Consider the following 57671-nt stretch of genomic DNA (forward strand, 5'->3'; position numbering starts at 1 on the left):
GTTTGGCCGCCCGGACCACCGCACGTCCATCCGGCCGGCACCGCAAAGACGGCGCAGCCCGATTGCCGGGATTGGCGGCGAAATCGCTGTCGTCAAAACCGAAGGTTCCGTGACAAACATCTTCGGGCACGTCAATGACGACCGGACCAGGTCGGCCTGTCGTGGCGACGGCGAATGCGCGGCGTAGCAATTCCGGAATACGCTGGACGACCTCGATGCGTATGATCTCCTTGCAGGCCGGGCGCAGGATGTCGATCTGCCGGCTCTCCTGAGTCATGTTTTTCCAGGAATGTTCGCGATGGGTGTCGCCGACAAGCGCCACGATGGGGGTTCCTGCGTTCAACGCCTCAAGCAGGCCCGTCACAAGGTTGGTGGCGCCCGGCCCGAGCGTCGCGTCGACGAGGCCAACTTTGCCGCTGACCTTGGCATACGCATCGGCGGCAAACACACCGGCGCGCTCGTCGTTGATCAAGTAGTGCGGAAGTCCCAAGCGGCGCGCGGCGTCGTAGAAGGGAAGCAATTGAAACCCGCCCATGCCGAACATCGGGCCGCCGTCGAACGCCCTGATCATGCGTGCGATGGCTTCGCCACCCGTCATTTCATTAACGCTCATTCTCGTACTCCGGATTTGATGAGTTCAGAGGATCCCGGACGCCGCCTTCCGGACCGGGTCATTGCTCAAAGGGGGCAGCGAGCTTCTACAGGAAGCCGATCGACAGCCATGGGACAAATGCAACTATCAGCAGCCCGACAATGAGGGCGCCGAGATACGGCCAGATCGCCCCCATGCCTTCATCAGGATCAACCCGCCCGATCGCGCAGGCCGTGTAATAGCCGACGCCGAGCGGCGGAGCGAACAGTCCAATGCCCATCGCAAGAATGACGATCATCGCGTAATGCACCTCGTGCACGCCGAGCATGCGCGCGATCGGAAAAAGCAAGGGTCCGAACAACACCAGCGCCGGAATTCCCTCCAGTACGGAGCCAAGCACGACGAAAACGACGATGGACAGTACGATGAACCCCCACTTTCCACCGGGAACATGGGCCATCATCGCCGCAAGGTCACGAGAGAACCCCGACTGCGTCAAAGCCCAGGCCATCGCCGTGGCGCATCCGATGATAAGCAGAATCGCGCCAGTTAACGCCGCTGTATCCACCAACATTGACGCCAGCCGTCGAATCTCGAAGCGTCGATAGATCAGAATGCCACACAGTACGGAGTAGACGATCCCGATCGTCGACACCTCTGTCGCTGTGGCGACCCCTTCGACGACGGCAGCGCGAATGATGAAAGGAAGCACCAGCGCCGGAAGCGCGATCAACAATGCCAGCGCGATATCGCGGCCGCCTGCGCGCCGCAGCCCTGCGATCACTTCCGACCGGGAGCGATAACCGGCGAGAATTCCGAGGATGATTGCAAGTACGAGGGCCGGCAACAGTCCGCCGGTAAACAGTGCGGCGATCGAGACGTTTGTCACCGAGCCGATCGTGATCAGGACCAGGCTGGGCGGGATCGTTTCGGACATTGCGGCGGACGTCGACAGCAATGCGACCAGTTCGCCCGGCTTGCTGCCGCGCCGCTTCATCTCGGGGAATAGTATCGGCGCTACAGCGGCCATATCTGCAGCTTTGGAACCCGAGATTCCGGAAACCAGGTAGATCGCACCGAGCAAGACGTAGGAGAGCCCGCCGCGAACGTGGCCGATCAGCGCCACAAGGAAGGCGACCATTGCCCGGGCCATCCCGGTGAGCTCGATTAGCAATCCCAAAAAAACGAAGAGCGGTACGGACAGCAGAACAAGATGCCCCATTCCTTCTTCAACGCGACTCACGACGACGCTCAGAGGTGTGGAACCCATCAGGCCCAAATAAGCAATCGTCGCGAGCCCGAAGGCAAACGCGATGGGCACGCCGGCCGCGATACACAAACCGACCAATCCGACGAAAAACACCACAAGATTGTAGTTTCCGATCGAACGAAGCGAACCCTGCGCCAGCCAAAGCAGGCACCAGATGGCCGCAACAAGCGCGAAGGCCATCGCGAGTTGCCGGGACGTGGAAGTCGATATCAGACGAATTGCCGCGATAACGAATATCAGGACGAGGCCCGTGGCGACAGCGGCGGATTTCACGCTGCCGGGAAGCCCCAATGCAGGGGTGCGGACAATCGCTTCGTGGACGGCGTAGTCGAATGCCGGGACGATCAACAACGCAACAAAGGCGAGCGTCGCAAATGCGGCTATCGTTTCGAGCGTCGCCCGTGCGTCCGGGGCCAGTCTCGCGACGAAGAATGTCAACCGCATATGCGCATTGCGACGCATGGCAATGACTGCCCCCAGCATCGCCAGCCAGAGAAAGAGAATCGAAGCCAGTTCGTCGGTCCATACCAGCGGATCGTTGAGGACGTAGCGCGTAAAGACTCCGGTCAACAGGATCAGGATTTCGGCCACTACGAGCGCCGCGGCGGGCAGCTCTGTGACTACACCAAGGATTCGATCGACGACCTCGGCGAGCCTCCGTAATCCGGTCGCCGAGGCGAGTTCGTTTCCGACTGGGTCGGAGATGGCTTTCGTCCGAGATTCGCTCATCACTGACTCTAGACAAGCTTGCCGGTGAATTTTTCCAGAAGCGCCCAGGAGTCGGCTCCGAACTTGCCCTGCCACTCGGCATAAAATCCTGCCCTGGCGATTGCATCCCGGAAGGGCGTTACGTCGACCTTGTTGAACAGCATCCCTTTGCTCTCGAGTTCACCTTGGAGCGATTCGTTAAGTGTCCTGACCGCCTTCCTTTGTTCATCGGCGGCCAAATTGACATTGCGCTCCACGACGCCCTGAAGCTCTTTCGGCAACGCATCCCACCTTGCCTTGTTCATCACGCACCAGAATCCGTCCCACATATGGTTAGTGTAGGCGAGATACTTCTGTACCTCGTACAGCTTGCCCACCTGGATGATGGAAAGCGGATTTTCCTGCGCTTCGGCCAGCTTGGTCTGCAACGCCGAATAGAGCTCCGCAAAATTGATGCTGATCGGCGATGTGCCCAGGGCCTTGAAGAGCGAGGTCCACATCGGACTTACCGGCACGCGGATCTTGAGGCCCTTCAGATCGGCCGGACCGTGCACCGGCCTTCCGCTCGTCGTAATCTGCCGGAAGCCATTGTCGAAGATTCGTGGCATCGCGACGAGGTTGATCTTGGCATATTCGCCACGGACCAGTGTCCCGACTTCGCCATCCATCGCCGCCCACAAGGCGTCATAGTCTTTGAACGCAAAACCGAGACCGCTGATTGCGGCAAGCGGCACCAGCGTCGCGCTTACAAGCGGAGAAAGCATGTACGCCTCAAGCGCACCCGATCGCACTTGGCTCAACATGTCGGTGTCGCCACCGAGGGCATTGTTGGGAAAGAGCCTGAGTTCAACGCGTCCCGCCGTCTCACGCGCGATTCGATCCGCGGCCTTGGTGAGGGCGACGTTGGTCGGATGCGTGTCGGGGACGTTGTTGCCGAGCTTGATCGTGAACTCTGCTGCTCCGGCTGACCGGGGGATGAGGCCTGCCACGGAGCCCACGCCAATGACGGCCGCTGATCGGATGAGTACGCGCCTCGAAATTCCCATAACCTGCTCTCCCTGGTTGATCTGGCATTAGCCTTTTCGTGGATCGCGTGCGGCGCCTTGCATGGACCGTCTCCGCGGTCGACCTTTGCGCGACGTGTTGACTACGTGTGATATCTCCTACGGTCGCTTTCCGGGGTCACGCGGCCGCATTGCCGATGGTCAGCCCGCCGCAAACGTAGAGGGTCTGCCCGGTCACAAACGAGGCTTCGTCGGACAGAAAGAATGAGGCGGCGTGCGCGATGTCTTCCACCCGGCCAAGCCGCTTCAATGGGATGGCTTCCAGTATGGCGCGTGTCCGGGGAGAGTCAGGCGGGTTCGAGGCTCTGAAAAGGTCGGTTTCTATGGGGCCGGGGCCGATCGCGTTGACGGTGATTCCGCAGGGCCCGAGTTCGAGCGCCCAGGTTTTCGTCATTCCCAGCACGCCGGCTTTGGTTGCGGCATAGACCGTCCGAAGCTCCTTGCCGATGGCTGCGCGGCTCGAGATATTAAGGATGCGGCCAAAGCCGGCCGCGCGCATGGCGGGTACGACCGCCTGGGTGCAGGCGATGACAGCCAGCAAATTGAGGGTGATCACTCTGTTGAAATCTTCGGTGGTAACATCGTCAATACTTGCCGGAGCGACGATCGCGGCATTGTTGACGAGCCACAACGGCGTATAGCGTTCTTTGACAATCCTCAAGGCTGCCGCCCGCGCGTCGGGATCGGCAAGATCCGCCTCGATAAACGTCGCGGGCGATGGCTCGGTCGGGGGCGATCGATCGATATTGACGGTCGCTATGCCGCGCTCATGAAGCGCGCGTATGATCGCAGCACCGATGCCGCGCGAACCACCCGTGACGATAGCAGCCGAATTGCCGGGAATTTTCATGTTTACACAGTTGCAATGGGAGTGACGGGAGAACCCACCGCACCCGGCAGGCGCAAAGGCGGTGCAGTCAGCAGGAAGTGGCTTCGCCCGTGGCTGTTCAGCCAATGGGCAAGCGGACCGAGTTGCCATAGTTCGCCGAGGTGAATTCCGAGCTTGAAAAGACAGTGCTCGTGCAGGGGCAACAACAGGCCTTTGGAACGATCGTTTCGCGGTGGCACCGCTTCGACCGCATAGTTGTCGGCCGCGATGGCCGCGATGCCCGTCTCCGTGATCCAGTCGCAAAGATCGTCGCAGGTGCCGTCGAGCACCGCGCAGGCCGAACTGAGGATTTCGGCATCGGGAGACCGGTTCATCTCGAGAACAACATCGGCGTAGCCGGTGTACAGACAAAGGATGTCGCCCGGCAGAATATCGATGGCATCCTCGGCAAGGATTTGGCGCAGCATTGGACCGTCGACGAGGATACGCTCGCGTCCGAAGCGCCTGGCAAGATCTACGAGCACACCCCTGCCCTGGATTCCGTGCGCTGCCGCCTGATCGATGCCGAGCGCAACCGCAGTGCCGACCCCGCGGTCAGCGGGTGACGGAATGTCGGAGCCCGCGCGGAAGCCGTTGTAGTAGACAGGGCTGGGCTCATCGTCGCCATCAGCATCAAACATTTGTCCGACATGCGCGAGCCCATCCCACTGTGTCGAATACTGCGTTGCCAGGTTTACGGCATCGTCACACACAACATCGCGCCAGTCGGAGTTTTCGTGCGCGTAGCAGTAGTGGAAATACGGTTGGCCGTTGCGGATGATCGCCCGCAATTCGGGAGGAAAACGGTGAGCCGTGAGAACGCGTCCGCCTGGCACGTCGAGCGGAAGCGACAGGCAGAAGACGATGCCTTCGCGCACTTCGGCGACGCCGCGCTTCACGACCTCCGGCGTGATCAGATTCAACCGGCCGATCTGATCATCATCGCCGAAATCACCCCAATTGGAGTTTTCAGGCCGGCGCTGCCAGCGCTTCTCCGACATAGCGTTTCCAATAAGTATCGTTTAACGAGTTTATATACCGATTAACGAGACGCATTGGCTTTTGTCAAGCCGTTATTTAAAAGAGGGCATGATCCGTCGCATTCAAAGCAAGGCATCCGTCCCGACATCCGCCGTCGATGGGGGAACCCATCAGAGCATCGCCCGGCTCGATATATTGATGTCGGCGCTAAGCACCGAGCCGCGACGCGGCATGCGTCTGAACGAGATTTGCCGGACGACCGGCCTCGGCAAAGCCACAGCGCATCGATTGCTCTCCGGGCTCGTCGCCTATCGGCTTGCGGACTTTGACGAAGAAAGCCAACGCTATTTTGTGGGCTTCAAGATCTTCACTTGGGCCAGTGGAGCCGCCGACAGATACGGGCTTTTGACCTTGGCACGGCCGTCACTGGAGCGACTGGTTGAGCGCTATCAGGATGCCGTTTATCTCACCGTGAGAAGTGGCGACGAGGCGGTGTGCGTCGAACGTCTGGAGGGCAGCTATCCGATCAAGACCCTGATCTTTGAGGTCGGTAGTCGCCGGCCTCTCGGCATCGGCGCCGGCAGTGCAGCCATTCTCGCAGCACTGCCGCCGACCGAACAGTCGTCCATTTTGGCCCGCAATGCCAAAAACCGTCGGGCATACGACGTCTCGGATGATGATCTCAGGCAGATCGTGACGGCAGCCAGACTGAATGGATATACCTTTGTCGACGGCAAGATCGTCCCTGGTATCTGCACGGTGGGTGCTGCGATAAGTCTTGAGTCCGGGGATCCGATTGGAGCGATATCAATATCGTCGATTTCTGAACGCATGGCCAAAGATCGACGTTCGGATATCGCTTCGGCTATGCTGACGGAGATCAAACAGATGCAACACGATAATGCACCGTTCTTTCAATTGCAGAATCGTACCCGGCTTCTCGCCGGGCTTCCGATCTAGCCAACAACACCCGGACACGCGCCATGCGATCGCCGCAAGAACCACGTGTCGAGCGCCTCCACATCCCCGAGCCAAGGTGCCAGCCTCATCCCGTCAGGTCGATGACGACGGATTGTAGCGACCGCGAAATGCACACCATGGCGGATAGTCACCGCAAAACTCAAAAAAGTCGTCAAAGTAGACGAGCCCCAACTCTATCAGGCGAGAGACGATCGTAATCAATGCCTCGTGTCCAAAGTGCGGTCCGAACGAGAGCAGATCGTCGCTAGCGTCAAACCATTCCCCCACTTCCATGACCGCAAATAAATCTTGCAAATCGACTTGCCGTTCAACCAATGCGCTTCGACGTACGATCAGGCCGAATTCGGTGGTCACGCTGACACTGGAATCATTTATCATTTTGGGAGCGCGATCCCATTTGGAACTGTGATAATTACATTGTGAACGGGCGTACTTTGGATGGGTTGCACTATCACACGCCATTCGGCTTTAGCCGTCTCGATCAGCGCATCCTGGGGCACTGCAAAGTCGACGCGGACTGGGCCTGTTCCGCCGGGTTGCCTTGCCCATGGCAAAGCAACGTACAAACGGTCACCTCCTATCCCCGACGGAACAGCAGTTCCCGCGTTTCTCACCCAGGTCCCTGCCTCTTCCGGTGAGGCCCATCTTGATACCCTGGCATAGCCCTCGGGAGCAGATCCGGCGGACGCCCCTCGCCCACGCGGGTACACCGCGTAATACCCGCCGCTTCCCATACAGCCACTGATGGATTGCAGATTTACGCTGTCGGGAAATGTCTCATCAGTCTCGCTATCAGGGAGATTCGTGTATCGATGGTGGCTGCCAAGGTGACGAACCTTGGCATCCGTAGTCCAGGATCTGCATTGAAATCCATCGGGAACGCCAATGCGATCTCCGTAGATCTGCCCGTTATGGTGCAGCTTCACTTTACCCGTTGCAATGCGAGGCATTCTGGCTTTTCCGATTCCGTGTCCACAGCCTCTGCACTATGGCGCATAGGATACCCATCTGGGGCGTGTCGATCGGCGGTTGGAAGAAATTCGACACCCCTGAGATGTCATTTCAAGGCAACGCTCCAAGAAATGTACTGAACACAACAAACCTGCTTCGTGATGCAAATTGGGCCAGGAGCGACGAGCTATCCGTGTTTCGTCAAGGGAGGTCGGGTGAAACGCCGTCTTGCTGCCCAAGGCCTGAACGCAGGCACAAGACGCACGAAACGTAGCAATTCTGATTCTCGCGCTGCCAACAGTCAGATCCGAATTTATGGACGAAGATGATGGGGTGACCGTAACCGCTTTCTTCGACATGGAGCCTTGCACTGGTGACATCGATCATATGCCATGATCTGGCATTCCTGTCCCAGGCACCGCGCATCCGATCCGCTCGCCGGCTGTTCCGGTCCCGACTGTGGCGAAGTGCTCAGATAACCGGTGGTGTCGATTGTAACGGTATGCATTTTCGACGCACGCCACAGGGCGTCAGTAATTGCGCTGCAGCTCCGCCTCGCGCGTGGTCGCGCCGTGCGAGCAACGGTCCCGGAAATTGATCCAAGAAAAGCGATTACAGCAGCTGGCCACGACGAAGCGCCTCAGCAACACACTGGGCTATCGAGCCGGCGTTAAGCTTTCGTCTCGCGTTCTCGAGGTGAAACACGACAGTCCGCGGCCTGATCTGGACAAGCACCGCAACATCGGAAATTGTCTTTCCGCGAGCGACCCACGACAAGCATTGTCGCTCTCGCTGCGTCAATGCCGCTTTATCGCGTGGCTTGCCGAGCGGCCGATCGAGCCGCACGGAGACGTGGGCATGAAAATACAAGCCGATCAGACGAAGGACATCGGTTGTTTCGAGAAGCAAGCGGTTTGTGCCAGCGATCGATTCTGCCGTTGCGAACGTAAACGCGGCAATCCGCCCAAAGCCCATTCTGATCGGCACCGTGATACCGGACTTGATTCCGAACGTGGTAGCTTCCTCAAAAAGCCTTTGCTGTTCTTTTGCTGCGCCAATGATAGGCGCACCTCCCCATGAGAACAGATCGTATTCCTTTGCGGCGCGCTGGACGACCGGATCGATCATTTGATAACGCAGGTCGAAATATCTCTCGGTCCAGGATTTGGGGTATGAGGACAATAGAGCCGGGGTGTCGTCGGTCATACGCAGATAGGCAAAGCGTTGAAATCCGAGCCCTCTGATGACGCGCGACGCCACCCGCTCGAATCCCTCTTCGTCCGCGGCCGTCTCAAGCGCGTCGACAAATTCCTGAAAAGCCTCTTCGGTGAGCTTCATCTGGCGTTTCGGGCAAACTTACCCCTGTTAGAGTCCGATGCTGGCTGGAAAATTGCCTTGGAGGGAATGCCGCTGTCTGGAGTGTCGCGGCAAAATGATCACCCGTACTAAAGTTCGTGAAGCGGACTGGACTTCAGGCGACACGATCCCCCTTCTTGATCTTCGTAGCCTCATTATCGACGCCTGAGGGCGTTGTATCCGCGAACAATATTTCATCACACCGCGCGAAGGCATGGGTCACGTCTACGTGGGCACGCCCAACGCGCTGGGCATCAGCACGCCGGCGCGTTCGCCGTTGTTTCCGGAAAATGCCCACCATTGCCGAGATATTTCCCGGATGCCAGTCGTGGTCTGGTTTGGCATCCTCGCGTCCGCCGGCATGCCTCCGGAGATCTTGGCCAAGCTGAACGATGCGATCACGCGTGCGATTGCGACCCTCCGTGCAGGAACCCTTGAAAGAACCTCGGCGTCGAACCCAGGAGCTCGACGTCGGACGCCTTTGCGGAAACCATCCGCACCGATTTCGACAGATGGTCGAAGATTGTCAAGCAAGCCAACATCACGCTCGACCAATGCGATTTCCTGCTATTCGGCCTTGACGTTGCGCTCTTCAATCACCTTGCGCCAAGACGGTATCTCGGCGGCAATCAGCGCGTGCAGCTCCGAAGGCGTGCTGGACTTGGCTTCGACGCCGTAGGCGAGAAAACGGTCGCGTATTTGGGGCATCGCCAGGACTGTGGTCAGCGCGGCGTTGAGCTTGTTGACCACTTCCGCGGGCGTTCCTGCCGGGGCGAGGATGCCGAACCAGGTTTCGACCGCAAAACCCTCCAGAGCATTGCCGATGGGCGCCGCGTTAGGGGCAACCGGTGAAGACCCCGGCGACGACACGCCAAGGAGCTTCACCTTTCCGGCCTTGATATGCTCGTTGAGCGTATCTGATGTCGTCGTGAGCAGGATATCCACCTCGGCGGCGAAGATCGCCAGCGTCGTCGGTGCCTGGCCCCGGTAGGGAACGTGGATCATCTGCAGGCCAGCCTGATTGAGAAAGCGCTCTGTGCTGAGATGCCCGAGCGACCCTGGCCCTGCGGACGCATACAGCATCGGCTTGCTCCGCGCCCTGGCATGGGCAATGAGCCCGACGACGTCCTTCACGGGAACACTTTCATTCGCCACCAGCACGAGCGGCGCAGTGGAAACCAGCGAGACCGGTGCAAAGCTCTTCAGCGGATTGAAGTCGACGCTCTTTTGCAGCAGCGGGGCAATCGAAATCGGACCGTTGTTGGCAAACAGCAGCGTGTAGCCGTCGGCGTCCGAACGGGCGGCTTCGTTGGCGCCGGTTGTGCCGGCGGCGCCGCCGCGGTTATCGATGATAATCGGCTGGCCGAGAATTTTTGCCATCGGCTCCTGCAGCGCGCGCGCCATGATGTCGGTCGAACCGCCGGCAGGATATGGCACAACCAGCCGTATCGACCGCGTCGGAAAATTATCCGCTGCGGCCGCCACGGAGATAACCGAGGCCCCGAAAAGGAAAAACAGAATTCGCAATACTTTCACGTCGATCCTCCCATATTATAGTTATTGTCCTGCAGCACAGTGCGCGGCATCAACTCATGGTGCTGCCGCCAGTTTTCCAAACGCCCCGGCGGCCGCGGCCTGCCCGACTTCCTTCGAAGACCAGCCAAGCACGCGCGCAAGAACCTCATCCCGATGCTCGCCGATGGCGGGGATATCGTGGCCGATCCCGGTTTGGGCTCCCGACATACGCCATGGCGCGTTGACGCCCTTGAACTTGCCTGCGACGTCGGCAACCTCAGCGAATACGCCGCGCTCGGACAAATGCGGATCGTGCAGCGTCTCGGCCGGATCCCGGAACCGCGCATTCGGAATTCCAGCGCGATCGAGCGCGGCCAAACACTCATCCACGGAGTGCTGCGTAGTCCATCTCTCGACGACCTGCATCATTGCGCTCCAGTTCGCCCCGCGCGCCGCCACCGAAGTAAATCGCGGGTCGGATGAAAGCTCGGGCAGCCGGGTCAAGTCGCGAAGCGCTGCGAAATTGCGCGCCGATACCGGTGCGATCAGGATGTCTCCGTCCCTTGCCCGCACCGGACCATAGGTTGGCCGCGGGACCGGCGCGGAGAATTGCGCCTCCTGCAGTTCGTACACCATGAGGTTCAGCATGCAGTCCATCAGAACGACGTCGACCTGCTGCCCTTCCCCCGTTCGCGCCCGCTGCACCATGGCGGTTTGAATGGCAGAGAAGCCGAAAGTGCCGCCGAGAATATCGGCCACGAACACCGCGCCCGCCGCCGGCCGATCACGATCTCCCGCGTATCGCATCAGCGCGCGGTCGAAGCCGCTCTCCGCATGGACGATCATCGCATAGGCGGGACGCCTGGACCGCGACCCGGTCTGGCCGTAGCCGGATATAGAGCAATAGATCAGGCGCGGATTGATCTTGCGCAGCGCTTTATATCCGAGGCCGAGACGTTCCATCACACCGGGCCGGAAATTCTCGACCAGAATGTCGGTGCTTTCGATCATGCGATGCACGAGCCCGATCGCCTCCGGTGATTTGAGGTCGAGAGCCAAGCTTTTCTTACCGGCATTGAGCTGACCGAAATAAGCACTCTGGCCTTCGCGAAGGGGGGCGCGCAGGCGCATTTCCTCGCCTTCCGGAGGCTCGATCTTGATCACTTCGGCCCCCATGTCGGCCAGCAAGCGCGCGCAATAAGGACCGGCCAGCATGATGGAGAAATCCAGCACGCGGACGCCGTCAAGCGGGGAGTTCAAGGGCTGGTCCTGCATTGCTTCTTCCTTATCGTGGCAAGCCAAGCGCGCGCTGCGCAATCAGGCTGCGCTGGATTTCGTTCGTCCCGATGCTGATCACCCACATCAGGGAATGACGCAGGTTCTGCTCGAACCGGCCATTGTCGATGGCGCCGGGCATCTGTTCGGAGAGCGCGGCTTGCATGCCGAGCATGTCGAGCGCGGCTTCGCCGAAACGTTCCATCAGTTCACTGGAAAACACCTTGCTGATCGCGCCATATTCCGGTGGCGTAACGCCGTCCACCGCGAGTTCGGCACAATGCATCATCAGTTGGCGACCGATCTCAATCTCGCCGGCGAACGTCGCCATCCGGTCGCGGATGACCGGATCCGCGCTCAACTCCGGCCGGCTCAAAAGGTGTTGGCGCAGCTGTTCAAAGGCATGCGCGACTTTCAGCACGATGCCACCGCCCACCAGTCCCCGCTCGAAAGCAAGCGCTCCGGTCAGGACCTTCCAGCCCTCGTTCACCCGCCCGACCACGTTCTCCAGTGGTACGCGAACGTTGTTGTAGAAAATGTTGGCGAACGAGCCGTCGTACATCGTGGCCGCCGGCTGGATCGTGATCCCCGGAGCGTTCATCGGCACGATGAACATGCTGATGCCGGCATGGGGCGGCGTCGCGTTCTTGTCGGTCCGCGCCGCCAGAAACATGTATTCACCCCACCAGGTCGTGGTCCAGATCTTCTGTCCGTTGATCAGCCAATCGTCGCCATCGCGGACCGCGCTGGTCCGCAGTGCTGCGAGGTCCGATCCCGCCTGCGGCTCGCTGTAGCCCATCCCGTGCATGGCCACGCCGCGCAGGATCTCGGGAAGGTACTTTTTCTGTTGCTCCGGCGTGCCGAACATCATGAGGGCATTGGACTGGATCGAAGCTCCGATGCGCGGCGCTTCGCCCCGCTCCATGGTTTCGATGAAGGCGATTTGCTCCAGGGGCGTTCGCGCCTGACCGCCGAACTCGCTCGGCCAGCCGAGCCCAATCCACCCGGTGCCGCCGATGTCGCGGGCAAACTCGGCATCGAACTCACGCTTGGCGAACGGCCGCGCGTCAAAGGCGGCTTTTCGGTCTCCCGCCCAGTTCTGCGAAAGCCAACGCCTCGCCAGTTCGCGCAACTCGTTGCCGGCGGGTCCGAGATCGTACTGCGGCAAGCCTGTGCCGCCGTTGTCGAACAGACGCGAAGCGAGCCGTCGTTTGGCATGGGCCGCACCGCCAAGCGCGATCGTGTCCAGATGCACGCGCTTGAAGTGCCGGGGTGCTTCGTGCTCCTCGGCATAGCCGATGGCGCCGAACGTATGCTGTATCTCGAGCGACACACGACGCAGCGCCGGGCCAGCGAACGCCATCGCGCAATCGGCAAAGTAAGGCCAATCGTCGTCGCCCTTGTCCAACAGCTTTGCCGTATGGTGCAGAACGCGCCGGGCGCCCTCGATGTCAATGAAGCAATTGGCGAGCTTGTGCTGGATCGCCTGAAATCTTCCGATCGGCTGTCCGAATTGCTGTCGCTCCTTGGCATACTCCGCCGCCAGTTCGAGTGCCCGGTTCGCAGCGCCGTGGGCCCGCGCAAGCAGCGCGATCGCGGCGATCGATCGCAGATGGTCGAGACCGACATCGCCAATGGGAACGAGCGTTGCGGGCACACTCTCGAGTGTCAACTCCCAGTTGCCCCAGGCGCCCATCATGCGCGTGGGCACGCGCTTGACCCCACCAGCTCCGAGGTCGATGAGTGCAAGCTCTGCTTCACCCACGGGCACGAGCAGATGCGTAGCGCTACCGGCCGCCTCGACGAAACGAAGCGATCCGGTCGCCCTTGCCTTGTCGAGCGCTATCGAACCGACACCGACATCCGGGTCGAAGGCACCGAAGGAGAACGCAAACCGCGCCCTGCCCGCCTCAAGCGCCCGTCGCATCCCATCGGCGGCGGGAGATGCCTTCGATAGTGCAATATTGGCCAGCATCGCAGACCACATCGGCGCGGGACAGGCCGCCCGGCCAAGCTCTTCCATCACCACGAGGATCGCAGCAAGGCTGCGCTGGTGCGGATCCGAGCCCAGAACCACCACTCCTTGCTGGACCAGCCTGCTCCAAATTCCGGCGATCGCTTCCGGCGACGCGCGATCCGTAGGGCCGTCGGGGCGCCAACGCGCTTCGAGAAGCCTCCGCATGGAGTCGCGGAGCAGCCCTGTAACGTCATCGCTTTCAACGCTTGCCGCACCCATGGCAGCGCGTCAGCCTTGACCGAATTTCGGCTTGCGCTTCTCCTTGAACGACATAGTTGCTTCCTTGTGGTCCGCGGTCTCGAACGTGACCTGTTCGAGCGCCATCGACGCCTCGAGCAGCATGTTCACACGATCCTTGACGATCTGATTGATCGACAGCTTGGTCCAGCGGATCGCCCATGTCGGACCATTCGCGAGCTCGATGGCGATTTCCCGTGCCTTGCCCAGCACTTCGGCACGGGGGACGACGTGGTTGACGAGGCCGATCCGCTCCGCTTCCCTGCCCTTGAGCAGCGTGCCGCGGATCAGGAACTCCTTGGCCTTGTTGATGCCGACCAGCAAAGGCCAGATTACGGTGCCGCCATCGCCGGCAACCAGGCCGACGCGCGAAACATGCGTGTCGCCGATGCGCGCGTCTTCGGACATGATGGTGATATCGCACAGCAGGGCGTGGGTCGCCGCGAGCCCGATGGCATCGCCATTGATCGCCGCGATGATCGGCTTGTCGAGCTCGAGCTGCCGGGTGACTCCTCTGCGGCTGATCATGGGATCATGCACCTCGCCCTCTTCGAGGACATCCCCTCCGGGGCGCTCCGACATCGCCTTGACGTCGCCTCCGACGCTGAAGAAATCGCCGGCGCCGGTCAGCACCACGACACTGACGGCGTGGTCATCGGCAAGGTCGTCCCAGATCGTCCGCAGCTCGCGGATCAGCTTCTGATTGATCGCGTTTCGTGACTGCGGCCGGTTCAAGATCACCGTTGCGATCTTTTCCGATACCTCGACCTTGAGGCATTCATACTTCGCGTAATTCGACACTTTGTTTCTCCTGCTGTTCTTGTGTTTTGAGCATAGGCCGGCTTCCAGGCCCGCTAACGCCGCATGCCTGGCTGGATCTCGGCCAGGGCGACATGCAGCGACATGGCGCCCGGATCCTGCTCGAGCATTCGCTGAACAGCTTCGAGATGCGTCCGCATCAGCCGGCGGGCCGTTGACGCGTTCCGTCCGGCTATCGCCGACAGCAATTGACGCCGCCTCTCGGCCAGCCGGCTCATCGCAACGCCGCTCGATGCCACCTTGGCGTAGACAAAGCGCATGTGAATTTCGGTCACGGAATCCATAATCATTGCCATGACCTTGTTTCCGGTCGAAGCCGCTAGCAGCTTGTAGAATTCACGGGAGCACTCGACCCGGTCGAGTAGCCTGCCCTCCCTGGTCGCAAGCTCCGTCCGCTCGATGTTGGCTTCGAGCGCGTCCAGATCGGACTGACGCGCGTGGTCACAGGCCAGACCCACGACGAGGTCGAGAACGTGTACCCGCGCCTCGGATAACTCCCGGACTGAAATCGTGCCAAGGCTCAGCATGTCCCGCATGACGTCGTTCATGCGGCTGGTGTCGCCTTCCTGGATGAAGGCGCCGCCTTTGACTCCCTTCATCAATCGAAGCACGCCAGCCATTTCGAGGCTACGCAACGCCTCCCTCAGGACATTTCGGCTCACGCCGAGCTGCTGGGCGAGGTCGCGCTCCGGCGGCAGCTTGTCGCCAGGCTTCAGCATCCCGAGAGCGAGCTGCTCACGGATGCGTTCGCAGATTTCCTCGAATGCCCGCCTTGTGTGGATCGGCCGGAACCTGGGGACCGGCGACGGACTTGCGGGCGTCCGCTGTTCGGGGGGGCGCTCCCGCCGACCGGACGGAGCGATGCGTGTTTGCGCTGGCGCGCGAGGGCTTGACTTGATGCTCATGGACTGAATTATTAAATGGATCACCCATTCAATGGAAGCCCCTATCGCCGGCTTCGGGCAAAAAAATCTGCAGAGGGTCCATGAACTTTTCCGAGGAGCAGATCGCCTTTCGCGACACCGTCCGCAGGATGGCCGAAAAGCATGTTGCGCCAATCGCCGCCGAAATCGACGAGACCGACCGCTTTCCGACCGAGCTTGTGAAGCTGTTTGGCGAAATGGGACTGATGCAGCTCTGGGTGCCGGAAAGGTATGGCGGCCCGAACGGCAATCTCGCCATGGCCTGCATCGCGCGCGAGGAGATTTCGAAATTTTCGCCCGCCTGCGCCTCGATTGCGGCGCTCAATACCATGTTCATCATGCCGCTCCTGCATTTCGGTTCGGAGGAGCAGCGCAAGAAGTATCTGCCGATCATCGCGAACGGCGGCATTGTCACCGCGATCGCGATCTCCGAGCCGCAAGCCGGTTCTGATGTGGCCGCCATCAATACGCGCGCTCGCAAGGAGGGAGATACCTACGTTCTGAACGGCCGCAAGCAGTGGTGCAGTTATGGCGTCGTCGCCGACTACATCGTAGTCATGGCGCGGACGAGCGACGGCAGCGGCGCGGATGGAATCAGCGCCTTCATTGTCGAGCCGAAAACAATGTCAGGCATCTCCTTCGGGCGCCACGAGCGCAAGATGGGATTCCGCGGGGCACCGAACACGCCGATTTTCTTCGACAATGTCAGAATTCCAGCCGAGAACCTCGTTGGCGAGGAAGGCAAGGGATTCCGCGCTTCGATGCGCGCCCTTGATCTTAACCGCCCCACCATCGGTGCCCAATCTGTGGGCTTGGCTCAAGGTGCACTCGACGCCTGCGTGGCTTACGCAAAGGAACGAAAGCAGTTCAAGAAACTGATCTCGGAATTTCAGGGCGTCCAATTTATACTGGCCGACATGGCCATGCAGATCGAGGCGGCGCGCGCCTTGGTATATGAGTGCGCGCGAGCGGGCGATTCCGGCGACTGGAAGCGCCTCAACGTCCTGGCGAGCATGGCGAAATGCGTCGGAAGCGACATGGCCATGAAGGTCACGACCGATGCCGTCCAGATCTTTGGCGGCTATGGCTATACCATGGACTACCCGGTCGAACGCATGATGCGCGATGCCAAGCTGACACAGATATTCGAAGGTACCAATCAGATACAGCGATTGGTGATCGCCCGTGAGCTGCTTCGTTGACGACCTCTCAACGGCGCTCTAAACGCGACCTTCCTCCGAAACGATGACCCCCGTCACTGTGGCTGAGCAAGCTCGATTCAGCCTGTTCAGATTTGTTGTCGCCGGAATTTCTTTGACCGCCCTGTGAATGTCCTGCACATGCCGCCACGCAACCATTCTCAAAAGGTTCAACTCCCCGCTCCAATCCATCATAACGAAGTTTGAGCGAGGTCCCGTTACCGGGACACAGCCAAATCTATCTATATTTCTCACCACAGCGCTTGCTTCGTGCAAAAACGCGGAAGCTGAAGTCCGCGGGATGGCGCCGCTGTCGGGACGTGACGAACGAAAGATGGTCCGGGCTTCATGTCGGTCGGACCTGGTCGAGCCGAAGACCGGGCGGAAATCCTGATCACGGTGACCGAAATGGATCTCGCCAAGAAACGCACCACCGGCGACAACCACCTGCAAATAGTTTGCGCCGGCCGATCAATCTTGCGGTCGCGGAGCCAAATTCGTTTCGGACCCTGCGACCGCCTTTGCGCTGAAGGTGGGGCGGCTAGGCCGCCCGCACCGTCGCGAGGAATCTTCCGCCCTCGGTCTTGAGCCGGTTGCTGTCGCCGGACAGCATCTGCGCCGCCGATAGAACCTGCGTCGAGGCCGACCCGGTCTCGCTGGCGCCGCGCTGAACGTCGGTGACGTTTGACGACACCTGCTGGGTGCCCTGCGCCGCCTGCTGGACGTTGCGCGAGATTTCCTGGGTCGCCGCGCCCTGCTCTTCCACCGCGGCCGCAATTGTCAAGGAAATCTCGGACAGCCTTTCGATCGTGCCGCTGATCTCCCTGATGGCACCCACCGATTCCTGCGTGGCGGCCTGGATGCCGGAGATCTGCTGACCAATCTCGCCCGTGGCTTTCGCGGTCTGTTCGGCAAGCGCCTTCACCTCGGAGGCGACCACCGCGAAGCCACGACCGGCCTCACCGGCACGGGCAGCCTCGATGGTGGCATTCAACGCCAGCAGATTGGTTTGCCCGGCGATGGTGTTGATCAGCTCGACCACGTCGCCGATACGCGTTGCCGCCTTCGACAGTTCGGCAACACGATCGTTGGTCTTGCGCGCCTGATCGACGGCCTCGTTGGCCATCCGTGCGGATTCCTGTACCTGCCGGCTGATCTCGTTAACCGATGAGGAGAGTTCCTCGGTGGCCGACGCCACCGACTGCACGTTGGTGGACGCTTCTTCGGAAGCGGCCGGGACCATCGTGGTCAGCTCCTGCGACCGTTCGGCGATCGCGGTCAGCGTCTCCCAGCTGCGAGCGCTGGGCCGAGAACCCTATTACCAGCTCATCTGCGGCGAGGAGTTCTTCCAGCACCGGCTGGCGCTCGACCGCTCGTCGCTGGCGCAACCGCATTTGGCGAGGAACGGCCGCGGGCATTGCTGCAGGGGAGCCTGTCGGTTGCCATCAGGACCAAGGCGATCCTGCCGTCCGAACTGTCGCGGGTGATCGTCGACGGTGGGGAATGTCACTTTCTTGGGCTGCACTTGGCGCTGTGCCCATGCCAAGCAGTTCAAACGCGCCAACCGGATGCTTGAGAAGCTGCGCACCTAATCTCGGTCGCGTCATCCCCGACATCGGTCGCAAGATCGAGTGCAATGGCGGGCTCGAAGCGGCGTTCGCCAAGTTGCTATTGCTGGCGCGGCGCGTGCGCGAGCCGCAGCAACGTCAACTCGGGCCAATCCCTGCACACGCCGGAAGTCGAATACATCGGCAAAGGCGCGGCCGATCACCCTACGAATTCGGCGTCAAGGTCAGCTTTGCTACCACTCCTTCCATGGGTGCCGAATGGCTGCCCGGCAATCCATATAATGGCTATACTCTGGAGACCGCCATCCCGGACATGGAGGCCCTCGGTCGGCGCATCCTCGCGACAAGGCCACCGAGGCCACAATCCGCCCGATTACAAGTTGAGGATCTCATCCCGGAGCAAAAGCGAGGGGTGACGCCCGCGATCAAGCGTGAACTCCGCCGCAGGTCCGCCGTTAACCCCGTCTCGGCCATCTTAAGGCCGAGCATCGCATGGGCCGCAACTAGCTCTGGTGCCGCCGCGTCGATGCCGTCAACGCCGTCCTCGCCGCCGGCGGACACACCTTCCGCCGCCTCATCCGCTTGATCAGGCTTTATTGGTTGATCGGCCTCGGGCTGGGAATGACCCTCCTGGCAACGATCAGGATCCGCAAGCGGCTCACCGTAAGATCGTTGCGCCCAAACAGGCGGATGTCCCCAACGTGACAAGCCCGTAGCCGGGAGGCCGCCCCTCCCCCATGCCGCTTTCAGCCTAACGCCCGGCCGCCGAGTGGGACACCGTCAAGTGGCAAACCCAGGTGGTGCAGCGCGGTCGCTAGAATTCGAGAGCGAGAGTTTTCGCGCAACAAGTTCATCGCCGTCAGCACTACTGCGAGCAATCGCTCTGCCGCCAAGGACGACTAGGCCGCCAGAACTTCTCCGATCCGCTCCCGGATCGTCATGCGTTCCTCGAGCGGAGTATCCTTGTCGAAGCTGACATCGTAGGCAATCATGGCCGGACGCTTCAGCACGACGATGCGATCGCCGATCTCCAACGCTTCACTGATCGAATGCGTGATGAACACAGCGGTTTTGCCGTTTTCTTTCACCAATCGCACGAATTCCCCGCGCAGCTTGCCGGCGGTGGATTCGTCCAGCGCGGAAAACGGTTCGTCGCACAGCAGGATGTCCGCATCGGTCGCGAAGGCGCGCGCGATCGACACACGCTGCCGCATGCCGCCCGACAGCTGATGCGGGTAGTCGTCCTCATGGCCGCCGAGGCCGAGCTTGATCAGCCACTTTCGCGCGGTGTCCTTGCGGTCCGGCGGCGGCGCATCCAGCATCTCGAGACCGAGCTGCACGTTCTGGATCGCGGTGCGCCATGGCAGCAGGCGATCGTTCTGAAACACGATGGCCATCTTGCCGCGGAACGCGTCGAACTCGGCAAACGGATTCCTGCCGTTCACCCGTACCGTGCCGGCGGTCGGCTCGGTCAGGCCTGCGATCATATTGAAGATCGTCGACTTGCCGCAGCCGGTCTTTCCGAGCAGCGCCAGCATCTGGCCGGGCGCGACATCGAGGTTGAGATGATCCACGGCGCGATAGGAGCCGGCCATCCCTTCCTTGCCGAACACCTTGGAGACATCTGCAAGATGAATCACGCCACTGGTCGCTGACGTCTTTTCGGCCACCAGAGTATCAGTCATAGCGCGCGCTCCGAAACCGCCCGGTAGCGGAAGGCGGTGTTTTCGATCAGTGTGAGCGCGCCCTGCACGATCAGCACGAAGAACACCAGTTGCAGCGTCCAGGCCAACGCCCCGACCATGTCGAACAGTTGCTGCTGCTGCAGCAGTTGATAACCGACACCGCCGGTGGCGCCAACCAGTTCGGCCACCACGACCACGCGCGCGGCGTTGCCGAGATTGACCTTCCACGCCGTCAGGATGTCCGGCAGGATGGCCGGCGCGATCATCACGCGAAACAATTTCAGTCGCGTCGGACGAAAGGAAAACACCATTTCCGTGAGATCCTTCGACATACCGCGCAGCGCGCCGATCACCTGGAAGGTGAAGGCCGGCAATGTCGTCATCACCATGATGAAAAAGATCCGGAATTCGACGCCATGAAACCAGATGATGGCAAACACCACCCAGGACAGCGCGGGGATCCCCTGGAACAGCGTCAAGATCGGCGACAGGAACTTGTCCGCCGCCTTAGACCGAACCATAATCAGGCCGAGCAGGCCGCCAATGATGAACGCGCCGCCGAGGCCGGCGAGAATGCGCAGCACGGTCGCCATCACATCCCAGAACATCGCGCCGGTGGAGAAGATGTCGATGCAGCGCCAGAACACGTCGATCAGCGACGGGAACAGGAAGCGCGGGAAGAACAGCGAGGCGAACTGCCACAGCGCGATCACCACGATGAACGGGAAAACCGACGTCCAGACCTTGCCCGCTATCGCCCGCATCACGCCTGACGTGGCGGGTGGCGACGCAGTCTGTTGCGCCATATCCGTCATTTCCCGCCCTCATAGATCGTCGCTGGCGACGGATCCGCCGGCAGGAAGGCGATCGACTTGCCGGCCGCATAGACCGAGTTGATCTCCTTGCGAAGGTCAGACGCCCACCGGACGTTCATGCCGAGACGGTCATTGTGCTGGATAAGGGCTGCGATGGCCTTCTGATCGTCGGGCGTCCCCTTCGGCAGGATCAATTTGGAAGCCGCTTCCGGATTTGCCGCCACCCACTCGGCCGCCTCCTTGTAGGCAGCAAACAGCTTGGGGATTGAATTCTTGTTCTTCTCGGCCCAGGCCACATGCGCCGCGACGCCGAGATAAGGAATGCTGTTGCTGCCGGTGAACTTCTTCCAGCTATCGGCGATCTTGATGTCGATGGTACGGATCTCACGCTTCTTCGAGATCAGCGTGGTATAAGCCGGCTCCCACAGCTGGATTGCAGCGGCACGATCGGCCATCGCATAGCCGACAAGGCCGGGCGTAGCCGTGTTTATCACCGAGAACTTGCCGGTGTCGGCACCGAGCTGGCGCGCGAACCAGTCGAACATCACATAGTTCGTCGTGCCCTTGGCCGCCGCGAGATCCTTGCTCTCGAGATCCTTCAGCTCCTTGACGTCGGGGCGCGAGGTGACCACGGCGCCCCAAAAGTCAAACAGATTGAAGAGATACGTCACCTTGACACCGCGCGCATCGGCAAGCCCGACCGTCAGCAGCGCCGCGCTGCCGCCGACCTGGAACTCACCGGAATTGAACTGCGCCGTATAGGCGTCGGGTGTACGTTCTTCGAACTTGATGGCGAGCCCGTTCTTCTCATCGAGTTTCTGCGCCTTGATCACCGGCGGCAGCAGTGCGCCAAGCGACGGCGCGCCGAATACCACGATGGAAAGCGGCTCGGGTGCCTGGGCATAGGAGGGCGATGCTGCAGCCAGCGCGGATGCACAGGCAATGCTCGTCAAGAACGTCTTCATGGCCATCCCTCCCCCTAAATTTCTGATTCGTTCAGGCCGCGCCCGCGACCGGATTATCGAATTCCTTGCGCAGCGTCGTGAAGAACTTGCCGACCAGATGCTTGGAGACGCTGGTCAGGATGCGCTGGCCGACCCCGGCGACGAGGCCGCCGATTTCGCCGCCCCCCTGAAACTTCAGCCGACACACATTGGGGCCTTCGGGAATGATCTCGAAGTTCGCGCTGCCATTGCCGTGACCAAGGGTGCCCGCGCCCGACACCTTGATGCTGCAGGCCTTCGGCCGCGCCTTGTCAAACAGCGAAATCTCGCCCTCAAACGAACCGCCGACCGCCGCCACGCGTAGCTGCATTTCGACCTTGTAATTGTCCGGTGCGATCTCCGTCATCGCCTTGCAGCCGGGGATGCAGCGCGTCAGCACCAGCGGATCGTTCAATGCCGACCACAGCTGCTCCACCGTCGCCTGGATGGTTTCTTCACCGCCGATGTCGAGCTTCATGACGCGCTCCTTCAGAGTCCGAACAGCTTCTGCGCGAGGCCGCCATTGATGGCGGCGCGCTCCGCATCGGAGAATTTCGTATCGGCCACGATCTTGAGCGGCGAAAGATCGCCGATCGGGAACGGCATGTCCGAGCCCATCATCAGCCGGTCCGCACCGACGATATCGGCGAGATAACGCAGCGTGCGGGGGTCTTGGACGACGGTGTCGTAATACATCGCGGCCAGCGCGGCGTCGGGATCGCCGAGCTTCTTGTCGAGCGCGTAGTTGGTCCGCAGGCGGCCGATGATGTAGGGGAGCCCTGCGCCACCGATCAGAGCCAGGAACTTCATTTTCGGGAAGCGCGCGAAGTGTCCGGCATAGATCATGCGCGACACCGCGATCATCGTGTCGGTGACACGGCCGACTGCGTTGGCCATGCCGTAATCATGAACCCGGTCGTCGCCACTTTCGAACACCGGATGCGGGGACACGATCAAGCCGAGTTCATTGGCCGCTTCCCAGAACGGATCGAGCGCGGGATCGTCGAGCACCCCGCCCTTCCCGTTGGTCTGGGTGCCGATCATTGCACCCTTGAAGCCGGCGGCATGGGCTTCGCGCAGCACCTCGGCGGCAAGCTTGCCATCCTGGGTCGGCACGGTGGCAAGCGGGATGAAGCGCGGCTCGGCCTTCGCGGCCTGCATCAGATGTGCGTTGATGAGGCGCGACCAGGCCGCACCTTCTGCGGCGGGCAGGTCATTGCCGTACATGTCGAGCCAACCGGCGACGACCTGACGGTCGATCTTCTGCTCATCCATCCACTTCAGGCGACCGGGCAGATCGCTCAGCGGCTTCGACACCGGACGCGTCGATTTGCCGCCGGCGAAGGAAAAGCCAAGACTCGCCCCGTCTTCGATCAGGCGGACCGACGGAAACTTCGCGGCCTGCGACTTGATATCCTCGAGCAGGCTCGGCGGAACGAGATGGGCGTGACAATCGATGATCATGTGGCTTGCTCTTGCGGTTTGCCTTGCTGGGCGTCGGCGATGGCGTCACCAATCGCAGAAATTCGAATAGGCAGCTTATTGAAGGAAATACCGAGCGGCGAAACGGCATCGTTGATCGCGCTCGATATCGCCGCGGGTGATCCGAGATAGCCGCTTTCCCCCGAGCCCTTCTGTCCGAACACCGTATGCGGCGACGGCGTGCAATGATGCACGATCTCCACTTCCGGCATTTCGTGCGAGGACGGCAGCAGATAGTCCATGAAACTTTGGGTGATCAGGTGGCCCTGCTCGTCATAGACGAACTCCTCCAGCAGCGTCGCGCCGAGACCGTGGGCGATGCCGCCGAGGGTCATGCCCCGGACAATGTGCGGATTGATCACGACACCGCAGTCGTGGCCGATGACATACCGCTTGATTTCCGGCTTGCCGAGATCCGGGTCGATCGCCAGCAGCACCAGGTGAAACTCGAAGGAGTGACACGGATACATCTGCACGCGGCCGTTTTCCGGCAGTTTGTTGCCGGTCGGCACCTGCATGACGTGCGTGGCCTCGAGGCCAGGCTCCATATCCCGCGGCAGCAGATGATAGTTGCGATGCGCGATGGTGACGAGCTCGGCCCAGCTCAACGAATGGCCGGCAGTATCGCTGGCAGCTCCGGACGCGAACGTGACGTTCTCCTCGGCGCAGCCAAACTGATGCGCAGCGATCCGGACGAGTTTGGTCTTGAGCTTCTGTGCGGCATGAAAGGCCGCACCGCCGAGCATGATCGCCATGCGGCTGCCAACGGGCGAATTCGACGGCAGGCAGGCCAGCGTGTCCGGCCTGATGACGCGGATCAAGTCCGGATCGATCTGCAGGACTTCGCCGATGATGGTGCCAACCAGCGTCTCGTGGCCCTGCCCCGACGAGGTCGTGTGGATCGTCACGGTGACGAAGCCCAAGGCATCGATATTGATGCGGGCGGAATCCATCCAGGTCGTGGTGGTATTCTTCTCGTTCAGCAGCGGCTCGAACGACGAGTTGCCGCCGCTCGGCTCCAGGCAGGCCGCGATGCCGATGCCCGCCAGCATGCCGGAAGCGCGCAGCCGGTCGCGCTCCTGCTCCATGGCGTCGAAATCGGCGTGCTTGAAAACTTTCTCGACAACAGTGTGATAGTCGCCGCTGTCATAGCTGCTGCCGCTCGGAATGAGATACGGGAACTCGTCCTTGCGGATGAAGTTGCGGCGCCGCACTTCGATGCGCGGAAGGCCGACCGCGGCCGCTACCTTGTCGATTGCGGTTTCGATGGCGTAGTTCGTCGGGGCCTGACCGAAGCCACGCACGGCTTCCTGCATCGCCTTGTTGGTGGTGACCGACTGCGCGCGGTACTGCACGCTCTCGATCTTGTAAGGACCGACGATGGCGCCGATCGGCTTGCCCAGCTGGAACGGCGCGCGTCCGGCATAGGCGCCGGCATTGTCGAGCGCGCGGATCTTCATCGACTTGACCACGCCGTCGTCATTGAACGCGACGTCGATGTCGAAGATGCGTTCGGGACCATGCGCATCGCCGCTGCGCATGTTTTCGAGGCGGTCCTCGATGAAGCGGACGGGGCGGCCGACCCGGCGGGCGAGATACGCCACGAGCACGGACTGCTTGATGCCGCGCTTGACGCCATAGCTGCCGCCGACGTCGACGTCGTGATGGACGCGGACATTGTTTGCGGGAATTCGTAATGCGCGAGCGATCTGGTCGGGGTATTTGGGCATCTGGATCGAGGCCCAGACATCGAGTATGTCGCGCCACGAATCCCATGACGCCGCCACGCCGAAGGTTTCTATCGGCACCGTCGAATTGCGCCCCCAGGTGACGCGGAACGACAGGTGGCGCGGGCTCTCGGCGAAGTGCCGGTCGACCTCGCCCCAGACGAACAGCTTGTCGAGCAGCACGTTCGATCCGTGGGCGGCATGGACCGGCGGACTGTCCGGCTTCAGCGCTTCTTCCGCCTTCATGACGAACGGCAGCGGCTCATAGACGACGCGCAGCTTCTCGGTTGCATCTTCGGCCAGCGCGCGGGTATCGGCGACAACCGCCGCGATCCATTCGCCGGCATAGCGTGTTTGGCCCACGGCCAACGCAAAGCGCTTCACATGCGGGGTGTCGAGACCGTTCATCAGTTGGTCCGTAGCGCCTGCGAGTTCATCGCCGGTCAGCACATAGTGCACGCCCGGCATCGCCAGCGCGGTGGAGGCATCGATCGACACGATCCTGGCGGCCGGATGCTGCGACGGCAGCACCGCGACATGCAGCATGCCTTCGAGCGCGATGTCGGCGACGTAGCGTCCCTGCCCGGCCACAAAGCGGCGGTCTTCGCGAACGCGGCGATGGCTGGAGACGAAGCGGAAGGTCGAGGGAGCGGCGGTCATCACACGATCTCCTTCGGCGCATCGGCTTCGAGAACGCCCTCCTCCGGCGCATCATGCCCGGCGCCGTGGTGTCCCGGGCTGACGTGATTTGGCCGCAACGCATTGGATTTCTGCAGTCGGCCGGCGGCGAATTGCACGGCCTCGACGATCTGCCCGTAGCCGGTGCAGCGGCAGATATTGCCCGAAATCGCCTCTACGATCTCCTCGCGGCTGGGTGTATGGGTATGCTGAAGCAGCGCGTGCGCGGACAGGATCATGCCCGGCGTGCAGTAGCCGCACTGCAGACCGTGCGTTTCGCAGAACGCATCCTGAATGACGCTCAGTTCGCCCGGGGCCGGCGCGAGACCTTCGATCGTGGTGATCTCGTACCCATCGGCCTGAACCGCGAACATCAGGCATGAACGCACTGGTTCACCGTCGACCAACACCGTACAGGCACCGCACACGCCGTGTTCGCAGCCGGCATGCGCGCCGTTGAGCAGGAAATTCTCGCGCAACGTATCGAGCAGCGTCTTGCGCGGCTCGACATCCGCTGTGCGGCTGACGCCGTTGACCCGAAGCTCGACCTTCATCACGCCGCTCCCTTCAGCGGGCGGGCGCCGGCTTCGGTTATTGCCTGTTCAATGGCACGCTTGCCGAGCGTGATGGCGACACGACGGCGATAGGAGGCACTGGCATGAAGATCGCTCGACGCCTCCAGGTCGCCCGCGGACGCGTGAACGGCTTCCGCGACGGACGCCGCATCGAGCCTTGTGCCGAGCAGCGGCGAGACATCCAGCCGGAGCGGGCGATCGCCGACGCCGCCGACGCCAAGCGCGATATCGATACAGCGCCCGTCCTCATCCAGTGCGACCTGTGCCAGCGCCGAAGCGAAGGCGAAATCGGATTTGCGGGCGCTGACTTCAAAGAATCCGACGCCGACGCTTCTGTGTTCCCAGACCGGAAACCTTACAGCGCTCACGCATTCGCCCGGCGCAATCGTGGTCAGCATCGGACCGATGAAAAAGTCGTCGGCCGGCATCGACGACGGGCCATCCGGCGTCGCCAGCATGATCTCGGCACCGAGCGTGACGGCAACTAATGGAATTTCCGCAGACGGGTCAGCATTGGCGATCGAACCGCCGACCGTGCCGCGATTGCGCGTCGCTGGATGACCAACCCACGGCAGCACGGCCGCCAGTGCCGGCAGCTGCGCACGGACCAGTGGATCCCGCTCGGCAATGACCTGCCGCGTCGTCGCGCCGACGACTACCGCGCCGCCCTCGGTGCGAATGCCCGCAAGCTCGGGAAGGCGCATGATATCGATCAGCTTCGTCGGCCGGGCCAGACGCATCGCCAGCATGGGCACCAGAGTCTGGCCGCCCGCGATGGCGCGGGCATCCTCGTCACCGGCCAGCAATTCACACGCCTCCGCGAGCGACTGCGGCCTGACATATTCGAACGGTGCCGGCTTCATGATCCTCGCTCAGCTCAGCAGCAGGCTGGCAGACACGGGCGACATTACGGAGACCACCTGGCTCCTCAGCAGCGGACCATCGATCTCGCTGGCAGCCTTCGCCGCCGCCCAGTCGACATCGGCGCTGAATGCCGCCCAGGCCTTCGTGCGGGCATCCTCATCGGCAAAACGCGTCATGTAGGTGAGACGGCCGTCCTCCGTCTGGGATGCAAAGGCGCCGATCAGTTCGATGCCGTGACGCGGGAAGAACTTGACCGCAACAACCTCAAGAAAGCGGCGGCGCATCGCATCGGCCTTGCCCTCGGCGGCTTCATACACACGAATCTCGTAGATCAACGCCCGCCCCCCTCGATGCTCCGGCTTGGCCGGAGATAAGAGCGCGCCAGATCAATTGTCAAATATAAACTAATTCAATCATACCTAATATGTGCAATTGATATGATGCAATTTTCGTAATGCAGCATGAACGTCGGGTAGGATCGGGCTAAGAATACCGCGGCTTTGCGACGTTCATGCGCAATTCGGCAGATACATGATAACATCCGACATTTTGCACTATTTTTTTATCATACAAGTAATGGAGTAATACAGTAAAGATTGCATCAATTTAAAAATTGTACTATTCGTCATCTGAACGTCTTTCGCCCTCCCATGTGGGGCTTGGAAAACCGACAGCGATGACAGATTGGGTGCCTGACCTCGAGCCGATCCTGGGCCCTCGGTACCTCGCCTTCGTGTTGGCGCTGGATGCCGATATCGCCGCCGGCCATGTCAAACCCGGCATGCGGCTGTTGCCCCAGCGCGACATGGCGCAGCGCCTCGGCCTCAGCGTCGGCACGGTGTCGAAGGCCTATGCCGAAGCCGAGCAGCGCGGCCTGATCTCCGGAGAGGTCGGACGCGGCACCTTCGTTCAACGCCGCCGGCCGGAACAGCGCAACGCGCTCGGCACGTCGGACGCCACCATCAACCTCGCGCTCAATGTGCCGCCCTATACCGGCGAAGACGACCTGATCGCATCGACGATCGGCGATATCGCCGCCACCGGGGAGATGTCGAATCTGCTCGGCTATCTGCCGCATCAAGGCCTTCGTCAGCACCGCGAGGCCATCGTCAGCTGGCTCGCATCGCTCGGAGTGACGTCCGATGCCGAGCAGATTTTCATCACGCATGGCGGCCAGCACGCGCTCTCTATCGCACTCGGAATGATCGCCAAGCCCGGCGATACCGTCCTCACCGAGACATTCACCTATTCCGGCATGCTCGCCCTGTCGGTGCAGAACTCCTATCGGCTGCAAGGGGTTGCGACCGACGGCGAGGGCCTGGTGCCGGAAAGCCTCGACCTCGCTTTTACCGAAACCGGCGCGCGCGTGGTCTATTGCATGCCGACTCTGCAGACACCGACCGGCAGCATCATGCCGCAAACACGGCGGCACGCCATTGCCGCGATCGTGCGCAAGCACGACGCTTATCTGGTCGAAGATGACGCCTACGCCTATCTGCTGACGCCGCCGCCGCGGCCCGTCTCTGCGTTGATTCCCGAGCGCAGTTTCTATGTCATGAGCTTCGCCAAGTGCCTGGCACCCGGGCTGCGGATCGCCGCGATGATCGCGCCGGACTCGTTCCGCGACCGTGCCATCAATGCCATGCGGGCCACCGGCTGGATGGCGGTCCCATTGATGGCCGAAGTGGTGGCGCGGCTGATCACCAGCGGCGACCTTGCCCGGCAGTCCCGGATGAAGCGCGACAAGGCGGCGCTGCGCAATGCCATCGTGCGGCGTGTGCTGAAGGAATGGCTGCCGCCTTCTGAATCTGCACCCGGCTTTCACATCTGGTTGCCGCTGCCCGCGGGCCGCACGATGAATGCACTGGTGACACAGGCCGCACAGGCCGGCATCACGCTGGCGCCTCCCGGCTCGCTGCAGCGCATGCCGACCGAACAACTCGGAATCCGGCTTTGTCTCGGCGCACCGGCGACCGAGGAAATTCTGGAGCGCGCGCTGATCGAGATCAGGCGCATCCTGGAAATGGCTGAGGCGATCTCTTTCGTCTGAGTTCAACGCGCGACCGGCGCAACTCGCCCGCCATCCAGTGCAGATACCTGCTGCCGTGCCGGACGCATCTCTTCCAGAAAAATGATACAATTTCCAATTGAACTACGACAGCAATGCATATGCGCCATGTGAAATGGTTAGCGCCTCGCGCAAAAGCCTTTTAACCAAAAGCGAAGAGGATCGCAGTCACAGATGGCCTCGCCGATCCCGGCGGGGGTTGCCCAGGGAACTGCCAGTATGCTCGCCCGCTATTCTATCCGCGCCAAGATCACAATCGTGGTGTGCTTCCTGTTGATCGCAATGTCGACGATGGGCGGGCTGGCCATGAAGCAGATGAGCGACATCAACGCCTCGACCGTTGAGATCGCCAGCAGCTGGCTGCCGAGCGTGCGCGTGCTCGGTGAAATCAGGGCGGCTACTATCACCTACCGAGCCATCGCGCGCTCCCATCTGCTTGCAACCACCGAGCCCGGCAAGCAGGCGCAGGAAGTCCTGCTGAAGAAATGGATCGAGAACGTCGAGAAGGCCCACAAACGCTACGAGCCCATGATCAACTCGGCGGAGGAGCGCGCCTTTTACACGGAGTCCAAGGCCGCCTGGAATGAGTATCTGGACGGTGTGAAACAGGTGTTGATCCTGTCCCGCAAGAACGAGGACAATGAAGCGCGCACCCTGCACGCCAAGGCGTCGCTTGCCGGGGTAAAATCCGACGAGATCCTTCAGAAGGCCATCGACCTCAACAACAAGGGCGCCGACCATGCCGCCGCCAACGCGGCGGAAAGCTACGCCGCGGCCATGAAGATGGTGCTGATGTCGCTCGTGCTGGCCATGATCGTCGGAATCGGCGCCGCCGTCCTGCTGGTGCGCGACGTCTCCACCGGCATCAAGTCGATCGTGACGCCGATGCAGGCGCTGGGCGCTGGCGACCTCACCGCGATGGTGCCGCATCAGGGAGAGCAAACGGAAATCGGCGACATGGCAAACAGCCTGCAGGTTTTCAAGGAAGCGCTGATTGCCAAGAAGGCTGCCGACGAAGCCGCCGCGATCGATGCCGAAGAAAAGATTCGGCGCGGCGAACGCGTCAACGCCATCACCCGCGATTTCGAAGCTCTGATCGGCGAGATCGTCGGGACGGTTGCCTCGGCTTCAAAGGAGCTCGAAGCCTCCGCCGGCACCCTGACAAGCGCCGCCGAACGTTCGCAGAAGCTAACCACCGTGGTCGCCTCGGCCTCCGCGGAAGCTTCCACCAACGTCCAGTCGGTGGCATCGGCCACCGAAGAGATGGCCTCCTCGGTCAACGAGATCAGCCGCCAGGTACAAGAATCCGCCAATATCGCAAGCCAGGCGGTCGACGAGGCACGCAAGACCAACAACCGCGTCGGCGAATTGGTGAAGGCCGCGGCCCGGATCGGCGACGTTGTCGAACTGATCAACACCATTGCCGGCCAGACCAACTTGCTGGCGCTGAACGCCACCATCGAAGCGGCGCGGGCGGGCGATGCCGGCCGCGGGTTTGCCGTCGTCGCTTCCGAAGTGAAGGCGCTGGCCGAGCAGACGGCAAAAGCCACCGGCGAGATCAGTCAGCAGATTTCCAGCATCCAGGCGGCAACCCAGGAATCGGTCGGTGCCATCAAGGACATCGGCGACACCATCGGCCGGATGTCGGAGATTTCCTCGAGCATTGCCTCGGCGGTGGAACAGCAGGGCGCGGCGACCAAGGAAATCTCGCGCAACGTGCAGCGGGCGGCAGACGGCACCATGCAGGTATCGTCAAACATCACAGACGTGCAGCGCGGCGCTTCCGAGACCGGATCTGCGTCTACGCAGGTGCTGTCGGCCGCGCAGTCCCTGTCCTCTGAAAGCAACCGGCTGAAGATCGAAGTGAGCAACTTCTTGAGTTCGGTGCGAGCGGCATAGCCCCCGCAGCCCGCAGCTCACCCAATGGGAGGCCGCCGCGTATGCCAGTCCGTCGCCGACTGGAAGGCATGCGCGGCGCGGGCAAGCACCTGCTCGGAAAGATGAGGACCGACCAGTTGCATGCTCAACGGCATCCGATCTGAAGCCATCCCCGTGGGCAGCGTAATGGTGGGGCTCCCGCTGAAGTCGAAGACGGCCGTGAACCGCAGGATGCTCAACAATACGTCTGGATCGGCCCCGTATTCGCCCATCTTTGCCAGCGTCGGAATGGGCATCGGCATTGTGGGGACGAGCAACAGATCGACGTCTTCGAACAATGCCGCCAGGCTGCCGGAGAATTTCAGCCGCTCGTGATGAATGGCAGCGATCTCGACACCACTTACCGATCTGCCCTGCTCGATCAACTGCGCAAGGTCTGGACCGTACTCCGACTTGCGCGACGGGTATGTCTCCAGGTGAGCTTCGGCGGTCTCCACCGAGCACATCGGAATCCATTGACTGACGAGTTTCTCGTAGGAGGGAAATTTGACCTCACGGATTTCAGCGCCGAGATCGGCGAGCGTGCGCTCCGCTTCCAGCAGGGCTGCCACGACCTGCGCGTCAACGCCCTCCTGGGTGTATTTGCGGTCCACGCCGATCCTGAGTCCGCGTACGCCATCGCCAATCCGGGCCAGATAATTCGGCACGGGAGCCAGCAGAGCCGTCGGATCATTCGCATCCGCGCCAGCGATGACACCCAGCATCGCCGCAGCATCCGCGGCGCTCCGGCACATCGGCCCGACATGATCGAGCGAGTCGGCCAACGGGAAAACGCCGTACCGGCTGACGCGGCCCCATGTCGGCTTGATTCCGGTCAACCCGCACGTCGCGGATGGAAACCTGATCGAACCGCCGGTGTCGCTTCCGATCGATCCGAAGCAGAGCCCGGCCGAGGTCGCGACGCCGGATCCGCTCGATGAGGACCCGACCCAGTAGTCAGCGTTCCAAGGATTGAGCGGGGCCCGATCGTCCGGATGATGACTGGTATAGGCGCCCTCCGTCATCTTGAGCTTTCCGAGCGTTACCGCACCGGCGCGCTCCAGTCGATCGACGATGGTCGCATTGAACGACGGCACGAATTTCGCGTGGATCTTCGTACCGCCCGCGGTCGGTGCGAACGTCGTGTAGCACAGGTCCTTCAGCCCGATCGGAACGCCATGAAGCGGCCCGCGCCAGATGCCCTTGGCGATCTCGCTGTCGTACTTCTTGGCCTGCGCCACGGCTCGTTCCGCCAGGACAACGGCATATCCGTTGAACCTTCCGTCGAGCCTTGCGATACGCTCGAGGCTTGCCTGAGTGACCTCCGAGGGTCGCAGCTCCTTGCGACGATACCGTTCGGAGAGTTCGGATATGGATTTGTAGTGCAGCTCATCCGCAGACATATCGGCACCGAGCGTTCATCGGATTGCTTCCTCGCAGGCAGCGACAAGCCACACGCCTAAAACTGAACACCGCGCGTCAGGGCGCCGTCCACGACAAGGTTCGTGCCCGTGATGAAACTGGCGGCTCGGCTCGCAAGAAATACGGCGCCATTCGCCATCTCCTGCGGTGTGCCCATGCGGCCGGTCGGATTCAGCGCCAGCGCGGTGTTGTACAGTTCGGGGTTGTTGTCCTTGATCATGTTCCAGACCCCTCCCTCGAAGTAGGTATTGCCCGGAGACACGGAATTGGCCCGGATGCCCTTACTGGCCAATTGATAAGCCAGACCTTGCGTATAGTGGATGATCGCGGCCTTGAACGTGCCGTAGGGACCGCTTGCAAAATCGACCTCGCGTCCCGACACGCTGGAGATCGTCACGATCGCGGCCGCGCTGCTTTTCTCCAGATACGGCATGGCGGCATTCACCAGCCGCACCGTCCCCATCATGTCCGTGGAGAATTCCTTCTCCCAGCTCTCCTCGTCCTGTCCGATGGACAATGCGCTGACGTTGGCGACCACGACATCGATGCCGCCGAGCTTCGATGCCATGTCGTTGACCCAGCCCTTCAGCGCCGCTCCATCCGAAACGTCGACCACGCCACCATAGGCCGCGACGCCTTTTGCCTTGAGCGCCGCAACCGCGCTATCGACGTCCGCCTGATTGCGCGAGCAAATACCGACATTGGCGCCTTCGGCTACGAATGTTTCGGCAATCGCCCTGCCAATTCCCTTGGTGCTGCCCGTGATGAGAACCCTGGCTCCCTTGAGTCCCAAATCCATCTTCGCCCCCCTCCCTGGTGATCCGGTCTCGATCGACCGGCGCCTATGTGCAGCATTGTTCCGCGCTCTAAGCTTCGCGTCACAACAGCAGTTGCGCACGAACATTTTCCGCGGTCACGTCCGCTCCCGTCAGCGACCGGGTGATCTTGCCTTTTTCCATGATGTAGCACCGTTGGGCGATTGCCATGATCGTATCGAGATTCTGTTCGACGAAGACGATCGTCGTCCCGAGTTCCGTACGGAACGACTTCAGCGCCTCGCAAATGTGCTGCACGATCGACGGCTGCACGCCCTCAGACGGCTCGTCGAGGATCATAAGAGTCGGATTGCCGATCAGAGCGCGCCCGATGGCCAGTTGCTGTTGCTCGCCCCCCGACATGGTGCCCGCGATCTGTCGCCGGCGCTCCTTCAACCGCGGAAAATACTCGTAGACCAGCTCCGGCAGTTTCTTTCCGTTCGGTCCGCCGATCAATTCACCAACCTGCAGGTTCTCCTCGACGCTCATCTGCGGAAACACATCCCTCCCCTGCGGGATGTAGCCGAAGCCGGCGCGTGCCCGGGCATCGGCTTGCAACTGCGTCACATCCTGATCCATGAAAGTGATCGTGCCCCGCCACGTTTCGAGCAGGCCGATCAGGCATCGCATCAACGTCGACTTTCCCACGCCATTGCGGCCGATCACGCCGACAATCTCGCCGCGCGAGATCGACATGCTCACGCCCTGCAGGATGGGCGTGGCGCCGTAGCCCGCCCAGAGTTCCGACACTTCGAGAACCCGATCAGTGGGCATGGGTCTTACCAAGGTAAATTTCAGCCACCTTCTCGTCCTGAATGATCGCCTCCAGATTTCCGCGCGCGAAGATCTTTCCGAGATGCAACACCGTCACGCGTTGGGCGATCTGGCGCACGAACGCCATATCGTGCTCGACGACCAGAACCGTCATGCCCTCGGCGTTGAACGACTTGATGAGTTCACCCGTCCGAAACGTTTCCTCCGGCGACATGCCCGCCGTCGGCTCGTCCAGAAGCAGAAGCTGCGGTTGCAGCGCCAGCGCCATGCCAATCTCGAGCCATTGCTGTTGCCCGTGCGAAAGGGCCCCCGCCAGCTTGCCGCTGTCCGGCGTCAGATTGAGAAGCGTCAGAAGGCGATCTTCCTCGACGACGCGTTTGGCATCGGAAAACCGCTTCTGCAGCGCGATCTGGATATTTTGCCGGACCGGCAACTCCTTGAAGACACTCGGCGCCTGCATCTTGATGCTCATGCCGCGCTGCACCCGCGCAAAGGGGCGCTCTTCGGTGATATCGATGGAGTCGAACAGGATGGTGCCCTGGGTCGGCGGGTAGAGCCCGACAATCAGCTTGAACAGGGTACTCTTCCCTGCCCCGTTGGGGCCAATCAGGCAGTGGATCTCTCCGGCGTTGACCGTCAGGTCGACATCGGAGACCGCCGTCAATCCACCGAAGCGCTTGGTCACACCCTTCACATCGACCAGCGCCATGTCAGGCCTCGTCCGGTTGCAGGCGGCTCGTGTCCGCCAGAACGGGGCCGGCGCCGCGCCGCCGGTGCGCGTTCCAGCGGTCCGCAACGAGCTTGCCGATACCGAGTACAAAGCCTTGCGGCGCCAGCATCACGGTGGCGAGCAGAAGGGCGCCCATCAGCACCAGTGCCGCCTGCTGGCTATAGACCGTGATGGTTTGGAAGCCGAACAGGAGCAGGAACGAGCCGACCAGCGTGGCTGTCAGGTCGCTTCGGCCCGAGAAGGCCACCCATACGATCGGCATCGCCGCCGCCGGCAACCCGATGCTGGATGGCGTGATGAATTGACCCCACGATGTGTAAAGCGCGCCGCTGAGGCCCGCGAGCCCGCTGCCGATGACGAAGGTGAGCAGTTGATATTTGCGGACGTCGTAGCCGAGCATTTCGGCGCGTTGCGGATTTTCCCGCGTGGCAACGATCACGTTGCCGATGCGGGAATTCACCAGCATCCGCAGCGCCAAGTAAACGATCACGATCAGCACGACCATGACGTAGTAGAGCGCGGATCCCTCGATGAAGAAATCGCCGATGGCGAGCGGGTCCATGCCCTTCATGCCGTTGTAGCCGTTCAGCCGCGCAGGGCCGATGTGCCATTCCGGCCCTGCCGTCTGTCCAAGGAAGAACGCCAGCACCAGCGTCGCCGACAGCGTCACGATGCCAAAGAAGATGCCGTTGATGCCGCCCCAGATCATGAAGTAGCCGAGGATGCCCGCCGCGATCATCGCGATGACGATCGACAGGACGAGGGCTGCGATCGTCGCCGAGCCGCCTCCCATATTGATGGCCAGTACGCCATAGGCATAACCGGCGATGCCAAAAAAGAGCGTCTGGCCGAAGGACAGCATGCCGCCGTATCCCCACATCAGGCAGAGACCGAGCGCCATGAAAATCCAGATCAGAAAATAGGAGAAATTGCCGACGTCATACGAGTCCGCAAACACCGGATAGACCAGCGCGGCTGCCAGCACGACGAGGAAGCAGGACCAGAAGGTCCAGCCGCGTCCCAGGGTCTGCGAACCATCAAGCAGCTTGAACATCAACTCTCCCGCTCACCGTCCACGACGAACCAGCACACTGGAAATTCCCTCGGGCAAGACGCGAATGATCAGGATGACTGCGAACAGCATACCGATCTGACCGATGATCTGGCCATAGCTCGCATTCAGCGCCATTCGTATCATCGCCAGGAACACGGCCGCCGGAGCGGTGCCGAGCAGAACATTTGCGCCGCCGACGACGACGGTGACGAAGCTCTCCACCACAAATGTTGCGCCCATTGTCGGGATCAACGTCATCGTCGGTGCGTAAAGCGCACCGCAAAGCCCCGCGAGGCCGGCACCGATGCCAAAACTGATCGCATAGATGCGTCCCGTGCGCGCGCCCAATGCCCTGGCCATCGCCGCATTCTGCATCGTCGCGCGCGCCATTACGCCGAACCGCGTCTTCATGAAGGTAACAAAAAGACCGACCAGGACCGCAACCGCGCATGCGAACAGCACCAGACGGTACGTCGAGAATGAGTAGCCGCCGATCGCAAAGCTGCCCTCCGGGGTTCCGATGCCCGTGATCGACGAGCCGACGATCAGCAGCATCGATTGCGTGACGATCAGGCTGAGGCCCCAGGTCGCGAGCAGCGAATCCAGCGGCCTCTTGTAGAAGCGACGCACAACGAGGTATTCGACGGCCACACCGATCAATCCTGCCGTCACCGCGGCGAGCGCCTGGGCGATCGCAAGCGGCACGCCGAGCTTCACCAGTCCGACCGTCACATAGGCGCCGCACATGATGAACTCGCCGTGCGCCATGTTGATGACGCCCATCATGCCGAACACGATGGCAAGGCCTGCCGCTGAAAGGATCAGAAACGCGAAGACGTCGGCGAACTGATAGAAGACCGAAAATATTTCAGCCGCCATTCTGGTCTCCTGCTTCCGTTTACGGCGCCGCATCGTTGCGGCGCCGTGCAATTCAAGATCATGACGCGGATGGGCACGACTGAGCACGATCGCAGGAGCAAGATTCGTGCCGTCAACGTGTCACGACTTCTTGGGAAGATGGCTCGGCGTGTACTGATCCTTGTCATTCTTCTTGGTGAGGTCGCAGCCGATCTCGCCAAGCCAGTACGGCTTGATCGTTCCGTAGTCCTTCTCGACCTTGACCTCATGCTGGGGGCCAACGGAGATCAGGCGCATGCGGTGCGACGTGTGCTGGCTCTTCGGGTCGATGCAGACCTGGCCCTCGGGCGCTTCGATGCAGGCTTCACCGGTTGCGATCACCTTGCGCATGTCATCGAGCTTAATCGACTTCGCCTTCTCGACCAGCGTCTTGTACATGTAGACCGTGCTGTAGGCGTTGTAGCCCATGTCGTTGATGTAGAGTTCGTCAGCGAACTTCGCCTTCCAGCGCTTTTTGAAGTCGTTGGCTTCGGGCGTATCGATTTCCTCGAACCAGTTTGCAGTCGCATGCATGTTGTTGAGCGCCGGCGGCTTGAACCGCTTGTGCTCGAAGCCGAGCATGACCTTGATCGACGATCCCATCGGCAGGTTGAGCTTGGCGGCGGCGGCCTGTTCGAAGAACGAGTCCTGTGCGGCGCCGACATTGATCGTCAAAATCCAATCCGGCTTGGCCTTCTGGATGTTCTGGATCGTCTGCGCGAACTGGGACACGCCGAGCGGGATGAACTCCTCGCCGACGACCTCGCCGCCGAGGTCCTTCATGATCTTGCGGTTCCACTCCGCCGAGATCTGGCCGAAATTGTAGTCGGCGGCGATGACGTAGACCTTCTTGCCGAACTTGTCGACCATCCAGGGGATCAGCGTCGAGAACTGCTGCTCGGGCACCGCCCCCATGCTGATCATGCTGGCATCGCAGACGCCGCCTTCATACTGGTTTGTATAAAAGTACGGCGTTGTCGTGCGGTTGATGATCGGCCGGATCGCTTCGCGCGAAGCCGACGTAATGCCTCCGATCAGTACGTCGACCTTGTCTCGGCCAAGCAGGCGCCGCGCAAATTCCTGGTAGCGGGCGTTGTCGCCCTGCGGATCGAGGTGGATCAGCTCGATCTGCCGTCCGAGAATACCGCCCTTCTTGTTGATCTCCTCGACGGCCAACTGCGTGCCGTGGAGTTTTGGCATCCCCATGAACGCAAGATCGCCAGAGACGTCTTCAAGCAGGCCGATCTTCAATGGAGGCTCGGCCGCCCGGGCGGCGCCGAACGCCGCCGCCCCGAGCACGGCACCAAGAAGCGCTGTTCTGAACAGATGTCCCGATTTCATTTGGATGTCCCCTTGTTGAAAGCTGGTGCAGTTCACGTCTTGAGGTAATTTTTCAGGATCGAGGCCCCCATCGTGTATTTCGGGTCGACCATGTTGCCGAGCCGCATTCGGCCGGCCTGACTCAGCAGCATGTAGGCGTCGATCTCGTCGAAGCCGTAGTCTGCGGCCATCCATCGCGTGAGTTCGCGATAGGCAATTCGCGCGGCATCCTCGAGCGGGCGGGCGCTGCCGATGGTCATGATGAAGTCGCGGGTCTCCAGGCGCGGCCAGGCAAAACTCCAGTTCTTGATCAGGTCGACCTGAAGTGTGACCGTTGCACGCTGCTCGAGCGCAACGCCGGAGAGTTCGCCATCGCCCTGCGTTGCATGGCAGTCACCGACGTAAAGAAGTCCTCCTTCGGTATGCACGGGAAAATAGATGATGGCTCCCGGGGCGACGTCCGGCAGGTCCATGTTGCCGCCGTGATAGTCCGGCTGCAGGGAGGAAATCGCCTCGATCTCGGGCGACACGCCGATCGTGCCGATGAATGGCTCGTAAGGCAGCGTGATCTTGTCGCTCCAGCGCACGCCATTCCGGTCAACATGAAGCTTGCGGACGCGTTCGGGTAAAGGCGGGTTCAGCATCGCCGTGGCGCTGGTCCCGACCAGCCCGCCAAATTCGGGGATGATGCATGTCGTTCCGGCCGGCTGCTCGCCGCGCGTCTCGACGTCGATGATACGGACCGCGAGACAATCGCCTTTCCTGGCGCCCTTGACTGCAATGGGACCGCATTGCGGATTCAGGTATGGAAAGTTCAGCTTTGCCGTCGGGCTGTCGCTCTCGCTCGTCAGCGCGCCCCCGAAAGCGTCTTCGGTTTCGACGACGACCACGCCTCCGGGATCGATCGACAAGGTCGGCTTCGCATAGGGACCGTAGACGTAGTGGAATTTTCCCTGCTGCTCGATTGTCAAACTATGTCGTGCACCGGCCGCGCCCTTGGCGACGGCGCGCGTGGCCATAATGGAACTCTTCAGCCAATCTTCTGCCATGCGAACGGTTCCTCGAACTAGAGAGCGGGATGACGCGTGTGCCAGTCGGTGACGCGCTGGAAGGCGTCGCCGGCACGGACCAGAGCCGCTTCATCGAAGTGGCGGCCGACAAACTGGAAGGCGACGGGACCGCCGTTCGGGGCAAAGCCGGCGGGAAGCGTGATGGTCGGGCTTCCGGTCATGTCGAACGGACAGGTGAAGCGCAACAATCCGGCGATCAGCGAAGCGTCCTCGCCGAGCGCGGCCATCTTGGCGAGGGTTGGCGCCGCAAAAGCCTGGGCCGGCACGGCAATCAGATCAACCGACTCGAACAATAGCCGCACTGCGCCGCGGAATGCTTCGCGCCGCAGCACGATCTTTTGATAATCGGTGCCGGACTGCGCAAGGCCGAGATCGAGCAACCCCGCAAGGCCCGGACCATATTCATCCTTGCGCGACGGATAAGTCGACTCATGCGCCACCGCCGCCTCGATGCCGCAAAGCGGAAACCAGTCATCGATCACAGCCTTGGGGTCGGGGAACGTGACTTCGGTGATCTTCGCGCCAAGTTCCGCCGCAGCCCGCAAACCTTCACTGAAGACCCTGGTTGCGGCCTCATCGGTGCCTTCGCTGGTCCAGCGCCGGTCGACGCCGATCGTCACGCCCCGCAAATTGCCCGGCAGTCCCGCGTGATATTCCGGCACCGGTAAGGGGACCGAGGTGGTATCCTTGGGGTCCTGCCCTGCAATCACGGCCAGCATTGCACCGCAATCGACCGCGCTGCGCGCCATCGGCCCGATGTGATCCAGCGTTGCCGCGAGTTCGAATGCGCCGTAGCGGCTGACCCGCCCCCAGCTCGGCTTCAATCCCGTGATGCCGTTGGCCGCCGAAGGAAACCTGATTGATCCGCCGGTGTCGGTTCCAAGCGATCCGAAGCAGAGCCCCGCCGCAGTCGCGGAACCCGAGCCGCTCGATGACGCGCCCGGCCACAATTCCGCGTTCCACGGATTCTTCGGTGGATCTATTTTCGGGTGGTGATCGGCGTAGGCGCCTTCGGTCTGCTGCAGCTTGCCGAGGATGATCGCGCCTGCAGCCTTCAGCCGCGCGACAACCGTGGCATCCTCGGTCGGACGGAAGTCGCGATGGATGGTCATGCCGTGCGCGGACGGAGCGCCCTTGACCCAGCAAAGATCCTTGATCGCAATCGGCACGCCGTGCAGCGGCCCCTTGATATTGCCAGAGCCGATTTCCTTTTCGGCAACGGTCGCTTCCGCCAGGGCGGAATCGGCCATGACATAGACGTAGCTTTTGAGTTTGCCATCGAGCTGCCCGATCCGGTCGAGCATCGCCTTCGTCACTTCAACCGGCGACAGCTGTTTCGCTTGTATCTGCTGCCCAACCTCAACCAACCCGAGGTAACAAAGATCTGTCGCCAGCATCGCCATCGCCCCCGTGCTCGTCGCTTCTCACTCGCACTCACGGCGTGACCGCCGCGCATGCGTCCCCAACCTGGGGACACGGGTGCGTCGCCAACTTCCCTAGCGGCAAAAAAGAAAAAGCCACCCGCCCCTCCCGAACGAGGTGACGAATGGCTCTGATGCCGCGGCTATGATCTATCGCATGGACCCTGGATCGAACGGAGCACCGAGAGCAAGGATCGGAACGTCATCGGTCCGATCGAAGCAAGCAAGGTTCGTCAGGAAGCCCTGTGGGAGAAAGTCTAGGTTCGCGCCCAGCACATTGTCAACGAGCGAGAATGCACAAATTTCGCAGGCCTCATGCGCAGCAAATGAGCAAGACTTCCTGCACAGACATCAACGATGATAACGTTCTCCTGCTCTGTCGAAAGTCATCAATGACGAAGCCATCGGTTCCAGTCGGAATCATATGCTCGCAGTCCGGGCCGTATCAGGCCATGGGACAAGAGATACTCAAGAGCGCCCTGATGGCGGTCGACGAGATCAATGATTACGCTGATTTCGATTTTTCATTCACGCCGCATGTAAGGGATCCCCGCGGCGTCATTACCGAATATCATACGGTTTGCGACGACCTGATCCGCAACACAGGGGTCGAGCATATTGTCGGCTGCTACACCTCGGCGTCCCGCAAGCAGGTGCTGCCCATCGTCGAACGCACCGACCGCCTGCTGTGGTATCCCGCCCGTTACGAGGGATTCGAATGTTCCGACAATGTGATCTATGTCGGCGCGTCACCCAACCATAACGTGCTGCCACTCGTACGCTACATGCTCGACAACATCTCGCGCCATGTTTTCTGCGTTGGCTCCAACTATGTCTGGACCTGGGAAACCAATCGCGTCACGCGCGAACTGGTGACAGCGGCGCAGGGAAGCATTCTTGCCGAGCGGCTGCTCGAATTGGGCGAGAGCGCGGTCGACCACATCGTCGACGAAATCATCCGCCGCAAGCCGCCGGTCGTCTTTAATACGCTGGTCGGCAGTTCGAGCTATGATTTCATCCGTGCCTTTCATGCCGCCACCACCATCGCCGGTCTCGACATTCCGATGCTGAGCTGCAGCCTTTGCGAGCCGGAACTCAAGATCGTCGGACCGGCATCCGCGGGATGCATCACCTCGTCAGCCTATTTCGAGAGCATTCGCCTGCCCGAGAACCGCGCCTTCGTGCAGCGCTGGAAGGCGCGCTACGGTGAGGCCAGCAGCCCCTCCGTCGACGGGCAATCCGCCTATGTAGCGGTCTACTTGCTGGCGCGCGCGCTCCGCCGCGCCGGAACCTCCAATATTGGCGAGGTGCGGCGGGCAGCGGCCGGCCATCGCTACAATTCGCCACAGGGGCCGGTGTGGATCGATGGTGACAACAACCATTGCGTTCTCACGCCACGCTTGGCGGTCTCCAACGCTCAAGCCCAGTTTGACCTCTTTTGGGAAGCCGAGGCGCCCGTCAGACCAGATCCCTACCTGACGCAGCTCGACGTCGCCGCGGGACCTGCACGGGAAACCTTCAGAAGCGGATCATCGTCGAGTGCCCCACATTTGCGGGTTGTGAAATGAACAAGCCGTCATCATTTTCCCTACGCGGACGCCGAGCTCTCGTTGCCATCAAGGACGAGCGTGACCTGTCGATCGTCAGGCGCCAGTTCGAACGCCTGGGAATAGACATGTTCATATGGGGACCGGGAGGCCCGCTCGAATGTCAGCCGGACGTAGCTCTGATCGACGATGAATTCCTGCCACTCGCCTCCCCCGCACCGGGTCTGCGTGGACGATGCCCAATCATCGCCCTGCTCGGCACGGAAACACCAAGCCGGCTGAAGCTGGTGCTGGACCTCGATCCGGCATCGTTTCTCGTCAAACCACTGCGCTCCGCGGGCATCTACGCCGCGCTTGTCATGGCGTTCGAGCGGACCGAGCGCACCGACGAACTGAGGCAGCACGTTGCGAAGCTGGAAGATCGCCTGCGGTCGCGTCGGGTCGTGCTCGCCGCAGTGCTTCAAGTGATGCATTCACAGTCGGTCGCTGAACCCGCCGCCTTTGCACTGATCCGCCGAGCCGCCATGGAGCAACGCAAGACAATCGAACAGATGTCGGCCGAGATCGCGGCAAACGGCCGCCTGCCCCGCGCGGCCGGATAGACCCATCATCACCTAATTGTTGGACGTCGCGGAGAGCGCGATGCCGGTGACGAGCGTTACATCACCGTCGATCAAAGGCTTGGCTATGCCAAAGAAGCGAGCGACAGCCTCGGAGTTGTTGTGCCGATTCATCGCCGCACGGTCGAGTTAGCGCTCCCATATCGTGAACACGCATGGATCCGTTGCGTCCTGCGATACGTGATAGCTGACGTCGCGGGTTCGTTTGCACTCACGCTGCTGAGGGCACCAAGCTCCCGCATGGCGGCCTCGTGCATGTTCCTAGTCCGTATGATCGCGGTGATGGTCAACATGTCGCTCCCTTGATTTACAACTGTTCGGTACTGCATCAGTTGGCTGAATAGCGAAGGACTCTCGTTGGGTAACCCTATCCACGAATGACGCCCTTGGTGCCGATTCCCATACGAACACGAACCGGTTTTTGACGACGAAGCGTAAATTTGCAGTTTGCCGATGACAGGCGCGCCCTCCCAAAAGATCGGCCTGCCACAGACGCTGCACCGCGTTCAGAACACTGCTAACGCCGATTTTTTGATCGCCCAGTGCACTTACCGTGCACACGCCGCTCCCTAACCCTTTGAAACATTTTAACTCTCGCTCCAGTCCATCATGGGGAAGTCTGAGCTATCTCCAGCCACACCGCGACAATTAGGTCAGACTTCAGAAAATTTCGTCCACCGATCTGCCACTTCCATAACATCAAGCGAAGATGATCTGTATCTTCTCACTCGATCTACCTGCCGCAAGACGATCTTCCGGCACCTTTAGTTTCGCCACAGTGCTCCACGCTTTCCCTCATCTCAGTTGAGTCACAACTGATCGACATGATTTGATGGGCCACCGATCCTATACTTCCCAACTTAGATGTCCCGGACCAGATTTACCGAGGCAGATATTAAGCGCGCTGTTCGAGGTGTGCTCGACGGCGGTGGCAAGGTCGCGCGCGTCGAGATTTGGCCTGACGGACGCATTTCTGTGTTGATTAAGGAAGAAGGATCGATTCCAATCAATCCTGACGACGACCCGGAGGTGTCCAGGAGACTGCTGTGAAAAGACTAGGACGATCCGCGCTGCCGTTACCTAGGTACACTCTGCGCAAACGTCTCGGGGGTGGCAGCTTCGGGTATTTCTTCAACATCCCGACGTGGGCCCGCAAGCAGGGGTGTTCGGTCGCCAACGAAGCCCTTGGTACTGACTACAAGCGCGCAGTCACACGCGCAGAACAGATTTTGTTGCCCGCTTTTGATAGTTGGCGCACCGGCGGTGAGGACGCAGATCCGATCGGAATTGGGGTGGTCGTTGGCACGCTGGATTGGATGTTTCATCTCTACCGCCAAACCTGGTCCCAAAAAACAGCCAAGCGACTGCAGCCTTTAAGCCCCGGCCAGTGCCGTGTTCATGAGACTGGTATCAAGATGATTTGCGAGTACATCTTGCAAGATGGCCGGCGACTGGGGACGCGCCGGGTCCCAAGTATCGATACCGCTTTCGTAGATCAGCTCTTTGAGAAGCTGCTATTCAAAGAGGTGAAGGGCCAGAAGATCGAACGCCGCACGACGGTCAATCACGCGATGAAGACCGCGCGCAGTGCATGGAACACCATTTCCCGAGCACATCCAGGCTTGTTTCCGCCCCGCAATCCCTTTGAAAAGATGGGCCTGCAATCCAATTCGCGCGAAACGCCGCACGCGAGCTTTGCCGAGCTTGCAGCGTTCCGCACGATGGCGATCGAGATGGGGTATCCTTCGCTTGCAACGGGTGCCCTGATCGGCTGGGAACTGCTTCAGCGAGAAGCTCACATTTTCATTCGCTTCACGGCCGATCACTACCGTCCCCCGAGCCGGCCGAACCATGTCTACGTCATCAACTACAAGACCAGCACTGGATCTTGGGAGCCACTATTCAATGCCAAGGGTAAGGCACTCTACCCGCTGCTAATGGCAGAGCTCGACGCGATCAAAGAGCTGCGTCCGACAGGCGGTCTGATGTTGCGGCGTGATGGCAGCGGTCTGCCCTGGTTTGGCAAGGGTGAGATGCTGACTCAAGTCCAGCGCATCACGAAGAAGATTATCTTGGCTGCAGGTTTACGGCCTGAGCTGACTTTTACCTCCTTTGGTCGCCACGGCGGCACGACCGAAGCAAGCACATCCGGGCTGACGGAAACGCAGCTGATGAAGAAGGGTCAATGGTCGTCGTCGGTGGCCATGGCGCACTATCTGCACGACGACGATGAGGCCAAGCAGGATGCGCAAATGAAACGCATCAAGCGCCGTGCGAAACAAGCGAAAGGAAAGTGAACATTTGTCAGAATGAGAAACCGCGGCTTGTCAGAATGGCAAAGCCTTGACACGCTAAGTTATTGAAAACATTGGAGCGGGTGAAGGGAATCGAACCCTCGTATTCAGCTTGGAAGGCTGCTGCTCTACCATTGAGCTACACCCGCGCGCGGGGATCACCTAACACGCCGGGCGGGCGGCCTCAACCCGCCCGCCAGCCCCTCCCCAGGCCGCCTTTGCCGGCCCGACCGGCGGTTCCGGCCCCTTAACAGCGCCCGATTCGCCGCCTATATTGCGCTTTCCATCAACAAAGAAAGGAGGTGATCCAGTGTCTTATACCAAGCGCTGTCACCTCGCTGGGATCGCCCGCTAGGCCTTGTGCTTTAAGGGTCTGGCATCGGGGCGCTCTCAGCCCTGGACCAGCGAGCAACGATTGGGGTGCGGCGGGAGCAATCCCGCCGCGCCTTTTTGTTGTCGGGATGGTACGCCCCGAATCGTCCTTGGAGGCAATTCGCCTGTCGGAGGAACCGCATGCTCTACGCCATTCTCGCCTATCACGTCGAAGCCGAGGTGATGTCCTGGACGCCGGACGAGGACGCCAGGCTGATGACCGGGCTGCTCGCGGTGCACGACCGTCTGGCCGCCAACAAGCTGCTCGGCCCGGCGGCGCGGCTCGGGGCCACGGCGGACGCCCGCACCCTGCGCGGGCCCGGCGCCGGAATGGTCATCGACGGTCCGTTTGCCGAGACCAAGGAGCAGTTGCTGGGATTTTATGTCGTGAATTGCGACAGCGCCGACGCCGCGCTCGATGCCGCCCGCGACCTGCGTCGCGCCAATCCGACGGCGGTGTATGAGATCAGGCCGATCAGGCTGTATATTCCGGGCGAGGCGCTGCCGGAAACCGCAAGCGACGATCAGGGCTGAGCTTGGCCCCGGCCATGAGTTTGCGGCCAAAGCCCGCCTGCCGCCTCAGCACTCCGAAATGTTGAAATCGACGCGCCGGTCAATCGCATCGCTGGCGTCGTCCCGGCCGGTGCCGATCAGCACTTCCCTGGAGCCGACGCCGGTCGCCTTCAACTTGTCGGCAAGTGCCGGCGAGCTGCTCTGCAGCAGATCCTTGATGTATTGCGCGCGCAGCACCGAGAGCCGCTCGTTCACCAGCGGCGGGCCGGTCTTCGAGGTGTGACCGACGATATTGATGCAGCTGTTGCGCCGCCCTGCCCGCGTCGCGATCTGGCTGAGCCACATCGGATACGGCGCCGATATCTGCGGATCGTCCACGAACTGGGTCGAGCCCGGCTTGAACAGGAACCGCACCGACAGCTTCTTCGCACCCAGGCTGTAATCGACGAGGTTGCCGAAGGCATCGGTCGCGTCATCCCGCCGGTTGAGCCTCGAATTGGCCAGATAGATGCCGGAGCGGACGCGCAGCTGATCGCCGCCCGTCATCTTGAGCGCGGTCCGGTAGAACGCCAGCGCTTCCCGATAGCGCTTGTCATCATATTCGAGGATGGCGTCGCTGATCAGCGACGACGTACCGATCCGCTCGACGTAAACCGGATCGATGGGATCGCCGAGTTTGGTGCCCTGGCAGGTCTTGATGTACTGGCTGGTGGCCGGATCGGCCGCCCAGACCGGGGTGTCCGCGTACGCCGGGGTGGGCGTCACGTCGATCCCCTCGGGCTTCGCGCGTGCCACGCCCTTGGACACGATGCTCTTGCTGCGAAGATCGGCCAGCGCGAGGCAGATCCGGTAGGCGTCACGCGGTCCGTCGGCGGCGCCCGCATTGTTGATCGCGGTAAACGTGCCGATCAGCACGACGGGCGCGCGCGTCAGCGCCTCGGTCGAGAACGGACGCACCTCGAAACGCGGATAGGATTTACTGACCAGCGCCACGATACGATCCTGCATCAATCGGGTGGCGGTCGATTGGGCGCCGCTGATGCCGTCGATCAGCGGATCGACCACCAGTTCGATCTTTTCATTGCCCGCAGGAAGATTGGCTTTTGAAAACAGGTCATTCGCCGCGCGCAGCAGCGCGTCGTCGAACGGGACCGGCGTCGGCGGCGGAGGCGGCGCGGCCTGCGTGCCTGCTGCGGGCGATGGCGCGCTTTGCGGGAACGCAGCCGTGGCACCGGCCAGCAGACAACAGATAGCGCATGCCAAGAGTTTCGCCGTTCGCAGTTTCGACGTTCGCGCCAGGTGCGTCACGCATCGTCTCCAATTCGCAAAGGTCTTATCCATGATGTACCGGCTGCGAGCCCAAAATAAATCGGTTCGAAATCCAATATCCGATCGCGATCACCGGCAATTTCGCAGCACATCGCGATCGCTTTCTGAAAGGTCGCCAAGCTGTGCCCGGGCGTTGATTTCCTGGCAGCTCGCCGCGGCGCGCTTCCGCGGCGACGCCGCCGGCGCCGGCGTCATCGTCCGGGACTGTTCAAGGGCATAGACCGGCAAACGCGCCGTTTCCGTCGCAACTCGTTTTTCCGCGCGCTCCCGTTCCGCCTGCGCGCGGGCAATCCTCTCGGTCATCACGCGCTCGAGCGTCTGCCGCTCTTCGGCCAGCCGCGCCTTGTCGGCTTCATAGGCGGCGACTTGCGAAGCCAACCGCTCCTGCTCCGCTTTGGCCGCCTGCTCTTTCACCGCCTGCTCGCGTAAGCTGTCGGCGCGCGATGGACCGGCGGCCGCAGGGACGCTGCTCGAACCCGTCGCCGCGAGGACAGGCGCTGTCGTTGCCGCCGGGCTCGCTTTCGTCTCTGCCGGCTTCTCGCGCTCACGTTCGCGGCGCTCCGACAACTCCGACATCGCCTTCCTGTAGCCGGCTTCGGCGGCCTCGAGATCGCGGCGCAGGCGAAGTTCCTTGTCGGCGTATTCGCGCGCCAGCCGTTCGCGCTCACTGGCGTTCTCGATCGCATCGAGACGCGCGCGTGCAGCATCGAGCATGACGCTGTCGGGGAAGGCCGAAATAAATCTCTTCAGGTCGGCGGCGCCTGCCGAGGGCCCGAGCTTTTTCCAGGCGTCAATGTCGCTCTCCTTCGGGTTAAGATAAAAGTCCTGAAGCAGCGACACCGACAGTTCCGGAGTCTGCGCGCCCTGGGTCTCGCGATTGACGTTGACCGCGACACGGCGAAATACGGTCGCCACCTCGAGCCCGGGGACCTGGATCTCCCGCACCAGCGCGGCGGTAAACGGACTGTTGCGGCCGACACCGTCGGCAGCGACGCTGTTGGATTGCGTCGAATAGGCGATCAGCATGCCCTGCGAGCGCTCGATCTTGGCCAGGCCACGCGTCGCGCCGATACCGCGACTGCTCTTGTTATCCGCCACGCTGTTCGCAAAAGGATTGTCCCGGCAAGCGTCCAGCACCATCAGCTTGACGCCCGTGGTATAGTTGAGCGCTTCGACAACGTCGTCGAGCTTGATCAAATCGAACGGCGTGAATGAGCTCCCGATCTTCAAATCGACCGGCACCAGATAGTTCTGGCCGTTGATCTGCATCCCGTGCCCGGAATAGTAGACCAGGCCCGCATCGGTGCCCCTCACCCGCTGGGCAAAGCGGCCGAGCGCGGCATACATCGCCGATCTGTCGAGGTCGCGGCCGTCGATGACGGCAAAGCCGACGCGCTTGAGTTGCTCTGAGATATCGTCCGCATCGTTACGGCTGTTGTCGAGCTCCGGCACCGAGCGGTAGGCGCCATTGCCGATCACCAGAGCGACGCGCGGTTCGGCAGCGCGCGCCTCGGCCAGCAGGCCGAACGCGACCACAAGACCAACAGCGAAGCACCGGACCGCGGCATCTATACGCATGACCGCCGCAGAATAGGCTAATTGAGGCCTGATTTCAACGGACGGCGCGCGCGCGTGTGATGGAGTGTGATCTGATCGCGTTGTCGCTTTCCGGATAGCGCGGGACAACCGGTGGAATGAAAACGCACGGCGTGCCGGATCATCATGATGTCCCGCGCCAACTTGTTGAACATCGAGGCGCATGTTAGCGTCGCGTGGGAGCTGTACATGGTTCGACTTGCAAGCCTCTGCCTGATCGTTCTTGCGACATTGGCTATCGACGCTCGTTTCGAGGCCGGCGCACAGCAGACCGCTCCGACGAGAATTCCTTCCGCCGCAAAAGCCAGAATATATTTCGTCGATCTCAAGGACGGCGCGACGATCCCCTCCAAGGTCAGGATCCGCTTCGGGATCGAGAACATGGAGATCGCGCCGGCAGGAGTCGTTAAGCCGAATACCGGTCATCATCACCTTCTCATCGACACCCCATTGCCGCCACCCGATCAGCCGATCCCAAGCGATTTCAACCACATTCATTTTGGCGCCGGCCAGACCGAGGCGGAGATTACGCTGCCCGCAGGAGAGCATACTTTGCAGCTCCTGTTGGGTGATCACGCTCACATTCCGCACAATCCACCGGTCGTATCCGACGTCATTCGCGTCAGGGTCGATGCGGCGACCGTCGAAAAAATCCGAATGCCCGCGCCGGCTGGCGCCAGCGTCTCCCTGATCGAGCCCGTGGACGGCGCCACGGTGGGCCGCAATGTGAAGGTGAGGTTCGGCGTCTCCGGAATGCAACTGGCGCCAGCGGGCACCAACAAGCCCAACAGCGGACATCATCACCTCTTGATCGATACCCCGCTTCCGCCGCTAGATCGGGAGATCCCGAGCGACCTCAACCATCTGCATTTCGGCCGCGCCCAGACCGAGACGGACATCACGCTGGCGCCCGGCGACCATACCTTGCAGCTGTTGCTGGGCGACCACGAACATCTTCCCCACGATCCCCCGATCTTCTCCAAGGTCATCCGCATTCGCGTCGCGAATGCGGCGCCGGAAAAGGCCGCGCAGGCAGCACCCAAGGACGGCCGCCAGCCCTCGCCGCCCGATGCCGCCGTCTATTTCGTTTATCCGACCAAGGGCGAAAGTATTTATCCGAACTCGACGATACGCTTCGGCCTGCGCAACATGGGCGTTGCGCCCGCTGGCATTGCCAAGCCCAATACGGGCCATCATCACCTGTTGATCGATGTCGAGACGCCGCCGCTGGATCAGCCGCTGCCGAGTGATTTGAACCACATTCATTTCGGCAATGGCCAGACCGAGAAGAAGATCACACTTTCCCCGGGCAAGCATACGCTTCAATTGGTTCTGGCTGACGATCGCCATATCCCGCATGATCCGCCGGTGATTTCAGAGCGCATCGAGGTGTTCGTCAAGAATGTACGAAAGCGGTCCCGTAGACGGTGAGAAAGTCATGATGCGGCACGGACGATTTGCGACCGGGCTATTGATTGTTTCGATGATGGCACTCGTGCCGGCGTCGGCGCCGCTGCAGATCGCGCAGGCGGCCGAGCGCACCGCATCTGCGCCGTCCGCTCTGGTGTATTTTCACTATCCTGTGGACGGCATGCGCGTGCCCGAGCGCTTCACGGTGAAGATCGGGCTGAAGGAAATGGGCGTGGCGCCCGCCGGCGTCGCCAAGCCCTTTACCGGCCACCATCATCTGTTGATCGATACCGACATGGTGTCGCCGGATCAGCCGATCCCCTCCGACTACAATCACATTCATCTGGGAGGCGGCCAGACCGAAGTGGTGCTGACGCTGCCTCCGGGCACGCACACATTGCAGCTGCTGCTCGGCGATCACGAGCACGTGGCGCACCAGCCTCCAGTCATGTCGAAGAAGATCACGATCTATGTGCGCTAATCGGACTGCGATCCGCGCTGGCAGCCGGGCCGTCCTGGTCGCCCTTGCGTTGCTGATGGCGCTGATGGTGAACGCCACGGCCTTTGCCCAGGGCACGCCCGCCGAACCCCGGCGGGTCGCGCTTGTGATCGGCAATGGCGCCTATCCACAGTCGCCGATCGCCTCTGCCCCCGCCGACGCCCGCGCCTTTGCCGATGTTCTGCGCGAAGGCGGCTTCGACGTGGTCTACGCGGAGAACGCCCGGCGCGCGGAGATGGAGGCTGCGCTCGGTGCGTTCACCCGGAAACTGGGCTGGGGCGTCACAGCGATGGTTTATTTCGGCGGTCACGCCATCCGCTATCAGGACCGCAACTTCCTGCTGGCGGTCGATTCGAAAATCGTCAACGAGTCCGACATTCGCGCGGAGGGGATCGACATCGACCTCATCCTCGATCCGCTGATCGTCTCGCGTCCGGCCGGCGCCGTCGTCTTTCTCGACGGCGCGCGCAAAAATCCCTGGCAGCAGGCGCTGTCGCCAAGGCTCCGCGGACTTACCGGTCAACCGCCGATATCGGGCGTGACCGTGATCTATCCGGCGGCCCCGGGGGAAGTCGTCGGCGACGCGCCGCGCGAGGCGAACCTGTTCGCCGTCGAATTGATCAAGTCGGCCAAGGTGCAGGGATTGCCGTTCAAGGAAGTGCTCAAGCGAGTTCGAACCGCCGTCGCCCAGGCGACGCGCGACAAGCAGATGGTCTGGGAATCCTCACCGGCGCCGGAGTTCGTCATCAGTTCGGTGCGCAAACCGGTTCGCGCCGCCGATTCGGTCGAGCAAGGTTTTTGGGACACGATCAAGGGCAGCGACAGCGCCGCCGACTTCAAGGCCTATCTCGATTCCTATCCGGATGGACCCTTTGCCGCCGCGGCGCGCGCGCGACTTCAGCAGATCGAGGGCGGCAGCCAGCCGAAGGTCGCCAGCACCCCGCCCGCGCCTGCCGCGCCCGCGCCTGCCGCGCCGCCTCCGGCCGCATCGCCTCCAGTCACATCGCAGATCGTCACCCGCGACTGCCTGCAATGCCCCGAAATTGTCCTCATACAGCCCGGCGCGTTCGAGATGGGCTCGACCGAGATGTTCGATTTCGAAGCGCCGGTGCATCAGGTCTCGATCCGCAAGCCGTTCTACATCGGCCGGCGCGAAGTCACGTTCGAGGAGTGGGACGCCTGCCTGGCCGAAGGCGGCTGCAAGCAGAAGCCCGATGACCGCGGCCTCGGGCGCAGCCGGCGGCCCGTCACGGATCTGGATTGGGACGACGCCAAGAGCTATGTCGCGTGGCTGTCGCGGAAGACCGGCAAGACCTACCGGCTCCCCTCGGAAAGCGAGTGGGAGTACGTCGCCAGGGCCGGCACGACGACGACCTATCCCTGGGGACGGACCGTCGACAAGGACAAGGCCAACTGCGTCGGCTGCACCAGCGATCCCGTCAAGAAGGCGATCGATGTCGGATCGTTTCCGCCCAATGCATTCGGGGTCTACGACATGGCAGGAAATGCCGCGGAGTGGGTCGAGGACTGCTGGAGCGACAATTACAAGGGCGCCCCGACCGACGGATCCGCGTGGATCAAGCCGCAATGCCGCGAGCGGGTGCTTCGGGGTGGGTCGTTCAATAATGATCCGCGGTATCTGCGGTCGGCGGCAAGGTTCAAATACGACCAGAATGTCAGGTTTTATACGAATGGCTTTCGGGTCGTTCGGGAGAATTAGACCGATCTAGTTCTGGGTTGGCTTGCCTGGCCGTAGCTCGCGGCAACAGCCCGCCTGCGCCCGTTGGACTTCGGCGTGGCAGCCTTCTCTCGGTTCGCGAGCGAAGGCTGAATCGGTAAAGCGCCAACAAGAGGAACAAATTCAGCTCGGAAAAATTATGCCGTCACGTACCTCTTGGGGCCGCTGGCCCCTGTTGCCTGTGAGGCAAGATGTCGGAGAACGAGCGGAAGCGCAAAGGATCAGACCGGCGAAAAGCCGCGAACAGCGAGCCCTACGAAGTCGATTATTTTGCGCGTAAACACAACATTTCTCGTGAGCAAGCCCGGGATTTGATCCGGCAGATTGGCAACGATCGGGACAAACTGAACGCTGCGGCTTCGAAGCTCTTCCGGAATTAGATTTCACTCTTTTCTGAAAGTGCGTTTTGCCTACCCCGTTTGCAGATCCTATCCGTTACCTGACGGCCGGACGCTCCTCGCGCTGAAAGATGCGGCCGACGACATCACGAAGCTGCCAAAGAAAGCCGGTTGAGCCCCTGATCACCTCAGGGTCTTCGCGAGAAAGCGTTGCGTTTGAATACGAGGTGATAGAGCCACCAGTTAGAGCCCGCCGACTACTCGTCGATCTCGCGGAGTTCCTTTTCCAAATCGGCGATCAGTCCCTTGATGCGCTGCGCGGTGTCCGGGTCCGTCGCGATTTGCCGGGCCAGCTTGCGGTATCGTAGGATCTTCATCTCGAGTTCAACACGTTCGTTCTTTGACCGCACGGCACGTATTCCCAGCATCAGTTTTATATGACGCCGCAACTACGAATTGGTTCAGAGACTTACTGATGATGTCCAAAGGATAGGGCGAACCGAGGTGGGAGTCTGTCTGTTACCGGACGGAACTCGAACAGGCCGCGCCGTTTCCTGTCGCGGCTATCCTCTCAGGCGCCTGCCACTCGGCTGCCACCTCGGGGCGCCCTCGAACGAGAAGCGAATTCCAACTCGTGATCTACGCCACATTCTCGAGCGGCTCGGCTCGAAAGACAGTGCCATTCTATGGCTACCTCTCCCCAAGCACATTTAATATCGCCATCCGTGGCGTCACGGCCGCGCTGCTCGCAATCCAAAGCCTTGGCTCGGTACTTTTCGGAAATTTTCATGCGCGTTGCTCCAGTAAGGGCGGGAGCTTGCAACACTCTCAGTCACCGGCGGATGCCTGAAAATTGCGGTGATGCGAGTCGAACCGCCTCGCTCGTCAACCGTTCCGGAAGTTGAGGAAAGGTGGTTTAATTTCTGTAAACTCTGGAAGTCTCCAACTCGGCTGTTCCCAGGATGCGCCAACATCGATCGAGCACACCCTGACAACGCAACGCCGCCTGGCGTTGAAACGATCGCTGGCGGCGCTGAATCTCTTACCCGAGAGGAACTACAAAATCCCGATTACCTGTTCGTCGTCCTGCCGCGCCAAAGGTTCACCCGAAAACTGGCCCGCCAGCAAACAGGCGAGCCCGATTGGATGACCACGACGTTCAACCTACCCTGAGGTTTTCAGCGGATTCTTTCCCGCGGTTAGACGTGACTTCATAGCTTACCTTCGCGCCCTCATTCAGGCTGCTCAGACCCGCTCTCTCGACGGCCGAGATATGGACGAACACATCCTTGCCGCCGGTGTCGGGCTGAATAAATCCATAGCCCTTTGTCGCGTTGAACCACTTCACTGTACCTACTGCCACGTCGTTTACTCCCTATGGATTTTTAGAACGCGATAAGATGGTGACAGAAATCCGGCAAAATAAAGGGTCCGTTGCGAGGTGGCACAAAAAGCCGCCGCCTCGCACTGGCAACCGTCTTTTTTTCGAACGCGCAGAAGTAGCTGAGTCAGAGGTGGCAGCGGCGGGGGAGTTCAAGGTGTGTGGCTTGCCTCGCCGTAGTTCGCGGCGATAGCCCGCCTGCGCCCATGGGCCTTCGGCCTGGGTCACCGTTCTCAGCCGCCAGAGGACGCGTCCAGAGGAAACCATCTCGACTTAAACTTCCCGATCAATCCCAGCAGGTTAGCGTTGTCCCCGCTCCTTCGCCTCGTTCTCGGGCGTTCCCGTTGACTTCGGCCTCCCCCGCCTTCTGTGACCCAGCATGACCTGCCGAGTCACGATGCCGGAACTCATTGCCGCCAAGATGCTGGCCACGCCGTTACAGCAGGTCGGTGCCCGCTACGCCTCTCAGACGGGCCGTATCCCGAGCCTTCAGCTGCGGGTGAAGCCGCAATCGATACGGTGGTCGATCCGGGTCCGGCACGGCGACCAGAGCCGAGATGGTGTTTGTCATGGTCGACATCCGGCAGGGACGTAGCGTCGGCTCGATTGCGGTTGCCGGATGCTCCGCTTGAAGGACGCGCCCTCGGTCCCCGAACCCACCAATCGATCGCAGTCCAGTAGCGGAATGCCTTGCTTGGAGCGCCTCGAAGCCACTTTCGACCGGGGTCGAAGGCCTCGAACGGCAAAAAGCCTCGGCTACGCCGGTTTTCTGATCAAGCTGGCAGGTTTCTTGAAAGACGATGGCGTTGGCGGTCGGCACAATCGCCGTTGGCTGACCCAGCCTGACAAACGCAAGGCTCGACGATGTCTGTGCATGAGCAAGGCAATCGCAACGCGCCGCACCAGGGGACGGAACGACCGGGGACCAAAACGCCGTCAGGCCAGGAGCACAGTATGCCGACCAGAACCGCATTCGCCTTTTCGCGCCGCGCCATCACGATAGCCGCCCTGGCGCTGACGGTGGGCCCGTCGCCGCTGTTTGCGCAGACGCCGGTCAACGGCGGAACGCTTACCTTCGCGCTTTCGCCCGAACCACCCTTCATCCTGACCTCGATCAACACGACGCTCCAGATGGGCATGGTCGGATCGAAGATAATGGAATCGTTGCTGAAGCTTGATGTCGACCTGAAGCCGCAGCCGCTGCTGGCCCAGAGCTGGGAGATCAGCGCTGACGGCAAGAGCTACACCTTCAAGCTGAGGCCGAACGTCAAATGGCATGACGGGAAGCCTTTCACCTCGGCCGACGTCAAGTTCACGGTCATGGACGTCCTGAAGAAGCTGCATCCGCGCGGCCGCTCGGCCTACGCCAAGGTCACCGACGTCGAAACACCGGACCCGCTGACGGCGATCATCAAGCTCAGCGAGCCTGCCCCGCCGATGCTCGTGGCGCTGGCCTCCAGCTATGAATCGCCGATGACGCCGAAACATATTTTCGAGGGCACCGACATCGCCGCCAATCCGGCGGTCAGCAAGCCGATCGGTACCGGTCCCTTCATGTTCAAGGAGTGGCAGAAAGGCTCGTTCATCATTCTCGAAAAGAATCCCAACTACTGGGATGCCGGCAAGCCGCACCTCGACAAGATCGTGTTCCGCATCATCAACGATGCGTCCGCCCGTGCCGCGGGACTGGAGTCGGGCGAAGTCCAGATCGGAGGCCTGAGTCCGATCCCGCTCACCGACATGGTGCGCATCGAAAAGAACCCGGCGCTGACGATCGAAACACGTGGCTACGCCTATATGTCGCCCTTCATGCTGATGGAGGTGAATACCCGCAAGCCGCCGCTCAGCGACGTCCGCGTTCGGCAGGCGATGGCTTTCGCCATCGATCGCGACCGCATGACCAAACTGGTCTGGATGAACTACGGCAAACCGGCGGTGAGCCCGATCCCGTCATCGGTGACGTCCTTCCATTCCACCGACCTGCCGAAATACGATCTCAACCTCGACAAGGCCAAGCAACTGCTCGACGAGGCCGGCTACAAGGCAGGGCCGGACGGCAAGCGCTTCAAGATCACGCACGACTTCGTTCCGCTCGGCAGCGACTATCAGCGCACCGGCGAATTCATCAAGCAGCAGCTCAGCCGCGTCGGCATCGATGTCGAACTCCGGAGCCAGGATCTGCCCAGCTTCTTCCGCCGCGTCTACACCGACTACGACTTCGACACGACGAGTCTCTACTACGGCGCCTTCGCCGACCCGACCCAGGGAGTCCAGCGGCTGTTCTGGTCGAAATCGATCCAGAAGGGCGTGGTCTTCACAAATCCCACCGAATATCGCAGCGAAGCGATGGACAAGGTGATCGAGGCTGCACAGAGCGAGAACGATCCGGTCAAGCGCAAGGCGCTTTACCTCGAGATGCAGCGCATCGCCATGACCGATCTGCCGGTGATCCCGCTGATGGAGACGCGCTTCACGACGATCTCGAGCGCCCAGCTGAAGAACCATACGGTGACGGCCGATGGCGTCATCGGCGGCAATTTCGCCGACGTCTATTTCGCAAAGTGAAACGGCGCGCCATGACCATCCCGCTCTCCCCCGTCAAGACCGTGTCGCCACTTGCGGCGGCGCGGGCTGCCTTCGATAGGCTGCCGATGGCGAAGGATTTGCGCTTCATCGGGCGCAGGCTGCTCAAGGCGCTGCCGCTGCTTCTGGCCGTTGTGCTGTTCAATTTTTGCCTGCTCAAGTTGGCCCCGGGGGACGCGGCGGAGGTTCTGGCGGGTGAGTCGGCAGCCGCCACCCCGGAGTATCTGGCCGAACTGCGCGCCCGCTTCGGCCTCGACCGGCCGGTGCATATCCAGCTCTTCAACTATGTGTGGAAGCTCGCTCATCTCGATCTCGGCTACTCGTTTCGTCACAACATGTCGGTTCTCGACCTGATCCTGGGACGGCTTTCGGCGACGCTCGTCCTGATGGTCAGTGCCCTGCTCCTGGCGGTGACCATCGGCGCCGCGCTCGGCGTGCTTGCTTCCAACAAGGTCAACAGCTGGCGCGACACGCTGATCTCGATCTTCGCCATGCTGTCCTTCGCAACCCCGGTGTTCTGGATGGGACTGATGATGATCGTGCTGTTCTCGGTCAATCTCGGCTGGCTGCCGTCGAGCGGCATGGAGACCATTGCATCGGGCAACACCGGTCTCGCCCATGTGCTGGACGTCAGCCGTCACATGATAATGCCGGTCGCGACGCTCGCGCTGTTCTACGTCGCGGTCTACACCCGCGTCATGCGCGCCTCGATGCTGGAGGTGTTCAATCAGGATTATGTCACCACGGCCCGCGCCAAGGGCCTGACCGAAAACCGCATCACGCTTCGCCATGTCCTGCGCAACGCGCTGCTGCCGCTCGTCACGCTGCTC

Annotated in this window: 48 protein-coding genes, 1 tRNA gene and 2 pseudogenes (2 of these 51 running past the window's edge); 15 read left to right on the forward strand and 36 right to left on the reverse strand. The window is 61.3% G+C overall.

The window, feature by feature from the left end:
• The 5 genes from QUH67_RS23135 to QUH67_RS23155 all read right to left on the reverse strand — a co-directional run.
• Positions 1-613, reverse strand: partial view of a thiamine pyrophosphate-binding protein gene (locus QUH67_RS23135; RefSeq protein WP_300941533.1) — the beginning only. The gene continues 1115 nt to the left of window position 1, outside the view; only the first 613 of its 1728 coding nucleotides appear in the window; its start codon is at positions 611-613; its stop codon lies off the left edge, out of view.
• An 85-nt stretch (positions 614-698) separates the two neighbouring features.
• The gene (locus tag QUH67_RS23140; protein WP_300941535.1) at positions 699-2591 is read right to left on the reverse strand and encodes a TRAP transporter large permease; all 1893 of its coding nucleotides are present in this window, start codon (positions 2589-2591) and stop codon (positions 699-701) included.
• An 8-nt stretch (positions 2592-2599) separates the two neighbouring features.
• Entirely contained in the window at positions 2600-3616 is a 1017-nt protein-coding gene (locus QUH67_RS23145; protein WP_300941537.1) for a TRAP transporter substrate-binding protein, read from the reverse strand.
• 136 nt (positions 3617-3752) lie between these two features.
• The gene (locus QUH67_RS23150; protein WP_300941539.1) at positions 3753-4484 is read right to left on the reverse strand and encodes an SDR family NAD(P)-dependent oxidoreductase; all 732 of its coding nucleotides are present in this window, start codon (positions 4482-4484) and stop codon (positions 3753-3755) included.
• A gap of 2 nt (positions 4485-4486) precedes the next feature.
• Positions 4487-5503: a cyclase family protein gene (locus QUH67_RS23155; RefSeq protein ID WP_300941540.1), complete on the reverse strand. Its 1017-nt coding sequence runs from the start codon at positions 5501-5503 to the stop codon at positions 4487-4489.
• 88 nt (positions 5504-5591) lie between these two features.
• Between QUH67_RS23155 and QUH67_RS23160 the strand changes: the two genes are divergently transcribed.
• The gene (locus QUH67_RS23160) at positions 5592-6443 is read left to right on the forward strand and encodes an IclR family transcriptional regulator (RefSeq protein ID WP_300941542.1); all 852 of its coding nucleotides are present in this window, start codon (positions 5592-5594) and stop codon (positions 6441-6443) included.
• Between the two features lie 93 nt (positions 6444-6536).
• On the opposite strand, the gene QUH67_RS23165 is transcribed toward QUH67_RS23160, so the two are convergent.
• From QUH67_RS23165 to QUH67_RS23200, 8 genes are all read right to left on the reverse strand, one after another.
• A complete protein-coding gene (locus QUH67_RS23165) occupies positions 6537-6818 on the reverse strand; it encodes a hypothetical protein (RefSeq protein WP_300941543.1) in 282 nt (93 codons plus the stop codon).
• A gap of 1209 nt (positions 6819-8027) precedes the next feature.
• Positions 8028-8753: a helix-turn-helix transcriptional regulator gene (locus QUH67_RS23170; RefSeq protein ID WP_300941545.1), complete on the reverse strand. Its 726-nt coding sequence runs from the start codon at positions 8751-8753 to the stop codon at positions 8028-8030.
• Positions 8754-8996: 243 nt separating this feature from the next.
• Positions 8997-9326 carry a hypothetical protein gene (locus QUH67_RS23175; RefSeq protein ID WP_300941546.1) on the reverse strand — a complete coding sequence of 110 codons (330 nt, stop codon included), beginning with the start codon at positions 9324-9326 and terminating at the stop codon, positions 8997-8999.
• Between the two features lie 12 nt (positions 9327-9338).
• Positions 9339-10175 carry a Bug family tripartite tricarboxylate transporter substrate binding protein gene (locus QUH67_RS23180; RefSeq protein WP_300941548.1) on the reverse strand — a complete coding sequence of 279 codons (837 nt, stop codon included), beginning with the start codon at positions 10173-10175 and terminating at the stop codon, positions 9339-9341.
• Positions 10176-10361: 186 nt separating this feature from the next.
• Entirely contained in the window at positions 10362-11561 is a 1200-nt protein-coding gene (locus tag QUH67_RS23185; RefSeq protein WP_300941550.1) for a CaiB/BaiF CoA transferase family protein, read from the reverse strand.
• A 10-nt stretch (positions 11562-11571) separates the two neighbouring features.
• Positions 11572-13638 (reverse strand): acyl-CoA dehydrogenase family protein, encoded by a 2067-nt coding sequence (locus tag QUH67_RS23190; RefSeq protein WP_300941552.1) that lies wholly within the window; start codon positions 13636-13638, stop codon positions 11572-11574.
• Between the two features lie 168 nt (positions 13639-13806).
• Positions 13807-14616, reverse strand: a complete 810-nt coding sequence (locus QUH67_RS23195; protein WP_300941554.1) for an enoyl-CoA hydratase/isomerase family protein — start codon at positions 14614-14616, stop codon at positions 13807-13809.
• A gap of 53 nt (positions 14617-14669) precedes the next feature.
• On the reverse strand, positions 14670-15539 hold the full coding sequence (locus QUH67_RS23200; protein ID WP_300941556.1) for a FadR/GntR family transcriptional regulator: 870 nt from the start codon (positions 15537-15539) through the stop codon (positions 14670-14672).
• Positions 15540-15667: 128 nt separating this feature from the next.
• Here QUH67_RS23200 and QUH67_RS23205 point away from each other — a divergent pair, with 128 nt between their 5' ends.
• Both QUH67_RS23205 and QUH67_RS34870 read left to right on the forward strand, forming a co-directional pair.
• On the forward strand, positions 15668-16759 hold the full coding sequence (locus QUH67_RS23205; RefSeq protein ID WP_300948142.1) for an acyl-CoA dehydrogenase family protein: 1092 nt from the start codon (positions 15668-15670) through the stop codon (positions 16757-16759).
• A gap of 375 nt (positions 16760-17134) precedes the next feature.
• A pseudogene (locus QUH67_RS34870) lies at positions 17135-17209 on the forward strand (LON peptidase substrate-binding domain-containing protein); the annotation flags it as partial.
• An 88-nt stretch (positions 17210-17297) separates the two neighbouring features.
• Here QUH67_RS34870 and QUH67_RS23210 read toward each other — a convergent pair.
• The 10 genes and pseudogenes from QUH67_RS23210 to QUH67_RS23255 all read right to left on the reverse strand — a co-directional run.
• A pseudogene (locus QUH67_RS23210) lies at positions 17298-18041 on the reverse strand (methyl-accepting chemotaxis protein); the annotation flags it as partial.
• Between the two features lie 1182 nt (positions 18042-19223).
• The gene (locus tag QUH67_RS23215; protein ID WP_300941558.1) at positions 19224-20009 is read right to left on the reverse strand and encodes an ABC transporter ATP-binding protein; all 786 of its coding nucleotides are present in this window, start codon (positions 20007-20009) and stop codon (positions 19224-19226) included.
• Complete coding sequence (locus tag QUH67_RS23220) at positions 20006-20815, reverse strand: ABC transporter permease (RefSeq protein WP_300941559.1); 810 nt, start codon at positions 20813-20815, stop codon at positions 20006-20008. The genes QUH67_RS23215 and QUH67_RS23220 overlap by 4 nt, the downstream gene beginning before the upstream one ends.
• A gap of 5 nt (positions 20816-20820) precedes the next feature.
• Positions 20821-21789: an ABC transporter substrate-binding protein gene (locus QUH67_RS23225; RefSeq protein ID WP_300941561.1), complete on the reverse strand. Its 969-nt coding sequence runs from the start codon at positions 21787-21789 to the stop codon at positions 20821-20823.
• Between the two features lie 31 nt (positions 21790-21820).
• Complete coding sequence (locus QUH67_RS23230) at positions 21821-22285, reverse strand: SRPBCC family protein (RefSeq protein ID WP_300941562.1); 465 nt, start codon at positions 22283-22285, stop codon at positions 21821-21823.
• Positions 22286-22296: 11 nt separating this feature from the next.
• A complete protein-coding gene (locus tag QUH67_RS23235; protein ID WP_300941564.1) occupies positions 22297-23271 on the reverse strand; it encodes an amidohydrolase family protein in 975 nt (324 codons plus the stop codon).
• A complete protein-coding gene (locus QUH67_RS23240) occupies positions 23268-25676 on the reverse strand; it encodes a xanthine dehydrogenase family protein molybdopterin-binding subunit (protein ID WP_300941565.1) in 2409 nt (802 codons plus the stop codon). The genes QUH67_RS23235 and QUH67_RS23240 overlap by 4 nt, the downstream gene beginning before the upstream one ends.
• Positions 25676-26248: a (2Fe-2S)-binding protein gene (locus QUH67_RS23245; protein WP_300941567.1), complete on the reverse strand. Its 573-nt coding sequence runs from the start codon at positions 26246-26248 to the stop codon at positions 25676-25678. Before QUH67_RS23245 ends, QUH67_RS23240 begins: the two co-directional genes overlap by 1 nt.
• The gene (locus tag QUH67_RS23250; protein WP_300941568.1) at positions 26248-27132 is read right to left on the reverse strand and encodes an FAD binding domain-containing protein; all 885 of its coding nucleotides are present in this window, start codon (positions 27130-27132) and stop codon (positions 26248-26250) included. Before QUH67_RS23250 ends, QUH67_RS23245 begins: the two co-directional genes overlap by 1 nt.
• Before the next feature lie 9 nt (positions 27133-27141).
• Positions 27142-27468, reverse strand: coding sequence for an NIPSNAP family protein (locus QUH67_RS23255; protein ID WP_300941570.1), 327 nt, complete (start codon positions 27466-27468; stop codon positions 27142-27144).
• A gap of 341 nt (positions 27469-27809) precedes the next feature.
• Between QUH67_RS23255 and QUH67_RS23260 the strand changes: the two genes are divergently transcribed.
• On the forward strand, positions 27810-29183 hold the full coding sequence (locus QUH67_RS23260) for an aminotransferase-like domain-containing protein (RefSeq protein ID WP_300941572.1): 1374 nt from the start codon (positions 27810-27812) through the stop codon (positions 29181-29183).
• Between the two features lie 237 nt (positions 29184-29420).
• On the forward strand, positions 29421-31100 hold the full coding sequence (locus QUH67_RS23265) for a methyl-accepting chemotaxis protein (protein ID WP_300941574.1): 1680 nt from the start codon (positions 29421-29423) through the stop codon (positions 31098-31100).
• 17 nt (positions 31101-31117) lie between these two features.
• Here QUH67_RS23265 and QUH67_RS23270 read toward each other — a convergent pair whose 3' ends face one another.
• The 9 genes from QUH67_RS23270 to QUH67_RS23310 all read right to left on the reverse strand — a co-directional run bounded on the left by QUH67_RS23270 (position 31118) and on the right by QUH67_RS23310 (position 40597).
• Positions 31118-32521: an amidase gene (locus QUH67_RS23270; RefSeq protein ID WP_300941575.1), complete on the reverse strand. Its 1404-nt coding sequence runs from the start codon at positions 32519-32521 to the stop codon at positions 31118-31120.
• Positions 32522-32577: 56 nt separating this feature from the next.
• Positions 32578-33339, reverse strand: a complete 762-nt coding sequence (locus tag QUH67_RS23275; protein WP_300948143.1) for an SDR family NAD(P)-dependent oxidoreductase — start codon at positions 33337-33339, stop codon at positions 32578-32580.
• Positions 33340-33418: 79 nt separating this feature from the next.
• Positions 33419-34129 carry an ABC transporter ATP-binding protein gene (locus QUH67_RS23280; protein WP_300941577.1) on the reverse strand — a complete coding sequence of 237 codons (711 nt, stop codon included), beginning with the start codon at positions 34127-34129 and terminating at the stop codon, positions 33419-33421.
• Positions 34119-34838 (reverse strand): ABC transporter ATP-binding protein, encoded by a 720-nt coding sequence (locus QUH67_RS23285; protein WP_300941578.1) that lies wholly within the window; start codon positions 34836-34838, stop codon positions 34119-34121. Before QUH67_RS23285 ends, QUH67_RS23280 begins: the two co-directional genes overlap by 11 nt.
• Position 34839: 1 nt before the next feature.
• Entirely contained in the window at positions 34840-35913 is a 1074-nt protein-coding gene (locus QUH67_RS23290; protein WP_300941580.1) for a branched-chain amino acid ABC transporter permease, read from the reverse strand.
• Positions 35914-35925: 12 nt separating this feature from the next.
• Positions 35926-36792: an ABC transporter permease subunit gene (locus QUH67_RS23295; protein WP_300941582.1), complete on the reverse strand. Its 867-nt coding sequence runs from the start codon at positions 36790-36792 to the stop codon at positions 35926-35928.
• A 120-nt stretch (positions 36793-36912) separates the two neighbouring features.
• Positions 36913-38151, reverse strand: coding sequence for an urea ABC transporter substrate-binding protein (locus QUH67_RS23300; protein WP_300941584.1), 1239 nt, complete (start codon positions 38149-38151; stop codon positions 36913-36915).
• Between the two features lie 32 nt (positions 38152-38183).
• The gene (locus QUH67_RS23305) at positions 38184-39179 is read right to left on the reverse strand and encodes an acetamidase/formamidase family protein (RefSeq protein WP_300941586.1); all 996 of its coding nucleotides are present in this window, start codon (positions 39177-39179) and stop codon (positions 38184-38186) included.
• Between the two features lie 17 nt (positions 39180-39196).
• Entirely contained in the window at positions 39197-40597 is a 1401-nt protein-coding gene (locus tag QUH67_RS23310) for an amidase (protein ID WP_300941588.1), read from the reverse strand.
• Positions 40598-41013: 416 nt separating this feature from the next.
• Here QUH67_RS23310 and QUH67_RS23315 point away from each other — a divergent pair, with 416 nt between their 5' ends.
• The 3 genes from QUH67_RS23315 (at position 41014) to QUH67_RS23330 (ending at position 45085) form a co-directional block, all read left to right on the forward strand.
• Positions 41014-42189 carry a transporter substrate-binding domain-containing protein gene (locus tag QUH67_RS23315; protein WP_300941590.1) on the forward strand — a complete coding sequence of 392 codons (1176 nt, stop codon included), beginning with the start codon at positions 41014-41016 and terminating at the stop codon, positions 42187-42189.
• On the forward strand, positions 42186-42770 hold the full coding sequence (locus QUH67_RS23320) for an ANTAR domain-containing response regulator (protein ID WP_300941591.1): 585 nt from the start codon (positions 42186-42188) through the stop codon (positions 42768-42770). Before QUH67_RS23315 ends, QUH67_RS23320 begins: the two co-directional genes overlap by 4 nt.
• A 1064-nt stretch (positions 42771-43834) precedes the next feature.
• The gene (locus QUH67_RS23330; protein ID WP_300941593.1) at positions 43835-45085 is read left to right on the forward strand and encodes a site-specific integrase; all 1251 of its coding nucleotides are present in this window, start codon (positions 43835-43837) and stop codon (positions 45083-45085) included.
• A gap of 72 nt (positions 45086-45157) precedes the next feature.
• Here the strand turns inward: QUH67_RS23330 and QUH67_RS23335 are convergent.
• Positions 45158-45231, reverse strand: a tRNA-Gly gene (locus tag QUH67_RS23335).
• 364 nt (positions 45232-45595) lie between these two features.
• On the opposite strand from QUH67_RS23335, the gene QUH67_RS23340 reads away from it, so the two are divergent.
• On the forward strand, positions 45596-45988 hold the full coding sequence (locus QUH67_RS23340) for a YciI family protein (RefSeq protein WP_300941595.1): 393 nt from the start codon (positions 45596-45598) through the stop codon (positions 45986-45988).
• Between the two features lie 45 nt (positions 45989-46033).
• On the opposite strand, the gene QUH67_RS23345 is transcribed toward QUH67_RS23340, so the two are convergent.
• Both QUH67_RS23345 and QUH67_RS23350 read right to left on the reverse strand, forming a co-directional pair.
• A complete protein-coding gene (locus QUH67_RS23345; RefSeq protein ID WP_300941597.1) occupies positions 46034-47275 on the reverse strand; it encodes an OmpA family protein in 1242 nt (413 codons plus the stop codon).
• 90 nt (positions 47276-47365) lie between these two features.
• Positions 47366-49390 (reverse strand): caspase family protein, encoded by a 2025-nt coding sequence (locus QUH67_RS23350; protein WP_320416093.1) that lies wholly within the window; start codon positions 49388-49390, stop codon positions 47366-47368.
• Here QUH67_RS23350 and QUH67_RS23355 point away from each other — a divergent pair.
• The 4 genes from QUH67_RS23355 to QUH67_RS23370 all read left to right on the forward strand — a co-directional run bounded on the left by QUH67_RS23355 (position 49274) and on the right by QUH67_RS23370 (position 52919).
• A complete protein-coding gene (locus QUH67_RS23355; RefSeq protein ID WP_300941599.1) occupies positions 49274-50323 on the forward strand; it encodes a DUF4399 domain-containing protein in 1050 nt (349 codons plus the stop codon). The genes QUH67_RS23350 and QUH67_RS23355 overlap by 117 nt on opposite strands.
• Before the next feature lie 52 nt (positions 50324-50375).
• On the forward strand, positions 50376-50783 hold the full coding sequence (locus QUH67_RS23360; protein WP_300941601.1) for a DUF4399 domain-containing protein: 408 nt from the start codon (positions 50376-50378) through the stop codon (positions 50781-50783).
• Positions 50773-52521: an SUMF1/EgtB/PvdO family nonheme iron enzyme gene (locus QUH67_RS23365; protein ID WP_300941603.1), complete on the forward strand. Its 1749-nt coding sequence runs from the start codon at positions 50773-50775 to the stop codon at positions 52519-52521. The genes QUH67_RS23360 and QUH67_RS23365 overlap by 11 nt, the downstream gene beginning before the upstream one ends.
• A 209-nt stretch (positions 52522-52730) precedes the next feature.
• A complete protein-coding gene (locus QUH67_RS23370; protein ID WP_300941604.1) occupies positions 52731-52919 on the forward strand; it encodes a DUF3606 domain-containing protein in 189 nt (62 codons plus the stop codon).
• 1117 nt (positions 52920-54036) lie between these two features.
• Here the strand turns inward: QUH67_RS23370 and QUH67_RS23375 are convergent.
• Positions 54037-54240, reverse strand: coding sequence for a cold-shock protein (locus QUH67_RS23375; protein WP_300941606.1), 204 nt, complete (start codon positions 54238-54240; stop codon positions 54037-54039).
• Positions 54241-55212: 972 nt separating this feature from the next.
• Here QUH67_RS23375 and QUH67_RS23380 point away from each other — a divergent pair.
• Positions 55213-56823 carry an ABC transporter substrate-binding protein gene (locus QUH67_RS23380; protein ID WP_300941608.1) on the forward strand — a complete coding sequence of 537 codons (1611 nt, stop codon included), beginning with the start codon at positions 55213-55215 and terminating at the stop codon, positions 56821-56823.
• An 86-nt stretch (positions 56824-56909) separates the two neighbouring features.
• Positions 56910-57671, forward strand: partial view of an ABC transporter permease gene (locus QUH67_RS23385; protein WP_407080475.1) — the 5' portion only. It continues 216 nt past the right edge of the window; only the first 762 of its 978 coding nucleotides appear in the window; the start codon lies at positions 56910-56912; the stop codon falls past the right edge of the window.

This window comes from Bradyrhizobium roseum (assembly GCF_030413175.1).
Lineage (GTDB): Bacteria > Pseudomonadota > Alphaproteobacteria > Rhizobiales > Xanthobacteraceae > Bradyrhizobium > Bradyrhizobium roseum.

Coding starts and splice junctions, on each gene's coding strand:
- QUH67_RS23185 (WP_300941550.1), bottom strand. CDS start 11,561: ATGCAGGACCAGCCCTTGAACTCCCCGCTTGACGGCGTCCGCGTGCTG.
- QUH67_RS23340 (WP_300941595.1), top strand. CDS start 45,596: ATGCTCTACGCCATTCTCGCCTATCACGTCGAAGCCGAGGTGATGTCC.
- QUH67_RS23205 (WP_300948142.1), top strand. CDS start 15,668: ATGGCCGAAAAGCATGTTGCGCCAATCGCCGCCGAAATCGACGAGACC.
- QUH67_RS23200 (WP_300941556.1), bottom strand. CDS start 15,539: ATGAGCATCAAGTCAAGCCCTCGCGCGCCAGCGCAAACACGCATCGCT.
- QUH67_RS23290 (WP_300941580.1), bottom strand. CDS start 35,913: ATGTTCAAGCTGCTTGATGGTTCGCAGACCCTGGGACGCGGCTGGACC.
- QUH67_RS23365 (WP_300941603.1), top strand. CDS start 50,773: ATGTGCGCTAATCGGACTGCGATCCGCGCTGGCAGCCGGGCCGTCCTG.
- QUH67_RS23350 (WP_320416093.1), bottom strand. CDS start 49,390: ATGAATGTGGTTGAAATCGCTTGGGATCGGCTGATCGGGTGGCGGCAA.
- QUH67_RS23320 (WP_300941591.1), top strand. CDS start 42,186: ATGAACAAGCCGTCATCATTTTCCCTACGCGGACGCCGAGCTCTCGTT.
- QUH67_RS23145 (WP_300941537.1), bottom strand. CDS start 3,616: ATGGGAATTTCGAGGCGCGTACTCATCCGATCAGCGGCCGTCATTGGC.
- QUH67_RS23140 (WP_300941535.1), bottom strand. CDS start 2,591: ATGAGCGAATCTCGGACGAAAGCCATCTCCGACCCAGTCGGAAACGAA.
- QUH67_RS23160 (WP_300941542.1), top strand. CDS start 5,592: ATGATCCGTCGCATTCAAAGCAAGGCATCCGTCCCGACATCCGCCGTC.
- QUH67_RS23360 (WP_300941601.1), top strand. CDS start 50,376: ATGATGGCACTCGTGCCGGCGTCGGCGCCGCTGCAGATCGCGCAGGCG.
- QUH67_RS23310 (WP_300941588.1), bottom strand. CDS start 40,597: ATGCTGGCGACAGATCTTTGTTACCTCGGGTTGGTTGAGGTTGGGCAG.
- QUH67_RS23300 (WP_300941584.1), bottom strand. CDS start 38,151: ATGAAATCGGGACATCTGTTCAGAACAGCGCTTCTTGGTGCCGTGCTC.
- QUH67_RS23260 (WP_300941572.1), top strand. CDS start 27,810: ATGACAGATTGGGTGCCTGACCTCGAGCCGATCCTGGGCCCTCGGTAC.
- QUH67_RS23155 (WP_300941540.1), bottom strand. CDS start 5,503: ATGTCGGAGAAGCGCTGGCAGCGCCGGCCTGAAAACTCCAATTGGGGT.
- QUH67_RS23250 (WP_300941568.1), bottom strand. CDS start 27,132: ATGAAGCCGGCACCGTTCGAATATGTCAGGCCGCAGTCGCTCGCGGAG.
- QUH67_RS23355 (WP_300941599.1), top strand. CDS start 49,274: ATGGAGATCGCGCCGGCAGGAGTCGTTAAGCCGAATACCGGTCATCAT.
- QUH67_RS23150 (WP_300941539.1), bottom strand. CDS start 4,484: ATGAAAATTCCCGGCAATTCGGCTGCTATCGTCACGGGTGGTTCGCGC.
- QUH67_RS23225 (WP_300941561.1), bottom strand. CDS start 21,789: ATGAAGACGTTCTTGACGAGCATTGCCTGTGCATCCGCGCTGGCTGCA.
- QUH67_RS23230 (WP_300941562.1), bottom strand. CDS start 22,285: ATGAAGCTCGACATCGGCGGTGAAGAAACCATCCAGGCGACGGTGGAG.
- QUH67_RS23220 (WP_300941559.1), bottom strand. CDS start 20,815: ATGGCGCAACAGACTGCGTCGCCACCCGCCACGTCAGGCGTGATGCGG.
- QUH67_RS23180 (WP_300941548.1), bottom strand. CDS start 10,175: ATGGCGCGCGCGCTGCAGGAGCCGATGGCAAAAATTCTCGGCCAGCCG.
- QUH67_RS23265 (WP_300941574.1), top strand. CDS start 29,421: ATGCTCGCCCGCTATTCTATCCGCGCCAAGATCACAATCGTGGTGTGC.
- QUH67_RS23270 (WP_300941575.1), bottom strand. CDS start 32,521: ATGTCTGCGGATGAGCTGCACTACAAATCCATATCCGAACTCTCCGAA.
- QUH67_RS23170 (WP_300941545.1), bottom strand. CDS start 8,753: ATGAAGCTCACCGAAGAGGCTTTTCAGGAATTTGTCGACGCGCTTGAG.
- QUH67_RS23235 (WP_300941564.1), bottom strand. CDS start 23,271: ATGATCATCGATTGTCACGCCCATCTCGTTCCGCCGAGCCTGCTCGAG.
- QUH67_RS23215 (WP_300941558.1), bottom strand. CDS start 20,009: ATGACTGATACTCTGGTGGCCGAAAAGACGTCAGCGACCAGTGGCGTG.
- QUH67_RS23280 (WP_300941577.1), bottom strand. CDS start 34,129: ATGCCCACTGATCGGGTTCTCGAAGTGTCGGAACTCTGGGCGGGCTAC.
- QUH67_RS23305 (WP_300941586.1), bottom strand. CDS start 39,179: ATGGCAGAAGATTGGCTGAAGAGTTCCATTATGGCCACGCGCGCCGTC.
- QUH67_RS23275 (WP_300948143.1), bottom strand. CDS start 33,339: ATGGATTTGGGACTCAAGGGAGCCAGGGTTCTCATCACGGGCAGCACC.
- QUH67_RS23295 (WP_300941582.1), bottom strand. CDS start 36,792: ATGGCGGCTGAAATATTTTCGGTCTTCTATCAGTTCGCCGACGTCTTC.
- QUH67_RS23380 (WP_300941608.1), top strand. CDS start 55,213: ATGCCGACCAGAACCGCATTCGCCTTTTCGCGCCGCGCCATCACGATA.
- QUH67_RS23285 (WP_300941578.1), bottom strand. CDS start 34,838: ATGGCGCTGGTCGATGTGAAGGGTGTGACCAAGCGCTTCGGTGGATTG.
- QUH67_RS23315 (WP_300941590.1), top strand. CDS start 41,014: ATGACGAAGCCATCGGTTCCAGTCGGAATCATATGCTCGCAGTCCGGG.
- QUH67_RS23245 (WP_300941567.1), bottom strand. CDS start 26,248: ATGAAGGTCGAGCTTCGGGTCAACGGCGTCAGCCGCACAGCGGATGTC.
- QUH67_RS23240 (WP_300941565.1), bottom strand. CDS start 25,676: ATGACCGCCGCTCCCTCGACCTTCCGCTTCGTCTCCAGCCATCGCCGC.
- QUH67_RS23370 (WP_300941604.1), top strand. CDS start 52,731: ATGTCGGAGAACGAGCGGAAGCGCAAAGGATCAGACCGGCGAAAAGCC.